At 70.3% G+C, this 55,846-nt stretch carries 58 protein-coding genes, 1 pseudogene and 1 riboswitch (2 of these 60 running past the window's edge); of the genes and pseudogenes, 26 read left to right on the plus strand and 33 right to left on the minus strand.

What is annotated here, in order from left to right; all coding sequences use genetic code 11:
* From ACIBBB_RS20390 to ACIBBB_RS20410, 5 genes and pseudogenes are all read left to right on the plus strand, one after another.
* A protein-coding gene (locus ACIBBB_RS20390) for a hypothetical protein (protein WP_398983820.1) crosses the window boundary here: on the plus strand, positions 1–479 show its 3' portion. 325 nt of this gene lie to the left of the window's left edge; only the last 479 of its 804 coding nucleotides appear in the window; its start codon lies off the left edge, out of view; its stop codon occupies positions 477–479.
* Between the two features lie 12 nt (positions 480–491).
* A complete protein-coding gene (locus ACIBBB_RS20395; RefSeq protein WP_398983822.1) occupies positions 492–1,748 on the plus strand; it encodes a B12-binding domain-containing radical SAM protein in 1,257 nt (418 codons plus the stop codon).
* Positions 1,745–2,323 carry a dTMP kinase gene (locus tag ACIBBB_RS20400; RefSeq protein WP_398983969.1) on the plus strand — a complete coding sequence of 193 codons (579 nt, stop codon included), beginning with the start codon at positions 1,745–1,747 and terminating at the stop codon, positions 2,321–2,323. Before ACIBBB_RS20395 ends, ACIBBB_RS20400 begins: the two co-directional genes overlap by 4 nt.
* Positions 2,320–2,460 (plus strand): annotated as a pseudogene (locus ACIBBB_RS20405) (DNA mismatch repair protein MutT); the annotation flags it as partial. The gene ACIBBB_RS20400 and the pseudogene ACIBBB_RS20405, both read left to right, overlap by 4 nt.
* A gap of 76 nt (positions 2,461–2,536) precedes the next feature.
* Positions 2,537–2,761, plus strand: coding sequence for a hypothetical protein (locus ACIBBB_RS20410; protein WP_398983972.1), 225 nt, complete (start codon positions 2,537–2,539; stop codon positions 2,759–2,761).
* A 25-nt stretch (positions 2,762–2,786) separates the two neighbouring features.
* Here the strand turns inward: ACIBBB_RS20410 and ACIBBB_RS20415 are convergent, their stop codons facing one another.
* The 3 genes from ACIBBB_RS20415 to ACIBBB_RS20425 are packed head-to-tail and all read right to left on the minus strand — an operon-like array spanning position 2,787 to position 6,642.
* A complete protein-coding gene (locus ACIBBB_RS20415; protein ID WP_398983824.1) occupies positions 2,787–3,626 on the minus strand; it encodes a helix-turn-helix domain-containing protein in 840 nt (279 codons plus the stop codon).
* Positions 3,627–3,639: 13 nt separating this feature from the next.
* Entirely contained in the window at positions 3,640–3,912 is a 273-nt protein-coding gene (locus ACIBBB_RS20420) for a hypothetical protein (protein ID WP_398983826.1), read from the minus strand.
* A 54-nt stretch (positions 3,913–3,966) separates the two neighbouring features.
* Positions 3,967–6,642 (minus strand): DUF6185 family protein, encoded by a 2,676-nt coding sequence (locus ACIBBB_RS20425; protein ID WP_398983829.1) that lies wholly within the window; start codon positions 6,640–6,642, stop codon positions 3,967–3,969.
* 188 nt (positions 6,643–6,830) lie between these two features.
* Between ACIBBB_RS20425 and ACIBBB_RS20430 the strand changes: the two genes are divergently transcribed.
* A complete protein-coding gene (locus tag ACIBBB_RS20430; RefSeq protein ID WP_398983831.1) occupies positions 6,831–7,073 on the plus strand; it encodes a DUF6411 family protein in 243 nt (80 codons plus the stop codon).
* 81 nt (positions 7,074–7,154) lie between these two features.
* Here the strand turns inward: ACIBBB_RS20430 and ACIBBB_RS20435 are convergent, their stop codons facing one another.
* From ACIBBB_RS20435 to ACIBBB_RS20460, 6 genes are all read right to left on the minus strand, one after another.
* Positions 7,155–7,820 carry a potassium-transporting ATPase subunit C gene (locus ACIBBB_RS20435; protein WP_398983833.1) on the minus strand — a complete coding sequence of 222 codons (666 nt, stop codon included), beginning with the start codon at positions 7,818–7,820 and terminating at the stop codon, positions 7,155–7,157.
* Positions 7,821–7,825: 5 nt separating this feature from the next.
* Positions 7,826–9,985 (minus strand): potassium-transporting ATPase subunit KdpB, encoded by a 2,160-nt coding sequence (gene kdpB, locus ACIBBB_RS20440; RefSeq protein ID WP_398983835.1) that lies wholly within the window; start codon positions 9,983–9,985, stop codon positions 7,826–7,828.
* Positions 9,982–11,646 carry a potassium-transporting ATPase subunit KdpA gene (kdpA, locus tag ACIBBB_RS20445; protein ID WP_398983837.1) on the minus strand — a complete coding sequence of 555 codons (1,665 nt, stop codon included), beginning with the start codon at positions 11,644–11,646 and terminating at the stop codon, positions 9,982–9,984. Before kdpA ends, kdpB begins: the two co-directional genes overlap by 4 nt.
* Before the next feature lie 6 nt (positions 11,647–11,652).
* Positions 11,653–11,742 (minus strand): K(+)-transporting ATPase subunit F, encoded by a 90-nt coding sequence (gene kdpF, locus ACIBBB_RS20450; protein WP_384196612.1) that lies wholly within the window; start codon positions 11,740–11,742, stop codon positions 11,653–11,655.
* A 307-nt stretch (positions 11,743–12,049) separates the two neighbouring features.
* Positions 12,050–12,910 (minus strand): CbtA family protein, encoded by an 861-nt coding sequence (locus ACIBBB_RS20455; RefSeq protein ID WP_398983839.1) that lies wholly within the window; start codon positions 12,908–12,910, stop codon positions 12,050–12,052.
* A 36-nt stretch (positions 12,911–12,946) separates the two neighbouring features.
* A complete protein-coding gene (locus ACIBBB_RS20460; RefSeq protein ID WP_398983841.1) occupies positions 12,947–13,183 on the minus strand; it encodes a CbtB-domain containing protein in 237 nt (78 codons plus the stop codon).
* A 36-nt stretch (positions 13,184–13,219) separates the two neighbouring features.
* Positions 13,220–13,376, minus strand: a riboswitch (cobalamin riboswitch).
* 101 nt (positions 13,377–13,477) lie between these two features.
* On the opposite strand from ACIBBB_RS20460, the gene ACIBBB_RS20465 reads away from it, so the two are divergent.
* Complete coding sequence (locus tag ACIBBB_RS20465) at positions 13,478–14,077, plus strand: histidine phosphatase family protein (protein WP_398983844.1); 600 nt, start codon at positions 13,478–13,480, stop codon at positions 14,075–14,077.
* 60 nt (positions 14,078–14,137) lie between these two features.
* Here ACIBBB_RS20465 and ACIBBB_RS20470 read toward each other — a convergent pair whose 3' ends face one another.
* From ACIBBB_RS20470 to ACIBBB_RS20480, 3 genes are all read right to left on the minus strand, one after another.
* Complete coding sequence (locus tag ACIBBB_RS20470) at positions 14,138–15,157, minus strand: hemolysin family protein (protein WP_398983846.1); 1,020 nt, start codon at positions 15,155–15,157, stop codon at positions 14,138–14,140.
* Positions 15,154–16,587, minus strand: a complete 1,434-nt coding sequence (locus ACIBBB_RS20475) for a hemolysin family protein (RefSeq protein WP_398983848.1) — start codon at positions 16,585–16,587, stop codon at positions 15,154–15,156. Before ACIBBB_RS20475 ends, ACIBBB_RS20470 begins: the two co-directional genes overlap by 4 nt.
* Before the next feature lie 294 nt (positions 16,588–16,881).
* Positions 16,882–17,973 carry a PucR family transcriptional regulator gene (locus ACIBBB_RS20480; protein WP_398983850.1) on the minus strand — a complete coding sequence of 364 codons (1,092 nt, stop codon included), beginning with the start codon at positions 17,971–17,973 and terminating at the stop codon, positions 16,882–16,884.
* Between the two features lie 322 nt (positions 17,974–18,295).
* On the opposite strand from ACIBBB_RS20480, the gene ACIBBB_RS20485 reads away from it, so the two are divergent.
* Positions 18,296–18,826, plus strand: a complete 531-nt coding sequence (locus ACIBBB_RS20485; protein WP_398983852.1) for a helix-turn-helix domain-containing protein — start codon at positions 18,296–18,298, stop codon at positions 18,824–18,826.
* Here ACIBBB_RS20485 and ACIBBB_RS20490 read toward each other — a convergent pair.
* Positions 18,820–19,461, minus strand: coding sequence for a hypothetical protein (locus ACIBBB_RS20490; RefSeq protein WP_398983854.1), 642 nt, complete (start codon positions 19,459–19,461; stop codon positions 18,820–18,822). The genes ACIBBB_RS20485 and ACIBBB_RS20490 overlap by 7 nt on opposite strands.
* A 51-nt stretch (positions 19,462–19,512) precedes the next feature.
* On the opposite strand from ACIBBB_RS20490, the gene ACIBBB_RS20495 reads away from it, so the two are divergent.
* Together ACIBBB_RS20495 and ACIBBB_RS20500 are read left to right on the plus strand one after the other, a co-directional pair.
* Positions 19,513–20,037 (plus strand): GNAT family N-acetyltransferase, encoded by a 525-nt coding sequence (locus ACIBBB_RS20495; RefSeq protein WP_398983857.1) that lies wholly within the window; start codon positions 19,513–19,515, stop codon positions 20,035–20,037.
* A 69-nt stretch (positions 20,038–20,106) separates the two neighbouring features.
* Positions 20,107–20,841: a Mut7-C RNAse domain-containing protein gene (locus tag ACIBBB_RS20500; RefSeq protein ID WP_398983860.1), complete on the plus strand. Its 735-nt coding sequence runs from the start codon at positions 20,107–20,109 to the stop codon at positions 20,839–20,841.
* Positions 20,842–20,870: 29 nt separating this feature from the next.
* Here the strand turns inward: ACIBBB_RS20500 and ACIBBB_RS20505 are convergent, their stop codons facing one another.
* A complete protein-coding gene (locus ACIBBB_RS20505; RefSeq protein ID WP_398983862.1) occupies positions 20,871–21,416 on the minus strand; it encodes a hypothetical protein in 546 nt (181 codons plus the stop codon).
* Positions 21,417–21,503: 87 nt separating this feature from the next.
* Here ACIBBB_RS20505 and ACIBBB_RS20510 point away from each other — a divergent pair, with 87 nt between their 5' ends.
* From ACIBBB_RS20510 to ACIBBB_RS20520, 3 genes are all read left to right on the plus strand, one after another.
* Positions 21,504–21,839 carry a YnfA family protein gene (locus tag ACIBBB_RS20510; RefSeq protein ID WP_398983864.1) on the plus strand — a complete coding sequence of 112 codons (336 nt, stop codon included), beginning with the start codon at positions 21,504–21,506 and terminating at the stop codon, positions 21,837–21,839.
* 66 nt (positions 21,840–21,905) lie between these two features.
* Entirely contained in the window at positions 21,906–22,682 is a 777-nt protein-coding gene (locus tag ACIBBB_RS20515) for an SDR family NAD(P)-dependent oxidoreductase (RefSeq protein ID WP_398983866.1), read from the plus strand.
* Positions 22,679–22,948: a hypothetical protein gene (locus tag ACIBBB_RS20520; RefSeq protein WP_398983868.1), complete on the plus strand. Its 270-nt coding sequence runs from the start codon at positions 22,679–22,681 to the stop codon at positions 22,946–22,948. Before ACIBBB_RS20515 ends, ACIBBB_RS20520 begins: the two co-directional genes overlap by 4 nt.
* A 103-nt stretch (positions 22,949–23,051) precedes the next feature.
* On the opposite strand, the gene ACIBBB_RS20525 is transcribed toward ACIBBB_RS20520, so the two are convergent.
* Positions 23,052–23,873, minus strand: a complete 822-nt coding sequence (locus tag ACIBBB_RS20525) for a pentapeptide repeat-containing protein (protein WP_398983870.1) — start codon at positions 23,871–23,873, stop codon at positions 23,052–23,054.
* Positions 23,874–24,018: 145 nt separating this feature from the next.
* On the opposite strand from ACIBBB_RS20525, the gene ACIBBB_RS20530 reads away from it, so the two are divergent.
* Positions 24,019–24,567, plus strand: coding sequence for a DinB family protein (locus ACIBBB_RS20530; RefSeq protein WP_398983872.1), 549 nt, complete (start codon positions 24,019–24,021; stop codon positions 24,565–24,567).
* A gap of 53 nt (positions 24,568–24,620) precedes the next feature.
* Here the strand turns inward: ACIBBB_RS20530 and ACIBBB_RS20535 are convergent, their stop codons facing one another.
* The gene (locus ACIBBB_RS20535; RefSeq protein ID WP_398983875.1) at positions 24,621–25,802 is read right to left on the minus strand and encodes an RtcB family protein; all 1,182 of its coding nucleotides are present in this window, start codon (positions 25,800–25,802) and stop codon (positions 24,621–24,623) included.
* 255 nt (positions 25,803–26,057) lie between these two features.
* Between ACIBBB_RS20535 and ACIBBB_RS20540 the strand changes: the two genes are divergently transcribed.
* The 3 genes from ACIBBB_RS20540 (at position 26,058) to ACIBBB_RS20550 (ending at position 29,368) form a co-directional block, all read left to right on the plus strand.
* Entirely contained in the window at positions 26,058–26,888 is an 831-nt protein-coding gene (locus tag ACIBBB_RS20540; RefSeq protein WP_398983877.1) for a DUF3558 domain-containing protein, read from the plus strand.
* Between the two features lie 145 nt (positions 26,889–27,033).
* Complete coding sequence (locus ACIBBB_RS20545) at positions 27,034–27,765, plus strand: DUF3558 family protein (protein ID WP_398983879.1); 732 nt, start codon at positions 27,034–27,036, stop codon at positions 27,763–27,765.
* Between the two features lie 178 nt (positions 27,766–27,943).
* Positions 27,944–29,368 (plus strand): DUF2637 domain-containing protein, encoded by a 1,425-nt coding sequence (locus ACIBBB_RS20550; RefSeq protein ID WP_398983881.1) that lies wholly within the window; start codon positions 27,944–27,946, stop codon positions 29,366–29,368.
* A 71-nt stretch (positions 29,369–29,439) separates the two neighbouring features.
* Here the strand turns inward: ACIBBB_RS20550 and lysS are convergent, their stop codons facing one another.
* Entirely contained in the window at positions 29,440–31,194 is a 1,755-nt protein-coding gene (lysS, locus tag ACIBBB_RS20555; RefSeq protein ID WP_398983883.1) for a lysine--tRNA ligase, read from the minus strand.
* Between the two features lie 167 nt (positions 31,195–31,361).
* On the opposite strand from lysS, the gene argS reads away from it, so the two are divergent.
* Entirely contained in the window at positions 31,362–33,131 is a 1,770-nt protein-coding gene (argS, locus tag ACIBBB_RS20560; RefSeq protein ID WP_398983885.1) for an arginine--tRNA ligase, read from the plus strand.
* Between the two features lie 62 nt (positions 33,132–33,193).
* Here argS and ACIBBB_RS20565 read toward each other — a convergent pair whose 3' ends face one another.
* Together ACIBBB_RS20565 and ACIBBB_RS20570 are read right to left on the minus strand one after the other, a co-directional pair.
* On the minus strand, positions 33,194–34,396 hold the full coding sequence (locus tag ACIBBB_RS20565; protein WP_398983887.1) for a hypothetical protein: 1,203 nt from the start codon (positions 34,394–34,396) through the stop codon (positions 33,194–33,196).
* A gap of 37 nt (positions 34,397–34,433) precedes the next feature.
* Positions 34,434–35,372, minus strand: coding sequence for an STM4015 family protein (locus ACIBBB_RS20570; RefSeq protein ID WP_398983970.1), 939 nt, complete (start codon positions 35,370–35,372; stop codon positions 34,434–34,436).
* 207 nt (positions 35,373–35,579) lie between these two features.
* Between ACIBBB_RS20570 and ACIBBB_RS20575 the strand changes: the two genes are divergently transcribed.
* The 3 genes from ACIBBB_RS20575 (at position 35,580) to ACIBBB_RS20585 (ending at position 37,673) form a co-directional block, all read left to right on the plus strand.
* Positions 35,580–36,515: an NAD(P)-dependent oxidoreductase gene (locus ACIBBB_RS20575; protein WP_398983889.1), complete on the plus strand. Its 936-nt coding sequence runs from the start codon at positions 35,580–35,582 to the stop codon at positions 36,513–36,515.
* A gap of 36 nt (positions 36,516–36,551) precedes the next feature.
* Positions 36,552–37,337 carry a DUF4253 domain-containing protein gene (locus tag ACIBBB_RS20580; RefSeq protein WP_398983891.1) on the plus strand — a complete coding sequence of 262 codons (786 nt, stop codon included), beginning with the start codon at positions 36,552–36,554 and terminating at the stop codon, positions 37,335–37,337.
* 99 nt (positions 37,338–37,436) lie between these two features.
* Positions 37,437–37,673: a hypothetical protein gene (locus ACIBBB_RS20585; protein WP_398983893.1), complete on the plus strand. Its 237-nt coding sequence runs from the start codon at positions 37,437–37,439 to the stop codon at positions 37,671–37,673.
* A 21-nt stretch (positions 37,674–37,694) separates the two neighbouring features.
* On the opposite strand, the gene ACIBBB_RS20590 is transcribed toward ACIBBB_RS20585, so the two are convergent.
* Positions 37,695–38,999 (minus strand): helix-turn-helix domain-containing protein, encoded by a 1,305-nt coding sequence (locus ACIBBB_RS20590; protein WP_398983895.1) that lies wholly within the window; start codon positions 38,997–38,999, stop codon positions 37,695–37,697.
* 159 nt (positions 39,000–39,158) lie between these two features.
* Here ACIBBB_RS20590 and ACIBBB_RS20595 point away from each other — a divergent pair, with 159 nt between their 5' ends.
* Together ACIBBB_RS20595 and ACIBBB_RS20600 are read left to right on the plus strand one after the other, a co-directional pair.
* On the plus strand, positions 39,159–39,287 hold the full coding sequence (locus ACIBBB_RS20595; RefSeq protein WP_398983897.1) for a hypothetical protein: 129 nt from the start codon (positions 39,159–39,161) through the stop codon (positions 39,285–39,287).
* A gap of 30 nt (positions 39,288–39,317) precedes the next feature.
* A complete protein-coding gene (locus tag ACIBBB_RS20600) occupies positions 39,318–40,034 on the plus strand; it encodes a DUF4232 domain-containing protein (RefSeq protein WP_398983899.1) in 717 nt (238 codons plus the stop codon).
* A gap of 19 nt (positions 40,035–40,053) precedes the next feature.
* Here ACIBBB_RS20600 and hemB read toward each other — a convergent pair whose 3' ends face one another.
* The 6 genes from hemB to ACIBBB_RS20630 all read right to left on the minus strand — a co-directional run bounded on the left by hemB (position 40,054) and on the right by ACIBBB_RS20630 (position 46,498).
* Positions 40,054–41,043, minus strand: a complete 990-nt coding sequence (gene hemB / locus ACIBBB_RS20605; RefSeq protein ID WP_398983901.1) for a porphobilinogen synthase — start codon at positions 41,041–41,043, stop codon at positions 40,054–40,056.
* Between the two features lie 108 nt (positions 41,044–41,151).
* A complete protein-coding gene (locus tag ACIBBB_RS20610) occupies positions 41,152–42,807 on the minus strand; it encodes a uroporphyrinogen-III synthase (protein WP_398983903.1) in 1,656 nt (551 codons plus the stop codon).
* Positions 42,804–43,772 carry a hydroxymethylbilane synthase gene (hemC, locus tag ACIBBB_RS20615; RefSeq protein WP_398983905.1) on the minus strand — a complete coding sequence of 323 codons (969 nt, stop codon included), beginning with the start codon at positions 43,770–43,772 and terminating at the stop codon, positions 42,804–42,806. The genes ACIBBB_RS20610 and hemC overlap by 4 nt, the downstream gene beginning before the upstream one ends.
* Positions 43,769–45,139, minus strand: coding sequence for a glutamyl-tRNA reductase (locus ACIBBB_RS20620; RefSeq protein ID WP_398983907.1), 1,371 nt, complete (start codon positions 45,137–45,139; stop codon positions 43,769–43,771). The genes hemC and ACIBBB_RS20620 overlap by 4 nt, the downstream gene beginning before the upstream one ends.
* Positions 45,136–45,900 carry a redox-sensing transcriptional repressor Rex gene (locus tag ACIBBB_RS20625; RefSeq protein ID WP_069629975.1) on the minus strand — a complete coding sequence of 255 codons (765 nt, stop codon included), beginning with the start codon at positions 45,898–45,900 and terminating at the stop codon, positions 45,136–45,138. Before ACIBBB_RS20625 ends, ACIBBB_RS20620 begins: the two co-directional genes overlap by 4 nt.
* A 322-nt stretch (positions 45,901–46,222) precedes the next feature.
* On the minus strand, positions 46,223–46,498 hold the full coding sequence (locus tag ACIBBB_RS20630) for a glutaredoxin family protein (protein WP_398983910.1): 276 nt from the start codon (positions 46,496–46,498) through the stop codon (positions 46,223–46,225).
* Between the two features lie 162 nt (positions 46,499–46,660).
* On the opposite strand from ACIBBB_RS20630, the gene ACIBBB_RS20635 reads away from it, so the two are divergent.
* From ACIBBB_RS20635 to ACIBBB_RS20645, 3 genes are all read left to right on the plus strand, one after another.
* Positions 46,661–47,605 carry an HAD family hydrolase gene (locus ACIBBB_RS20635; RefSeq protein ID WP_398983913.1) on the plus strand — a complete coding sequence of 315 codons (945 nt, stop codon included), beginning with the start codon at positions 46,661–46,663 and terminating at the stop codon, positions 47,603–47,605.
* 264 nt (positions 47,606–47,869) lie between these two features.
* The gene (locus tag ACIBBB_RS20640) at positions 47,870–48,670 is read left to right on the plus strand and encodes an ECF subfamily RNA polymerase sigma factor, BldN family (RefSeq protein ID WP_398983915.1); all 801 of its coding nucleotides are present in this window, start codon (positions 47,870–47,872) and stop codon (positions 48,668–48,670) included.
* Positions 48,671–48,903: 233 nt separating this feature from the next.
* Positions 48,904–50,121 carry a DUF5667 domain-containing protein gene (locus ACIBBB_RS20645; protein WP_398983917.1) on the plus strand — a complete coding sequence of 406 codons (1,218 nt, stop codon included), beginning with the start codon at positions 48,904–48,906 and terminating at the stop codon, positions 50,119–50,121.
* Between the two features lie 74 nt (positions 50,122–50,195).
* Here the strand turns inward: ACIBBB_RS20645 and ACIBBB_RS20650 are convergent, their stop codons facing one another.
* The 7 genes from ACIBBB_RS20650 to ACIBBB_RS20680 all read right to left on the minus strand — a co-directional run.
* Entirely contained in the window at positions 50,196–51,398 is a 1,203-nt protein-coding gene (locus tag ACIBBB_RS20650; RefSeq protein WP_398983919.1) for a lysophospholipid acyltransferase family protein, read from the minus strand.
* A 1-nt stretch (position 51,399) separates the two neighbouring features.
* Positions 51,400–52,437, minus strand: a complete 1,038-nt coding sequence (locus tag ACIBBB_RS20655; protein ID WP_398983921.1) for an NAD-dependent epimerase/dehydratase family protein — start codon at positions 52,435–52,437, stop codon at positions 51,400–51,402.
* A gap of 267 nt (positions 52,438–52,704) precedes the next feature.
* Positions 52,705–52,803 (minus strand): 30S ribosomal protein bS22, encoded by a 99-nt coding sequence (locus ACIBBB_RS20660; protein ID WP_003948845.1) that lies wholly within the window; start codon positions 52,801–52,803, stop codon positions 52,705–52,707.
* A gap of 110 nt (positions 52,804–52,913) precedes the next feature.
* Complete coding sequence (locus ACIBBB_RS20665) at positions 52,914–53,126, minus strand: helix-turn-helix domain-containing protein (protein ID WP_014046653.1); 213 nt, start codon at positions 53,124–53,126, stop codon at positions 52,914–52,916.
* Between the two features lie 128 nt (positions 53,127–53,254).
* Positions 53,255–54,070: a phosphatase gene (locus ACIBBB_RS20670; protein WP_398983923.1), complete on the minus strand. Its 816-nt coding sequence runs from the start codon at positions 54,068–54,070 to the stop codon at positions 53,255–53,257.
* A gap of 134 nt (positions 54,071–54,204) precedes the next feature.
* The gene (locus tag ACIBBB_RS20675) at positions 54,205–55,377 is read right to left on the minus strand and encodes an acetoin utilization protein AcuC (RefSeq protein ID WP_398983925.1); all 1,173 of its coding nucleotides are present in this window, start codon (positions 55,375–55,377) and stop codon (positions 54,205–54,207) included.
* A protein-coding gene (locus ACIBBB_RS20680) for an MFS transporter (protein ID WP_398983927.1) crosses the window boundary here: on the minus strand, positions 55,346–55,846 show its final stretch. 723 nt of this gene lie beyond the right edge of the window; only the last 501 of its 1,224 coding nucleotides appear in the window; the start codon falls outside the window, past its right edge; the stop codon is at positions 55,346–55,348. Before ACIBBB_RS20680 ends, ACIBBB_RS20675 begins: the two co-directional genes overlap by 32 nt.

The raw sequence follows: 55,846 nt of genomic DNA on the forward strand, positions 1-55,846 counted from the left end.
AGCTGTACCGGGCGTGGTGCGGCACGTTCGGCACCACCGTTGAAAGCACCACGGGTGAGCTGCCCGTCGCCCCCACCGCCGCGCGGGTTCTGGAACTGGATGACGAACAGTTCACGGAGGTCGGGGCCATGTTCCACCGCGGCGTCCTGCGGGCCGCCGCCACCCACTACGAGCGGCATCACGCCCACTGGGGGCGTATGGACTCCCGTGACCTGGTCGCGGCGCTCACGAGTGTCCCGCGCATCGGACCCTGGACCGCGGCCGCCGCCGCGGCCGACTACACCGGCGACTACAGCATCTACCCGCACGACGATCTCGCCGTGCGCACATGGGCCGCGCAGATCGCGCCCGGCCACGCCTGGCCCGGCAAGAAGGACAAGGCGTTCGGCCCGATGTGGGCGGCCATGGCCGGCCCTGACCGCACCGCCCTGCACACCCTGACGCTCTCCACACTCACCTGGGGCTCCCATGCCCGCTGACCTGGAGGACCCATGCCGCGGTTACCGCTGATCAACGGTGCCGATCCGACCCGCACGCTCGACGCGCTGTTCGTGAACGCGCCGCTGCGCGACTACGAGAAACGGCCCCGGACCAACGACTACACGCTGCCCGTACTGGGCATGGCGTACATCGCCACGTACGCGAAAGAGGTCGGCGGTTTCAACGTAGGCGTCCTCGATGCCGAAGCCCACGGTCTCGGCATCGCGGAGACAGCGAAACTCGTCAACACCGCGCAGCCCCGGTGGGCGGCGATGAACCTGCTCGCCCCGACCTACGAGATGTCCGCCCGTATCGCGGGCGGCCTCGCCCCGGACATCGCGCTCATGGCCGGCGGCCACCACGCCAAGGCCATGCCGGACCGTGTTCTGGCCGACCCGCGCATGGCCAACCTGCGAGCGCTCGTGCTCGGCGAGGGTGAACTGCGCGTTGCCGCACTCCTGGAGGACGAAGAACGCCGGCGTGACTTGCCCGGTGTCCTGTGGCGTGACCGCCTTCTCGGGACGCGTGCGGCAGGGATCCCGGTCGGTAGAACAAGTGCGCACCTGCTTGGCCCCGACATCAACGCCCTGCCGTACGTCAATCGCGCATTCCTGCCTCAGGATCCCTACCGGGCCGCGCCCACCGAGGCCGACCGCCGACTCGCGAGGAGTCGCGGTGCCGACTTCCTGACACGGGCCGCCCGCACCGGGCACCTGGAAGCCAACATCGTCGGTTCCAGGGGCTGCCCCTACAACTGCACCTTCTGCGGGGCCGCCGTCAGCGCCAACCCCGACGTCACGATCCGAGTTCGCGAGCCCGACGACATCATCGGCGAACTCGACCTGCTGCACGACGAGTACGGCGTCACGGCCTTCCGGTTCGTCGACGACCTCTTCCTCGGCGTTTCCCGCGTCATCACCACCCAGATGGCGGCCTTCACCCGGCATCGCATCGGCGAACGGTACGTATGGGACGCCACCGGACGCATCAACGTCCTGGACCGGCTCGACAACACCGGACTCGAACTGCTCGTCAACAACGGGCTCCGGGAAGTGGCCCTCGGAATCGAATCGGGAAGCGACCGCATCCTGAGCGCGATGGACAAGCGGATCGACGCCGAGATGACCGAACGCGTGACCCGCCGCCTTGTCGAACACGGCATCGGAGTGAGGGGTACTTCATCCTCGGCTTCCCCGGCGAGACCCACGAGGACATCCCCCTCGACGGCCCCAGCGGCGTCGGGAAGACCACCACCGTCCGCGCGCTGACCGGGGAACTGGCCGGACGGGGCCAGGCCGTCCACCGGACCGTGGAACCCACCACCAGTGCCCTCGGCGCCTGCATCCGCGAGCACTTCAGCCACATTGGCGGACACGCCCTTGCCTGCCTGGTCGCCGCCGATCGGTACGAACACATCGAGCACGAGATCGAGCCCCGGCTCCGCATGGGCGACACCGTCATCTGCGACCGGTACCTCGCCTCGACTCTCGTCATGCAGCAACTCGACGGCGTGCCAGTGAAGTTCCTGCTCGACCTGAACGCGCACGTCCTGATTCCGGACCTCGCCGTCATCCTGACCGCGCCCCCCGGCCTCATCGCCCAACGGATAGCCGCACGTGGCCCCCGTAACCGCTTCCATTTCGACCCGACCGCACCCAGCCGCGAAGTCGACCTGTACGACGAGACCGCTCAGACCCTCATGACGGCAAGAGTGAAGGTGCTGATCGTGAACACCGACGACGCCACTCCAACGGAGGTCGCGGCCTCAATCGCCGACGCGATCCCCCATCCATCGGTAACGTCAGTCGCCCCACCACCACCAATCACCCCCCAGGAACCATGAATCCGCACCCCGCACAACCCGTCATCGACACGCACGTCCTCCTCCGCGACGGAGACAAGCTCCTCTTCTCGCAGCGCGGAGGCCCGTACGGCTACGGCCGCTGGCACATGCCGTCCGGCAAACTCGATCAGGGCGAGCCCATGAGTGCCGGCGCCGCTCGGGAGTTGCTGGAGGAGACCGGCGTCGAGGTCGGACCCCGCCCATCTGCGGCTGGTGCATGTCGTCCACCACCGGCAGAGCGAGACCGTGGAGCGGGTCGGATTCTTCTTCGAGGCCACCGAGTGGGCCGGGGAACCCGTCAACAGAGAGCCGGCGAAATGCCTGGGGCTTCAGTGGTTCAGCGTTCATGAACTGCCTGAGGACATCATCGAGTACCCCAAGGAGGGGCTGCTCGGATACCTGGCGGGGGTCGGCGCGCTGGCGGAGCACGGCTGGTAGCCCCTGGCGGTCAAGGCCGGCGGACTCACCCCGCGTTCCGCGCGCCCGGCAACGAGGGCGCGGGCTGGCCGAGCCGGGGTCCGTTGCGGGTGCGGGGTGGGGCGAAGCGGACCTCCACCGCTTCGTCCCAGGCCGCCGCCCGTACGCCGTAGAGGCTGTTCTGGCGGACGCGTCGTGGCAGGCCGACCGGGGTGACCGCGTCGCTCAGGGTGAGCGGGACGAGGTTCGTGAGGTAACCGTCGGATGCGCGTGGATTGTCGTGAACGGTGTAGAGACTGTCGGTGGTCTCCCCCTGCTTGTGGTGGCGCCAGGCGCGGCTCCACGCGTCCTCCCACGCGCGGCGGTCCGCGTCCGGGACCTCGCACGCCCGCAGGAACGCCTGGAACTGGGCCGGGTTGTGCGGCATCGCCTGGCGGTTGACGATCCGGTGGGCCGTGCTGCGGGGCAGCGCGCCGTACTCGCCGCCCCGTTCCTCCATCGTCCGCAGCGAGGGTGAGCCGGCCTTCTCGTACAGCTCCCGCAGCCCGGCGCTCAGGTCGGCGAAGTCACGTACCAGGCCCGGGGACGGGGCGGGCGACGCGCGCCCGCCCCGGGCCGAGCGGGTCGCCTCGTATCTGGCCCGCTTCCAGAGGAGCTTGGCGTCCTCGGGGGACGCGTCGCAGGCGCGGGCGTAGGCGCGTACGGCGGAGAGCGTCGGGACGCTCGAAGCCGACGCCGTGCGCTGGAGCGTGGTGGCGTGCACCCCCGCCCGGAATGCGAGGTCGCGATAGCTCAGTCCCGCGCGTCTTCGCTGATCGCGCAGCCACTGCGCCAGACCGCGCAAGGCCCTGTTGTCGGTGACGATGGGCTTCTGAGGGCGCCCCACGGCCGCGCCGCCCTCAGACGGTCGGGCCGGGAGTCAGCAGGGCCCGTACGGCGATACGGAGCCCTTTCGCGGGAGCCGCCCTGCCGAGGGCGACGACGATGACGGCCACCAGGCCCGCCCCGGCGAGCAGTTGCAGTACGTCCATGATGGGCAGGCCCGCGAACGCGACCAGGACCGCGGCCATGACGACGATCACGATGATGACGACGGCCTCGGGGCTGTAGAGCCGACGCGGGGCCGGCGCACCGCTCTCCACGCAGGACGCGGCAGGGGGTTTCTTGTTCACGCGGTATCTCCTGATCGTCGATGCCCGGCGGCCGAAGGGCCGCCGGACGACTCCTCATGGCGAGTCCTCCGTCGACGGCCCGCCCTGCGTGCCCGTGGGGGTCTGCGGTTCGATCAGGACCATCGGGTCGTTGCCCTTCAGCTGTTGCCAGACGCCCACCAGGGCCACCACCTGGGCCACGAAGAAGGCCAGTTGGACCGAGGCCGTGCGGAGTTGGTAGATCGAGAGCAGCAGCGCCGCCTTCGTGGGCCAGTAGTGGCCCTCCTTGCGGAACGTGTCGATGTCCATCGCCACGCCCGTCGTCGTGAGGACCAGCAGGGTCAGCGCCACATCAAGTGCCCAGGTGCCGGAGGGCTGTTCGACCGCCCGGCTGATGATCCAGTACAGGCCGACCGGGGTCGCGTACACGAGGGAGAGGCCCAGGGCCTTCGCCGGGCCCCGGCGGCCGGGCAGGACGCGCCACAGCGCGCCGAGGACGAAACCCGCCGCCGCCCAGATCACCTCCGTGCCGATCACGGACTGGACGAGGGTGAGCACCCCGAACTGGTCCCTGGGTACGTTGCCCCACAGCGGCCCGCGTACATGGTTCGCCCAGAAGGAGATCGCGGTGGCCGGCAGCGCGATGACCGCGGCGAAGAACGCGGCCCGGCAGGCGTTGCTGAACCAGGTGTCGCGCGGGCCCCACGCCAGGATGAGTTCGATCGCGTCCACCGAGTCGGGCAGGGCCTTGCCGACGTGCGGGGAGGTGGTGTCTGCGGGGTTCCAGCGGTGCAAGTCGTCGAGCCTGGCCTCCAGTTCGGTCCGTTCTCCTTCCTGGTCGCCCTGCTCCCAGCGGCGCAGTTGCAGGTGGAGGTCGCGGTACTTGCGCGCGGAGTCGATCAGCCACGGACGGTCGGGCTCCCGTATCACCTCGCGCAGCGGCGTCCCCGCCCGCAGTTCCTGGGACAGCACCGAGCGGCGGCGCCCCAGGTCGAGGAGGAGGAACCCGGCGAGCACGATCAGCGGCAGGTCCAGCAAGGACGCGGGCACACCCACGTACCAGCCCGGAATCGGCACCACCGAGGTCAGGAACAGCACGGTCAGGATCAGCTTCTCCGGCAGGGGCGGCGAGACCGGAGAGGCGCCGGGAGCTTTGGACCGGGCGGCGAGTACGGCGATGAGTATCCCGTTACGGATGAGCCAGACCGCCCAGACGGAGAACGTGTCCGGCCAGTCGGAGGGGAACCAGGCCGTCGAGTTGTAGAGGTGCGCGAGATGCCAGCGGTCGTAGAACTCGTCGCCCGGACCGATGCTGAGCCAGGCCTCCTGCTCCCACGAGTTCTGCTTGGCCCATACGGCCAGAGCCACGATCGCGACAGCCGTGACCGCGGAGAGAACGAGCAACCACCAGAGCGAGCGGGCCTGTCGGGGCCTCCCCGGCAGATCACCAGGACCGGTTCGTAGCCGCCGTACCGCCGACGCCGTGCCCACCAGCCAGACGAAGGCGACACAGCAGCACGCGAGCGCGAGCCAGAGGAACCCGCCCGTGTACCGGAGGCGTTCGATGTCGGCGATGTCGTTCTCGTCGAGCCAGAAACCGGCGGGCAGCCCGAACCAGTGCGGCGCGCCCGCCATGACCACCGGGTACGCCGTGGCGACCAGGACGGCCGACAGCGCGGCGATCCGGAGCCGGCCGAAGAAGCCGTACAGGCCGAACAGACAGAAGACCGCGCCACCGCACGCGGCGAGCCCAAAATGGATGGCGGTCCGGTGCTCCGGCCACCAGTCGAGCACCCCGTAGTCGCCGGCGAGGCTGGGGGCCACGTCGTCGACTTCGTAGACCAGCGCCACGGCGAACGCGACGAACGCCCAGAGCAGGAGATCGCGCCGGGCGCTCCTCTCGTCGGCCGTCTCCCGGGACGACGCCGGGGCGGCCTCCTCGGCGGGCGTCCGCGGAGGAGACGCCGGTGTACGGCGGAGTCTGCGCACCAGGAGCAACACGACGGGGAAGACGGCGAGTTCCCAGGCCAGCCAGGTCACGGACGGCACCAGGTACCAGGGCTTCTCGCCCCACCCCGTTATCAGGGCCTTCATCGCCGGTGGCTGGACGGCGATCCGTACCTCGGGCGGCTCGCCGCCGGCCTTGGCCCGGACCCAGGTCAGACGGGTGGTGGTTCCCTTGGTCGGGGTCGGGGACATGGTGCGCGCCGCGCGCCCGCCGAGGTCGACCGTGATCTCCCGCCACCACGCCTTGCCGAGGGCTGGCGGATGCACCAGGGCCAGCGTCCAGAATCGCTTCCCCACGGTGATGCGCCAGGGGCCGAAGTCCCGGTCGCGCCGGTCGTACACGTACGTGACGGCCCGCTGCCGTACCGTGATCCACTTCGCCTCGACCGTCACCTTGGGCGGCCAGGGGCGCGCCTCCGTGTCGCGGTACGGATAGGGGTCGTCCGGGTAGCGCAGCACACACCGCATGGCGGACCGGTAGCGCTCGGTGTCCCCGTTCAGCAGCAGATTCCGCGCGAGCCTCCAGGTCTTCGGCACCTGGACCACGAGATCGGTCTCCGCCTTGGTGTAGTCCTCGCCGTCGTGCTTGAGGCGCACCGAGGTGGTGACCCGCGCGGTCTTCAACTGCCCCGACAGGCAACTGTCCTCGGCCTCCGGCGCGGCGGCCGAAGCCTTGTCGGCGGCGCCGAACGACGACAGCACCAGCAGTCCCGTGAAGACGAACAGCAGCAGCGCTCGCCGCATCCCCTGCCCCCCGCGGCAGTCAACCGGTTCAACGAATCTTCGGATCAACGGAGATGCAGAGTAACCGGCAACAGCGGCCAGGGCCATCGCACCGCGTATGCGGACAACCCGGGGGTACCCGAACCACAACGGCGCTCCCGGCGCCTGTGGGCCATGAAGGCCATGAACCCTACGCAAGGAGTCCGCACATGATGATCGTCGGCATCGTTGCCGTCTGCGCAGTACTCCTGGTGCTCGCCTTCCTGCTCCCCCGTCTGTCGCGCCACCCACAACGTGGCGCTCAGCGCACCCTGGGAGCCGGCGGACAGGCCACGGGCAAGGCTCCTGGCGCGCTCGGCAGGCTCCTGCGCAAGCCCTTCAGCAGCAGTTCCCGCGCGGTCGGCCGCAGCGGGTCCGCCGGACGGCGCACCCGCGGGCGGCTGCCCTTCTGACCCGGCCGAGCCCCGGACATGTGTGATGCCCGCCGGATTCCGGCGGGCATCACACATGTCGGGCCGTGCCCCCGTCGCCCGCTACTTCGCCTCAAGTGCCTTCAGTGCGATGTTGAGTTCGAGGACGTTGACTCGTGGTTCGCCGATGAAGCCGAGGATGCGGCCGTCCGTATGGTCGTTGACGAGTTTCTGTACCTGCGCGACGTCGAGGTTGTTGAGTTTCGCGACGCGGTTGACCTGGATGTCGGCGTACTCGGGGGAGATCGCCGGGTCCAGGCCGGAGCCGGAGGAGGTGACCGCGTCCGGGGGGACGTCGGACGGCTTGATCGTGTGGCCGTCGACGGAGTTGTCCTTGACGACGGCGGCTTTGGCGTCCTTGATCCACTGGATGAGTTCTTCGTTGTCGCCGGCGCGGTTGGTGGCGCCGGAGAGGATGAGTTGGTACTGGGTGTTGACGCTGTTGGTGCCGAGCCCGTTCGACGGGCGCGGCTGGAACCACTTCAGGTCGGGCTCGGGGGTCTCCTGGCCGTCTTTGAGGGGCAGGTCGTAGCGCTGGCCGATGAGGGAGGACCCGACGGTCTTGCCGTCCGCTTTGATTTCGGAGCCGTTGGCCTGGTGGTGGAAGAGGCCCTGGCCGATGCCCATGACGGCGAGGGGGTAGATCACGCCGCAGATGATGCTCAGGACGAGCAGGGCGCGCAGGCCGGCGCCGAGGAGGCGGGCGGTGCTTCTGGCGGTGGTGTTCATGGGCGTCAGCCGATTCCGGGGATGAGGGAGATGAGGAGGTCGATGAGTTTGATGCCGGCGAAGGGGGCGATGAGGCCGCCGACGCCGTAGAGGCCGAGGTTGCGGCGCAGCATCCGGTCGGCGCTCATGGGGCGGTAGCGCACACCGCGCAGGGCCAGGGGCACGAGGGCGATGATGATGAGGGCGTTGAAGATGACGGCGGAGAGGATCGCGGACTCGGGGGAGGACAGGTTCATGATGTTGAGCTTGTCCAGGCCCGGATAGACGACGGCGAACATGGCGGGGATGATCGCGAAGTATTTCGCGACGTCGTTGGCGATGGAGAACGTCGTCAGCGCACCGCGGGTGATGAGGAGCTGTTTGCCGATCTCGACGATCTCGATGAGTTTGGTGGGGTTGGAGTCGAGGTCGACCATGTTCCCGGCCTCTTTCGCGGCCGAGGTACCGGTGTTCATCGCGACACCCACGTCGGCCTGGGCCAGTGCGGGGGCGTCGTTGGTGCCGTCGCCGGTCATCGCGACGAGTTTCCCGCCGGCCTGCTCACGGCGGATGAGGGCCATCTTGTCCTCGGGGGTGGCCTCGGCGAGGAAGTCGTCGACACCGGCCTCCTCCGCGATCGCACGCGCGGTCAGCGGGTTGTCACCGGTGATCATCACGGTCTTGATGCCCATCCGGCGCAGCTCCTCGAACCGCTCCCGCATCCCCTCCTTCACCACATCCTTCAGATGGATCACACCCAGAACCCGCGCCCCCTGCCCGTCCTGAACAGCGACGAGCAGCGGCGTACCACCGTCCTGCGAGATGCGGTCGGTCAGGATGTGCGCGTCCGGCGCTACCCGGCCGCCGTGCTCCTCGACCCACGCGACGACCGAACCGGCCGCGCCCTTACGGACCTTGCGCGCGGCTCCGTCCTCCACGATGTCGACACCCGACATACGGGTCTGCGCCGTGAACGGCACCCATTCCGCGCCGGTGAGTTCGCCCTGCGCGCGCTCCCTCAGGTCGTAGGTCTGCTTGGCGAGTACGACGACGGAGCGGCCTTCGGGTGTCTCGTCGGCCAGCGAGGAAAGCTGCGCGGCATCCGCCAGCTCGACGGCGGTGACGCCTTCGACGGGGAGGAAGGCCGCCGCTTGGCGGTTGCCGAGGGTGATGGTGCCGGTCTTGTCGAGGAGCAGTGTCGAGACGTCGCCCGCCGCTTCGACGGCGCGTCCGGACATGGCCAGGACGTTGCGCTGGACGAGGCGGTCCATGCCCGCGATACCGATCGCGGAGAGGAGTGCGCCGATCGTGGTGGGGATGAGACAGACGAGGAGTGCGGTGAGCACGATCATCGACTGCTCGGCGCCGGCGTAGATCGCGAACGGCTGGAGGGTCACCACGGCGAGGAGGAAGACGATGGTGAGGGACGCGAGGAGGATGTTCAGCGCGATCTCGTTGGGGGTCTTCTGCCGGGCCGCGCCTTCGACCAGGGCGATCATGCGGTCGATGAACGTCTCGCCGGGCTTCGTCGTGATCTTGACGACGATCCGGTCGGAGAGGACCTTCGTGCCGCCGGTGACCGCGCTGCGGTCACCGCCCGACTCCCGGATGACGGGAGCCGATTCGCCGGTGATGGCGGATTCGTCGACGGAGGCGACGCCTTCGACGACGTCGCCGTCTCCGGGGATGATGTCGCCGGCCTCGCACACGACGAGGTCGCCGATGCGCAGGTCGGTGCCCGGGACGTGTTCCTCGCCGGGACCGGTGAGGCGGCGGGCGACGGAGTCGGTCTTGGCCTTGCGCAGGGTGTCGGCCTGGGCCTTGCCGCGGCCTTCGGCGACGGCTTCGGCGAGGTTGGCGAAGATCGTGGTCAGCCACAGCCAGGCGGTGATGGCCCAGCCGAACCAGTCGCCGGGGTCGGAGATCGCCAGCGCGGTGGTGAGGACCGAGCCGACCTCGACCACGAACATCACCGGTGATTTGACCATCACCCGCGGGTCGAGCTTCCGCAGCGCGTCGGGGAACGACTTCAGCAGCTGCTTGGGGTCGAACAGACCCCCGCCGACACGGCCGTCCTGCGGACGGTGCGAGGTCGGCACGTCCGAGTGCGGGGCCCGCGAGGGACCGAGCCCCGAGCCGGAGCCGGGGCCCGGGTCGGGCGCGGAGGTGGAAGTGGAGGTGCTCATGACGCGAGTCCTTCGGCGAGCGGTCCCAGCGCGAGGGCGGGGAAGTAGGTCAGACCGGCGACGATCATGATCGTGCCGACGAGGAGCCCGCTGAAGAGCGGTTTGTCGGTACGCAGGGTGCCCGCGGTCATCGGTACCGGTTTCTGTTCGGCCAGCGAACCGGCCAGGGCCAGGACGAACACCATCGGCAGGAAACGCCCCAGGAGCATCGCGATACCGATCGAGGTGTTGAACCACTGCGTGTCCGCGTTCAGCCCGGCGAAAGCCGAACCGTTGTTGTTCGCACCCGACGTATACGCGTACAGAATCTCCGAGAACCCGTGCGCACCGCTGTTCGTCATCGAATTCGCGGGGGTGTCCATCGCCATCGCGACAGCGGTGAAACACAGCACCAGTGCCGGGGTGATGAGGATGTAGCACGCGGCGAATTTGATTTCCCTCGTGCCGATCTTCTTGCCCAGGTACTCCGGTGTCCGCCCGACCATCAGCCCGGCGAGGAACACCGCGATGACCGCCATGATCAGAATCCCGTACAGCCCCGACCCCACACCACCCGGCGCGATCTCACCCAGTTGCATACCGAGCATGGCGATACCGCCGCCGAAGCCGGTGTACGAGGAGAGGAACGAATTCACCGCACCCGTGGAGGTGAGGGTCGTCGCTACGGAGAAGATTGACGACGCGCCGATTCCGAAGCGGGTCTCCTTGCCCTCCGTCGCACCCCCGGCCAGATCGAACGCCGGCCCGCCGTGATGGAACTCCGTCCACATCATCAGCGCGGTGAACACGATCCAGATCGTCACCATCGCCGCGAGGATCGCGTACCCCTGCTTCACACTCCCCGCCATCCGCCCGAACGTCCGCGTCAGCGACAGCGGAATCAGCAGGATCAGGAAGATCTCCAGCAGGTTCGACAGCCCGTTGGGATTCTCGAACGGATGGGCGGAGTTGGCGTTGAAGTACCCGCCGCCGTTGGTGCCCAGCTCCTTGATCGCCTCCTGCGAGGCGACCGCGCCGCCGTTCCACTGCTGGGCGCCGCCCGTGAACTGGCCGACCTCATGGATCCCCGCGAAGTTCTGGATCGCCCCGCAGGCGACCAGGAGTACGGCTCCGACCACCGCGATCGGCAGCAGGATACGGACGGTGCCCCGCACCAGATCCGCCCAGAAGTTCCCCAGCTCACCCGTGCGGTGCCGGGCGAAGCCCCGCACCAGCGCGACCGCCACGGCCATACCCACGGCGGCGGACAGGAAGTTCTGCACCGCCAGCCCGCCGGTCTGCACCACATGGCCCATGGCCTGCTCGCCGTAGTACGACTGCCAGTTGGTGTTGGACACGAACGAGACCGCGGTGTTGAACGCCTGGTCCGGGTCGATCGAGGAGAAACCCAGCGACCCGGGCAGACTGCCCTGGACCCGCTGCATCGCGTACAGGAACAGCACACTCACCAGCGAGAAACCGAGGACACCGCGCAGATAGGCGGGCCAGCGCATCTCGGTGGCGGGATTGGCGCCCACAGCCCGGTAGATCCATTTCTCGACCCGCAGATGCTTCGGGGAGGAATAGACACCGGCCATGTAGTCGCCGAGCGGTCGGTATGCCAGGGCCAGCGCCACCATCAGCGCGAGCAGCTGAAGCACACCGGCAAGGACGGGGCTCATCAGGGCTCAGAACCTCTCCGGGAACAGAAGGGCGAGGACGAGATAGCCCAGCAGAACAACAGCGATGACGAGACCGACAACGTTCTCCGCGGTCACAGCTTCGTCACCCCCTTGGCAACGAAAGCCACCAGCGCGAACAACACGATCGTGGTGACGACGAAGGCCAGATCGGCCATCGCGAGCTCCTGAAAAGGTCGGGAAATCATGGACCTCTAGAGGAAAGCCTCTTTTCTCCGGAACACGAGTGACGTTGACGGGTCCCATACGGCTGGATCGGTGCGGTTAACGGATCTCATACACGGATGGCCCATACATGACTTGCGCCCGGCAGGAATCCTGCCGGGCGCGAGTCGTGAGAGCGACCTGTCGTCTTCCTCGGGTCTCCCCCGGGCTCCTCCGCGCGTCAGCCGGCGCGTGCGGCCGGCGCACCCGTTACGGCCTCCGGCCCCCGCCCGTCCGCCTGAGCGTCCACGGGACGCAGTACGCGCTCCGCCAGCGCGCCGAAGATCAGCCCGAAGGCTGTCCACAGCAGCGCCTGCACGCCCAGGGAGGCCAGCCTGAACTCCCAGAGCAGCGCGGCCGGGAAGGTCTCCTTGACCGCGTCGGTGTTGGCGGGCAGCAGCAGACAGGCCAGGGCCATGACCACCACATAGCCGCCGCCCGCGGCGACGGTCGCGTTCCAGTTGCCGAGCGCCGGCGCGAGCCGCCGTCCGGCGATGACGGCGATGACGGCGACCAGCACGCTGAGCGCGATCATCAGGAAGAAGAGCGTCGTGCGCTTGCCGATGGTGTCGGGATTGCCCACGGCGGGTGGCGTCGCGGGGTATTTGAGGAACGGCACCAGATAGACGGTGGTGAAGGCGGCGCCCGCGACCAGTGCGGCCGTCGCCCGGGGGCGGAGCCGGCCGACCCGGCCCAGACAGATGGCGAAGGCCAGGGAGGCGATGCCGCCCAGGGCCACGCCGTAGACGAGGACGCCGGTCGCGAGACCGAAGGTCGACTGGACCGGCCGCGTGACCAGTTCCTCCTCTTCCTCGGCGGGCGCGGCAGGCGCACCCGCCGCGTCGGACGCGTCGGACGCGTCGGACGCGCCGGACGCGCCGTCGTGCTCATGCGCCGGCGCGGACTGCGACTCCTCCAGGGCGATGGAGGAGTCGATGGACGGCTCCCCCACCACGTAGGCGAGCGCGAAGGCGAGCAGTCCGGCGACGACGCCCGCGATCATGCCGCGGACCAGAAGGGTTCTGACGGTGGACGTTTGCATGGCGATGTTCTCCGAGGGTGGCCTCCGTCCGTGAGATCAGTGGCAGGGGAAGCCGAGCAGATGACGGCCGTCGTGCACCCACTCGTGCACCCCCGCCCCGGAGAACACCGACGTCGCGCCCTGTTCGGCACCGACGAAGTACAGCAGCACCAGCATCAGCGTGCCCACGAAGACAGCCCAGGGCAGAACCGCCCGCAGGGGCAAGGGAGTCAGGGGCGATATCGCTGATCCGGCGGGTGAAGAAACGGCCGGGGGCGCAATGGACTCAGCCACGGCACAACCTCCTTGGGAACTCGCGTCCCGTTCAGTGGAGCTCGCACGACGACCATCGGGTCTGACTCACCGGGCCTCCTCGCCGCGCGTACGCGGTGGCTGCTCGGCATACAGTGGCGCGACCGTGCCGGAATCTCACCGGACTTCCGTCTTGCCGTCGTGATATCGACGTGAACGTACCGCGATCGGGCAGGTGGGCCAAGAGGGCACTCGTCCCTCGCCCCGGCCCCGGGCCGGCGCGGGAGTTGAGCGGCGCGGGCGGCGTCCCGTGAACGTACGACCCTGGAGAGCCCGATGACCACACGCGTGACGTTGATCTCACCGGCGCTCAGCACCGCCTTGCGCGAGGCGCGTTTCGCCGACGGTCCGCTGGACGCGACCGGGCTGCGCCAGGCCGAGGCCGTACGGGGCGCGCACGCCGTCGCCGAACAGCGGGCCACCGCGGACCGGGTGTTCGCGTCCCCCTCGGTGCGCTGCCGTCAGACGGCCGAGGCGCTCGGCCTGGTCGCGGAGCCCCTGCCCGAACTGCGCACCTGCGCGATGGGCCGCTGGCGCGGGAAGCGGCTGGACGAGGTCAGCGCCACCGAGCCGCAGGCGGTCGCCGCCTGGCTGGCCGACCCGACGGCGTCGCCGCACGGCGGGGAGTCGCTGAAGGCGCTGCACAGCCGGCTCGGCCACTGGCTCGACGCGCTGGGCGTCGACGCGCGCCGCGAATCGGCGCGCGTCCTCGCCGTGGCCGAGCCCGATGTCGTACGCGCGCTGATTGTGCACGCGATCGGCGCGCCGATGCAGGTGTTCTGGCGTATCGACGTACAGCCGCTGACGGTCACGGAGTTGAGCGGGCGGAACGGCCGCTGGAATCTGCGCAGCGGCCGTCCCCTGCAAAGTGGTTGACCCTGAGGGCCCCTGAGGGCCCGTGAGCACCCCGAGCACCCGCCGGCGAAGGGCGCGGGGTCACGCCGCCGCGGCCGGTCCCACCAGTTCACCGAGCACGTCCTCCATGGTCACGAAGCCCAGCACCGTGCCCGCCTCGCCCGTCACGGCCGCGAGATGGCTGTCGGCCGCCCGCAGCGCGGTGAGCGTGTCGTCCAGCGGGGTGTCGATCCGGACCCGCGTCACCGCGTGCAGGGTCGCGCGCGGAAACGGCTTGGTCCGGTCGGCGACACCGAGGGTGTCCTTGATGTGCAGATAGCCCAGGACGGCACCGGCGGGCCCGGTGACCGGTATCCGCGAGAAGCCGGCCGACGAGGCGATCCGCTCCAGCTGTTCGGGCGTCACCCGGTGGTCGACGGTGACCATCCGGCGCAGCGGTACGAGGAGTTCGCCGACCGGGCGGGTACCCAGCTCAAGCGCGTCCCGCAGCCGCTCGCCGTCGGCCGGTGAGAGCAGCCCCGCCTCGCTGGAGACGGCGACCATACGGGCGAGTTCGTCGTCGTTGAAGACGGCGGCGACCTCGTTCTTGGGCTCCACCTTGATCAGCCGGAGCAGGACGTTGGCGAACGCGTTGATGCCGAAGATCAGCGGACGCAGCGCGCGCGTCAGCGCGACCAGCGGCGGACCGAGCAGGAGCGCCGTCCTGCTGGGCGCGGCGAGCGCGATGTTCTTCGGGACCATCTCGCCGAACAGCATGTGCAGATACGTGGCAACGGTCAGCGCGATCACGAACGCGATCGGGTGCACCAGGGCCTCGGGCACCCGCGCCGCCTCGAAGCCGGGCTCCAGCAGGTGCGCGATGGCCGGTTCGGCCACGGCGCCGAGGACCAGCGAGGAGACGGTGATGCCGAGCTGGGCCGTGGCCATCATGGCCGACAGGTGCTCCAGCCCGTACAGCACCGTGTGCGCCCGCTTGTCGCCCTTGCGGGCGTGCGGCTCGATCTGGCTACGGCGGACGGCGATGAGGGCGAACTCGGCGCCGACGAAAAAGGCGTTGGTCAGCAGCGTCAGTGCGCCGATGACGAGTTGCAGGGTGGTCATCGGGCGTCTCCGGCGTACTGGCGCGAGGGGTTGTCGGTGTCGTGTGCGGGAAGCCCGCGGGCCGTTCCGGGCCTGGGCAGCCGCCCGGAGACCGGGTCCGGCTCCGCGTCCGTCCCGGCCGCGAGGGCGCGCGCCGGCTCGGTGACGCGCACGCGGTCCGCGCGGTGGTGCTCGATGTCCAGGACATCCAGCCGCCACCCGTCCAGCTCGACGGTGTCACCCTCGACGGGGATGCGCGCCAGGCGGGCCGCGACGAGTCCGGCGACGGTCTCGTACGGTCCCTCCGGGGCGACCAGCCCGATCCGCGCCAGCTCGTCGATCCGTACGCTGCCGTCCGCCTCCCAGGTCGCGAGCCCGGCCGCGTTCGGCGGCGCGGGCAGCAGGTCGGGGGTCTCGACGGGGTCGTGCTCGTCGCGTACCTCGCCGACGACCTCCTCGACGATGTCCTCCATGGTGGCCACACCGGCCGTGCCGCCGTACTCGTCGATGACGACGGCCATCGTGCGCGAGGCGCGCAGCCGGTCCAGCAGCCGGTCGGCGGTCAGGGTGTCGGGCACCAGCAGCGGCTCGCTGGCCAGCTCGGTGACGGACACCCGGGCGCGCCGCTCCGGATCCAGGGCGAGGACGTCACGGATATGGACCGTGCCGATCACCTCGTCCAGGGTGTCGCGGTAGACGGGGAAGCGGGAGAGGCCGGTGGCGTACGTGAGGTTGGCCGCGTCGGCCGCTGTCGCGCCGGCCTCCAGCGCCTGGACGTCGATACGGGGCGTCATCACGTTCTCGGCGGTCAGCTCGCCGAGGCGCAGTGTCCGTACGAACAGCTCGGCCGAGTCCTGCTCCAGCGCACCCTCGGCGGCGGAGTGCCTGGCCAGCGAGATCAGCTCGTCCGGGGTACGGGCGGAGGCCAGCTCGTCGGTGGGCTCCAGGCCCATCCGCCGGACAAAACGATTCGCCGTGCTGTTCAGATGCCGGATGAGCGGGCCGAAGGCGGCGGTGAAGCCGCGCTGCGGGCCCGCGACGACCTTGGCGACGGCCAGCGGCCGCGAGATCGCCCAGTTCTTGGGGACCAGCTCGCCGATGACCATCAGCACGACCGTGGAGATCACGACGCCCAGAATCGTGGCCACGACCGAGGCGGCCGAGCCGAGGCCGACGGCCACCAGCGGCCCGCGCAGCAGCACGGCCATGGACGGCTCGGCGAGCATGCCGATGACCAGGGAGGTGACGGTGATGCCCAGCTGCGCGCCGGACAACTGGAACGTGAGGCGTCGGACGGCCTTCAGGGCGCCTTCGGCGCCGCGCTCACCGGCGGCGGCGGCGCGCTCCAGGCTGTCGCGCTCGACGGTGGTCAGGGAGAACTCGGCGGCCACGAAGACGGCACAGGCGAGGGTCAGCCCGAGGGCGATCAGGAGAAGCAAGATCTCGGTCACCGTGCCACCCCCGCTCCGCCGGTCTGCTGTCGTGGAGAGGAACTGGCACGGCTGGTACTAGGAGGCTCCATCGTGGAACTGCTGCTTCCTTCTTGGTCGGTCGGGTGTCCCCGCCGTGATCGGCCAGGAGGGACGGAATCATGGTAAAGGAATGGCAAATGGAATGGGAGTGCCCAGAACGGTCACCAAGAGTGACTGACGTCACTCCTTCCCTTGATCCAGCGGAGTTCGCCGTACGAGGCCCTGGACCGTGGGCCCCTCCATAGTGCCTGGGGCACGCGCGGGCCGGAATGCTCAGAAGTCCTTCGCCGGCCAGTCCAGCAGCCGCGCGCCGATCACGGCCGTCTGGAGCGTGTAACGGTGCAACGGCTCCGCCGGGTCCGACCCGGTGAGTTTGTGTATGCGCTCCAGCCGGTACGTCAGCGCGCGCACGCTCAGATTGAGCCGCCGCGCCGCCTGCGCGGCCACACACCCCGCGTCGAAGTACGCCGTCAACGTGTCCAGCAGCGGTCGAGCTCCGCCGCGCGCCTCCTCAAGAGGGCCGAGCGCGCTGCGTACGAGATCGGTCAGCGCCTCCCGGTCCCGGCTCAGCACCGGGTAGACCAGCAGATCGTCCGCGCGGAGCACCGGCTCCTCCAGCCCCATCCGGTCGGCGAGGTCGTGCGCGTTGAGGGCTTCCTCGTACGACTGCACCACCCCGCCCGCCCCCGGGTGCGCGCGCCCGATGGCGACCCGCCCGCCGTCCGTCGCCGCGTGGGCCTGCTTCGCGAAGTAGGTGAGGACGTCCCCCTGGTCGGCCGGCGCGACGCAGATGAGCCGCCCGTCCTTGGTGGTCAGCAGGATGCGGCGGTCGCCGAAGCGGGAGACGAGGGCGAGTTCGACGTTCCGGGCGGCGGGGTCCGTCTCCGCGTACGCGGCCTCCCCGACGGCCACGGCCACCGCGTGCGCGTGGGAGAGCTGGAGCCCGAACCGTCCGGCCCTCTCGGCGAGCCTGCCCAGGTCGCTGCGTCCGTGCAGCAGGTCGTCGATGAACTCGCGCCGGGACGCCTCCTCGCGGCGTACGGCGATCCGCTGGGCCCGCTCGTACCCCTCGGCGAACGCGTCGACGGCCTGCTCGACGGCGGCGAGGACACTGTCGGCGGACGCCGCGCTCGCCGACGAGACGGGCCAGGCGGCGCGGGTGGCGGTCAGATGCCGGCTGACGAGGGCCCGCAGGCCGTGCCCGGCCTCGGCGGCCTGCTCGCCCAGTGCGCGGCGCGAGTCGAGTTCGTCGCGGGTGAGGCGGCGACCGGTCACCGAGACGTCGGAGAGAATCCGGTCGTAGCCGGTCAGGTACTCCTGGAAGGGTCCCTGGTCCGTGGTCCGGCCTGTCGTCTGATCCGCCATCCGGGCACCCGGCTTCCTGATCTGTCCTGACGCGTTCTTAACGCGGGTGCCATCCAGCTTGTCAGAGCCCGATTCGGCGACGGCACCCGGCATTAAGGACGCGTAAAGATTGCCGGGATCCGGCAGTGCGCGCGCGGCCCGGCGGGTGACAGGATCGGACCACGGAAAACGGGGGACGGATTCCGGTGCCGGAGTGCGCGCACTCGCACTCCGGCATCCGGAGCCGGTCCGACGGCGGCTCGTACGGATCGCACGACTCGTACGACACGTACGGCCGCCGCACACTTCCCCCCCTCCGGACCGAACGCGCCACGCGCGGCCCGTGTCCGAGTGGTCGGGGCGGCGGGTGCCGATCGCCGAGGTGCTGCCCGCGACGGACGCGGACGTCGTCGCCGCGATCCTGGATCCTCCTGAGGAGGACGCGCGGGTCGCCGCGCTCGACACGTATCTGCTGGGTCTGGGCGCGCGGCCGGACCCGCGGGCGGACGAGGCGATGAGGGTGGTCGGCCTGGTCGGTGAGGATTTTACGATCCGGCGGGCGGCGGAACTGGCGTCGGCGGCAGGCATCTCGGCGCGCTCGTCGCAGCGGCTGCTCGCCACGTACGTGGGGGTCGGACCGAAGTGGGTCATCCTCCGGCACCGTATCCACGAGGCGCTGGAGCGCGCCGAGGCGGACGAGGAGCTCGACTGGGCCGGGCTGGCCGCCGAGTTGGGCTACAGCGACCAGGCGCATCTGGTGCGGGACTTCACGGCGACGGTGGGCGTGCCGCCGACGGCGTACGCCCGCGGTCCAGTAGGCCGGCGGAGCCCGGGGGTCCCTCCGGACCTCCCTGCCGTCCGCCCGGATCAGTAGGTCTCGGTCGCGGCGACCACGCCCAGGCCGTGCGCGGCGGCGTACCGGAGCACCCGCAGCGGTCCGGCCAGTAGTCCGGCCGTGTCGAACTCCCCCTCCGGCGCGTCCGTCATGGCGTACACCCACGCGTCGACGCGCGCCAGCACCTCCGTACGACGTCCTCCCGTCACGGCCAGCACGGACTCGGCACCCGGGAGCACGGCCCGCACCTCGTCGGCGGTGAGGAGGAAGTCCCCGAACCAGCCCGGGAGCCGGGCCGACGCCTCGGCTCCGAGGCCGTGGTGGAGCGCGGTCGCGGGCTCCCCCTTCCGGACGGCCTCGACGAACAGCCCGTCCGGATCGCTCCCCCGGGCAGCCGCGTGACGCAGCAGATCCGTCGCCGCGTCCTTCATGGCGGCCACGGCGGGCGCGGTGGGACCGCCGCCACGCGCGAACGCGGCGAAGCGGTGGGCGGCAGGGGTCGGTTCCGGTGTGAAGTACGGCTCGCGGTCACCGCCGCCCAGCCACCAGCGCAGATCGTCGGCGCAGCCGTCCGGGACGGTCCAGGTCTCGTCGAGATGGGCGAACCTGCGCGGCAGGGCGACGACCTCGGCGTCGGGTACGGCGCCGACCGACCAGACACCGGTGTAGCTCACGCGACCGCACCTCCAGCTCCGTTGTCAGTACCTCGATCTACAGTCGGTTCCATGGAAATGAAATCACCCCAGGTGCGGCTGGAGCCATGGTCGGAGGGGGATCTCGGGCTCCTGCACGCCGCGAACGCGCCTGAGCTGATGGAGCATCTCGGCGGCCCCGAGACCGGGGAACAGCTGCTGGCCAGGCATCTGAGGTACGTCACGCTGAGCGCCGACCGGACGGGCAAGGGGCGGATGTTCCGGATCGTCCTGCTGCCGGGCGGTGAGGCGGTGGGGAACACCGGTTTCTGGGAGAGCACCTGGCGGGGGCAGGACGTGTACGAGACGGGCTGGGGCGTGCTCGGCGAGTTCCAGGGGCGCGGGCTGGCCGCCGCCGCGACGAGGGTGGTGGTGGAGCGGGCGCGGGCGGAGCGCAAGCACCGCTTTCTGATGGCGTTCCCGTCGGTCGGCAACGGAGCGTCGAACGCGGTGTGCCGCAAGGTGGGCTTCGAACTGCTCGGGGAGAGCGACTTCGAATATCCGGTCGGCCACACGATGCGGTGCAACGAGTGGCGGCTCGACCTCGAAGCGGAGTGAAGCGGATCCCGTGCCCGGCCCGCGCGGAAAGCTCTGGCCCGCCTCCCGGCCCGGTGTCATGCTGACGAGGTGAACGGACCGGAGATCCACCTCACCTTCGCCCCTGAGCTGCACGTCTTCGTCCCGGCCGGGCGGCGCGGCGGGCGTACGACCGTGGCCACGGACGGCTCGTCCACGCTCGGCCATGTCGTCGAATCCCTCGGCGTCCCGCTCACCGAGGCCGGTCAACTCCTGGTGGACGGACGCCCGGTGGCCACGTCGCACATCCCGGCGGCGGGCGAGTCGGTGGAGGTACGGGCGGTGGTCCGGCCCCAGCGCGTACCGGGGGCGCCGCTGCGTTTCCTCCTCGACGTCCACCTCGGCACCCTCGCGCGCCGGATGCGGCTGCTGGGCGTCGACGCGGCGTACGAGAGCGAGGACATCGGCGATCCGGCGCTGGCCACGCTCTCGGCGAAGGAGCGGCGCGTCATGCTCTCGCGCGACCGGGGGCTGCTGCGGCGCCGGGAGATCTGGGCGGGGGCGTACATCTACAGCGACCGCACGGAGGACCAGCTCCGGGACGTACTGGAACGGTTCGCGCCCGTGCTCGCCCCGTGGACGCGCTGCACCGCCTGCAACGGCCGGCTCGGCCCCGCCGACAAGGACGCGGTCGAGGGGCGGCTGGAGGAGGGCACGCAGCGTACGTACGACGTGTTCGCGCAGTGCACGGACTGCGGCAAGGTCTACTGGCGCGGTGCGCACCACACGCGCCTGGCGGCGATCGTCAACGAGGCCGTACGTGAATTCGGCGGCGCGGCGGCGTAGTTGACGGGCTTCGGCCCCGGTCTCGGGCTTCAGTAGACGTACAGGTCGCCGGTGGCGGGGACGAGTACGTGGTGCTTGTCGTTGTCCGGGTTGCCGTCGTCGGCGCCGCCGTTCCACACGGTGGCGATGTCCACGGACACCTCGGCGGGGTCACCGACGGTCCGCAGGTCGAGCAGGACTTCACTGTCCCGCCCGTCCGCCCGCAACGCGCCCGCCCGGCAGTACACGACCTGGTTCCCGCCCCACAGGCAGGCGTCCGGCAGCTTCTGCCCGAAGGCCAGCGGTACGGAGAAGCCCAGCCGGGCGGTCGCGCCGGCCAGGTCCGAGGGGCCGTGGTTGCCGGTCGACAGCCGCACGGCGAGGCGGCCGCCCCACAGGGAGATGTGCCCGTGGTGCGCGGCGTCGGCCTCGACCGGCGCCCGGCCAGCAAGCACACCCGCGCCCGGCCCCGCGCCCGAGCCCGTACGCGTGCCGGAATCCGCGGCCGACACCACGCCCGAGCCCGGCATCGCGCCCAACGACACGGCCACGGCCGCGGCCGACACCACCAACATCACCTTACGCATTGCTCCCATAATCTGACGATATCGACGGATCGCCCCCTTTCTGGCCAACCGTCACTGTGTCGATACGTCTTCCACCCGCATGGCAGCCTGGTCCCCATGCTCGTGGCCCGCTCCGTCGCCCTCTTCGCCGTCGCCGCCCTCTTCGAGATCGGCGGTGCCTGGCTCGTCTGGCAGGGCGTACGCGAACACAAGGGCTGGATCTGGATCGGCGCCGGGGTGATCGCGCTCGGTCTGTACGGCTTCGTCGCCACCCTCCAGCCGGACGGCGAGTTCGGCCGGATCCTCGCGGCGTACGGCGGCGTCTTCGTCGCCGGTTCGATCGCCTGGGGCGTGGTCGCCGACGGCTACCGCCCCGACCGCTACGACATCATCGGCGCGCTGATCTGCCTCGTCGGCATGGCGGTCCTGATCTATGCCCCGCGCAATCACTGATCCGCTCCGCGTGCCTATCCTGGCGAGACAAGTCGATCAGTCGCCCACACGCGCGAGGAGCACGCCATGACCGTCGCCGGTACCCCCACCGCCGTCGTCACCGGAGCGAGCAGCGGCATCGGAGCCGCCACCGCCCGCCAACTCGCGGCCGCGGGCCATCACGTCGTTCTGACCGCCCGCCGCAGGGACCGCATCGAGGCGGTGGCCGCCGAGATCAACGCGGCCGGGCACTCCGCCACCGCCCATGTCCTCGACGTCACCGACCGCGCGGCCGTCGACGCCTTCGCCGCCGAACTCGGCCGTCTGCCGTCCGTCGACGTGCTGGTCGCCAACGCGGGCGGCGCGCTCGGCGCCGACCCGGTCGCCAGCGGCGACCCGGACGACTGGCGGCAGATGTTCGAGACGAACGTCATCGGCACCCTCCACACCACCCAGGCCCTGCTCCCCGCCCTCACCGCGAGCGGCAACGGCACGGTGGTGATCCTCTCCTCGACGGCCGGCTTCGCCACGTACGAGGGCGGCGGCGGCTACGTCGCGGCCAAGCACGCCGAGCACGTCCTGGCCGAGACCCTGCGCCTGGAGATCGTCGGCACGCCGGTCCGCGTCATCGAGGTGGCGCCCGGCATGGTCAAGACGGAGGGGTTCGCCACCACGCGCTTCCGCGGGGACACCGCGCGGGCGGCGAAGGTGTACGAGGGAGTCGCCGAGCCGCTCAGCGCGGACGACGTGGCCGACACCATCACGTGGGCGGTCACGCGTCCCCACCACGTGAACATCGACCTGCTGGTGGTCCGTCCCCGGGCGCAGGCCTCCAACACCAAGGTGCACAGGGAGCTTTCATGACCGACGGCCCCGAGCACGAGCCCGACCCGGGTCCCGGGGTTCCCCACGACGCGCGCCTCGACGCGGCCGTCCGCCGCGCGAGCGCGGCGCTGGAGACGTACACCCTCTCCGGCGACGGCTGGCGCCGGGGCCCCGGCGAAACGCTCACGCGCGTCCTGGCCGACCTGCTGCACTGGTCCGACGACACCCAGCGCGACTTCGCCGCCGCGATGTCCCGGGCACGCGCCCTGCACACGGCGGAACGGCGCGGCCAGGGCGTGCGGTGAAAGTAGCGTCGTCCGCCCGCGGGGCGTACTCGGGCGACTTGAAGACAACGCCGCGAGCGCGCGTGCCAGGCGCCGTGAGCCGGACGGGACTTTCACACACGCCCTAACCGCCGGGGGCCGCCGACCAGTGCGAGGGGCGCGCCAGTGTGGCCGGCAGGACGGTCGCGGCGTCGCCCCTCGCCGCGTTGAGCTGGGGCTGGGTGAGGAACAGGGCGCCGGTGAGATCGGCGCCCCGCAGGTCCGCGTCCCGGAAGTCCGCGCCGATCAGATCGGCCGTCCGCAGATCGGCTCCGCGCAGGTCGGCGGCGATCAGACAGGCGCCCCTCAGATTCGCCCCCCGCAGGTCGGCGGCCTTGAGCTTGGCGCCCATCAGATCGGCGCCCCGGCGCTCCTTCCGTTTGCCGCGGACACCGGCGCGTACGAGTTCGCTGGTGCGCAGCAGCAGTTCGTTCACCCCGGCCCGGTGGGCGGCCACGTCCAGCTCCACCAGTGTCTCGGCGTCGCTCTCCGTCAGCCGCACGGTCGCGTCGAGCGCGGCCCGCAGATCGCCGTGCAGGCTCCGCGCGGGCTCCATCGTCAGGGCGTCGGTGAGGTACCGGAGCAGTTCGTGCAGCTGGCGCATCACGGGGAACGCGGCGTACATCGACCGCGCGCTGCCCGGGTCCTCCCGCCAGCTCTTCCCGCCGAAGGTGACCTGCGAGACCTGCTGGCCGGCGCCGAAGCAGTCGTACACCGTGCAGCCCCGGAAGCCCTTGTCGCGCAAGCGGGTGTGGATGCCGCAGCGGAAGTCCGTGCGCAGATTCGGGCAGGGCTCCCCGGCCCGCTTGTCGGCGGCGAAGTCCGCCGACACGGCGAAGGGCAGGGCGACGCAGCACAGCCCGAAGCAGTTCTCGCAGTCGGCGAGCAGATTGGGTCGGTCGGACACGGAGTGGGGTCTCCCGGCTCGAATGGCAGAACTCCGTCAGTGAACACCACACCACGCACCGGCCGCGTACGGAGCCTCGGAGCGCGCGCCGCCCGCGCCGGTAAATGGTTTGCCGCCCGACGGCCCCGGTGGAACGCTCGCCGTCATGACGACGCCAGTCCCCCGCGTTGACCTGCTGGTCCGCCAACTCGACATGGCCTGGGCTCTGTTCGAGTACTACCTGAAGGACCTGGACGACCGGGCATGCCTCTGGGAACCGTCCCCCGACTGCTGGACGGTCCGCCCGGACGCCGTGGGCGGCTGGGTCGCCGACTGGCAGGTCCCGGAGCCCGACCCGGTGCCCAGCACCTCGATCGGCTGGCTCACGTGGCACATCGGCTTCTGGTGGACCACCACCCTCACCCACTGCTTCGGCGGGGGAGCGCCACCGCGCGAGTCCATCCACTGGCCGGGCACGGCGGAGGCCACGACCGCCTGGCTGAACTCCCTGAAGGACTCCTGGCGCACGGAACTGCTCCAACTCACCGACGCCGACCTGGACTCGAAGGACCGGACGGCGGGTCTGCCGTGGGGCGAGAACACCGAACTGGTCCACGTGGCGAGCTGGCTCAACTTCGAACTGACGAAGAACGTCGCGGAAATCGGCCTGACCCAACGCGCCTACGAGGCGTCGACCCGGTCCGCCGGCCCCTAGCACGGCAGTGGCGGTGCCGCCGAGCACGGCACCGCCCCCCCGTACCGCCCCCGTCAGCCCTTGACGCACACCACCTGCTTGAGCTTCGCCACCACCTCGACGAGGTCCCTCTGCTGCTCGATGACCTTCTCGATCGGCTTGTACGCGCCCGGGATCTCATCCACGACACCGGAGTCCTTACGGCACTCCACGCCCCGCGTCTGGTCCTGAAGGTCCCGCACCGAGAACTTCCGCCGGGCGGCGTTCCGGCTCATCTTGCGGCCGGCTCCGTGGGAGGCGGAGTTGAAGGACGCCTCGTTGCCGAGACCCTTCACGATGTACGACCCCGTGCCCATGGAGCCGGGGATGATCCCGTAGTCACCGCTGCCGGCACGGATCGCGCCCTTCCGGGTGACCAGCAGGTCCATGCCGTCGTACCGCTCCTCGGAGACGTAGTTGTGGTGGCAGGAGATGACCGGCTCGAAGGTGACCTTCGCCTTCTTGAATTCCTTGCGGACGACGTTCTTGAAGAGGTCCATCATCACGGCGCGGTTGTAACTCGCGTACTCCTGCGCCCAGAACAGGTCGTTGCGGTAGGCCCCCATCTCCGGGGTGTCGGAGACGAAGACGGCGAGATCGCGGTCGATCAGGTCCTGGTTGTGCGGCAGGGCCCGCGCGACACCGATGTGGAAGTCCGCCAGTTCGTTGCCGATGTTCCGGGAGCCGGAGTGCAGCATCAGCCAGACAGAACCGGTCGAATCCAGGCAGAATTCGACAAAATGGTTTCCCCCGCCGAGCGTTCCCATCTGCCTGACCGCACGCTGCTGACGGAATTTGACCGATTCCGCGATCCCGTCGAACCGCTCCCAGAAGTTGTCCCAGCGCGCGCCGACCCCGTCGGGCTCGATCAGTTCGTCATGCATCCCCCGCCCCACCGGAATGGCCTGCTCGATCCGGGAGCGGAGGCGGGACAGATCGCCCGGGAGATCGTTCGACGTCAGGGACGTCTTGACCGCCGACATGCCGCAGCCGATGTCCACCCCCACCGCGGCCGGGCAGACCGCGCCCTGCATCGCGATGACCGAGCCGACCGTCGCGCCCTTGCCGAAGTGGACGTCGGGCATGACCGCGAGGCCCTTGATCCAGGGCAGCGTCGCGACGTTCCGCAACTGCTGCATCGCGACGTCCTCGACCGAGGCGGGGTCGGTCCACATACGGATGGGGACCTTCTCGCCCGGCACTTCCACGTACGACATAGTTCCTCGATTCCCCCGAAAGTCTGAAAGAGCAAAAACCGGATCCAGGACCACCAAAACAGACAGCGGACCGGCATCCACGGCAATGCGTGAGGTAGACATTGTGTCCACCGCACGCCATGCGGCGGCAAACCCTTTTCGCGTGAACTCGCCATGTGTGCGGAACCAGGAACCAAGCACGGCACCTGCGTAGTTCTCACCAGTGCGACCACTAGAACTCATGTCCACATCGCGTAGATAAGGAGCCCAGGGACCGTGCAGCGAAAGGCGTACGTACCCGGCCTGGCAGCGCTGCTCGTGACGCTCGTCGCGGGATGCACCTCCGGTACCGGCGGCGACGGCTCCGACATCGACGCCAAGGCCGGTGTCCCCACCACCTCCACAGCGCCTCCGGGCAAGTACCGCACCCTGCGTGAGCCGTGCGGGTCGGTGGACCGCGCCACGCTGCGGGATCTGCTGCCGGGTGCCGGCCGGCTCCCCGAGGACCAGCAGGAGAAGGTGTTCAAGGGAACGGCGGCCGTGACGTACGACACCGACCGCCGCGTCGGGTGCTCCTGGTCGGCCGACTCCCCGGACGCCTCGCACCACCTGGTGATCGACGTCGAGCGCGTCGTGTCCTACGACCCGGCGGTGAGCGACGCCGACAAGGCGCAGGAGGTCTACGCGAAGAAGGAGGACGGCGCGGCCCTGCCGCCTCCCGTCGACGAGGAGCCGGAGGGCGAACCGAGCCCGTCCGGATCACCGTCGGAGAAGCCCTCCGGGCCCCCGTCCGGCTCCCCGTCCGCCGGCAAGACCCCCAACAGCGGCACGACCACCACCCCCGCCAAGACCACTCCGCCCCCCGGGCTCCAGCCTCGTCTGCTGGACGACCTCGGCGACGCGGCCTTCGTGGACGACGTCTTCGCCCCGTCCGGTTCGGCCGCCAAGCGCCGTACGGTCAGCGTGGTGTTCCGCACATCGAATGTGGTCGTGACGGTGCGGTACGCGGAGCAGCCGGCCCATCCGACGACGGTCCCCGACAGCAAGGAACTGCAGGAAAAGGCCCGGGGACTGGCCCGGAAGCTGGCCGATCAGCTCAACGAGTAGGGGCGGGCCGAGGGGCCGGGGCCACGTTCCCGCCGGGCCCCCGCCCGGCGCCGAGTCCGCCGCCGGGGCCCTGCGTCGTGCCCCGGGCGGCTACCGTGGCCGATCGGACCGTACGACTATCGACTGAAGGAACACTGAAGGAACCATGCAGCGATCAGCCCCGCGACCCAGCCGCTCCCGCACCCGCACCCGCGTACGCATGCTCGCCTGCGCAGCCGTCCCGGTGATGATCGTCGCCGCGGGCTGCTCGTCCGGCTCCGACGGCGGCGGTGACGCGGACAAGCCCGCGGCCACCACCTCGAAGGCCGCGCCGAAGGTCGCCCCCGCGAAGTTCACGACGCTGCCGGCCGACCCGTGCAAGTCGATCGCCGCGAAGACGGTCACGGACCTGGTGCCCAAGGCGAAGGACAAGTCGGGCTCGGCGGGCAAGTCCTCGGACATCACGACGCGCGGCAGCTGCTCGTGGAACGGGCTGGACGACAACGGCGTCAAGGGCTCGCAGTACCGCTGGCTGGACATCTCCCTGATGCGGTACGACTCCGAGGAGGGTCTCGGCTCGGGCCAGGACCGCGCCGCGGACTACTACAAGAAGGAGGTCGCCAACGCGCGCGCCACCCAGGGCGCGAAGGACATGAAGGCGGCCCCGGCCCCCGGCGTCGGCACCGAGGCGACGGCGGTCACCTACAGCGTGACGAAGACGGGCGAGTCCTTCGGCTACGCGACGGTCGTCGCACGCTCCGAGAACGTGGTGATCACGCTCACGTACAACGGCGCGGGTTACGCGGGCGCGAGGTCCCCCGCGGCCTCGGACCTGGTGAAGGGCGCGACGAAGGCGACGAAGGAAGCGGTGGCGGCCGTTCCCGCGGCGACGGAGTAGGCCGTTCCGGACGGGCGCCCCGGCACCGCCGGGCGCGTACGGCGATTGAGGACAAACAGCCCACCACGTGGCCGTTCGTGCCTCAACTCCCGGCCGCGCAAGGCTCCCTGCGCCACAGCACCCGTACACATGTGCCAGGCTGTGCCCCGCCAGACATCCAGGACGGGAGGGGCAACGGGTGGCCGCGATGCAGCTCACTCGCACGCACCGAATACTCATCGGCATCGTCGTCGCCGGCGCGGTTCTCATCGCCGCGATCGGTTTCGCGGGGTCGTACGCGGCCGTGCGCGAACTCGCCGAGCAGAAGGGCTTCGGCAACTTCTCCATCGTCTTTCCGATCGGCATCGACGCGGGTATCTGCGTCCTGCTGGCGCTCGACCTCCTGCTGACCTGGCTGCGGATCCCGTTCCCGCTGCTGCGCCAGACCGCGTGGCTGCTCACCGCCGCCACCATCGCCTTCAACGGCGCCGCGGCCTGGCCCGACCCGCTCGGCGTCGGCATGCACGCGGTGATCCCGATCCTCTTCGTCGTCTCCGTCGAGGCGGCCCGCCACGCGGTCGGCCGGATCGCGGACATCACCGCCGACAAGCACATGGAGGGCGTCCGCCTCACCCGCTGGCTGCTCTCCCCCGTACCGACGTTCAAGCTGTGGCGGCGGATGAAGCTGTGGGAGATCCGCAGTTACGCGGACATCATCCAGCTCGAACAGGACCGGCTCATCTACCAGGCCCGTCTCCAGGCGCGCTACGGCCGCAACTGGCGCCGCAAGGCGCCCATCGAGGCGATGATGCCGCTGCGCCTCGCGAAGTACGGCGTCCCCCTCGCGGACACCGCCCCGGCCGGCCTCGCCGCGGCGGGCATCGAACCCGCCCTGCTGCCGCCGGCGCCGGTCCCCGCGGCGGCGGCCGTACCGGAACTCCCCCAGGCGCAGCAGCAGCCTCAGAACCAGCAGGAGCAGCAGCCCGAGCTCACCGAAGAGGAGTGGATCCAGCTCCAGAAGGAGGAGCAGTGGGCGCGGGAGCACGGAACCCGGCCCCAGGACACCGGTGGCGCCCCGGTCCACCAGAGCCCTTGGTTCGACGCCCAACGGGCGCCTGAGGGCCCGTACCAGGGCTCGTACGACCCCATGTACGAGCCCCAGCAGTACGACCAGCAGCACTATGACCAACAGCAGTACGAGCAGCAGCAGTACGAGCAGTACGAGGACGAGCAGCCGCAAGCCGAACAGCCGGATCAGCATCAGCAGCAGGCGGCCCAGCAGACACAGCAGTTCCCGCCCCGCCGCCCCCTCGGCCCCCAGCCCCAGGTCGAGTTCGAGCCCGACTTCGAGCCCGAGCCCGAGGCGGAAGAACTCCCCGTCCCCAGTCTCCCCGAGGGCATGTCCCGTGACGAGGCGTACTTCAACGCCTTCCGGAGATACGTCAGCGAGCGCCAGGACATGCCCAACGCCCGCCAGTTCGCGATCTACTTGCAGGACCTGTACGGCGTGGTGGGCCGTACCGGCGGCCCGTTGAGCGAAAGTTCCCTGCGTGGCTACCTGAAGGACTTCAGGCGCCGCTACCAGGAACAACTGGACGCGCAGGACGCCGAACACATCGCCTGAACCGCGGCACGCCTCAGCACGCCCTCAGCACGAACGGCCACCGGGCAGCAGACCCGGTGGCCGGTCCCGCCTCAGCCCCCCAGCAGGGTCCGCACCCGGTCCGCCCCCACCGCCAGCAGCAGCGTCGGCAGCCGCGGCCCGGTGTCCCTGCTCACCAGCAGCCGGTAGAGCACCGCGAAGAACGACCGCTGCGCGGCCTTCAGCTCCGGCGTCGGCTTCGCGTCGGGCGCCAGCCCGGCCAGCACCTTCGGCACGCCGTAGACGAGCGTCGTGAGCCCGTCGAGCGACCAGTGCGCGTCCAGATCCGCCAGCAGCAGCCGCAGCCCCTCGCGCGTCTGCTCGTCCAGCGACTCCAGCAGCTCCCGGTCGGGCTCGTCCCGCACGACCGTCCGGGCCTCGGCAGGCACCTGGGTGGTGATCCAGTTCTCCGCCTTGTCCAGCCGGGGCCGGGCCTCGTCCAGCGAGGTCAGCGGGTCGGCCGGGTCCAGCTCGCTGAGGATGCGCAGCGTCTGCTCCTCGGCGCCCGCCGTGATGTCCACGACGGACGCGAGCGTGCGGTAAGGCAGCGGGTGCGGCGTACGCGGCAGCGCACCGGTCGCCGTACGCGTGGCCCGCGAGTAGGCGGCGGCGTCGGCCGCCTGCACCGAACCGTCCGCGATCTTGCGCTCCAGGGCGTCCCACTCGTCGTACAGCCGCTGGATCTCCTGGTCGAAGGCGATCTTGAAGGACTGGTTGGGCCTGCGCCGCGCGTACAGCCAGCGCAGCAGCGGCGCCTCCATGATCCGCAGCGCGTCGGCCGGGGTCGGCACGCCTCCCTTGGAGGACGACATCTTCGCCATCCCGGAGATCCCCACGAACGCGTACATCGGCCCGATCGGCTGTTCGCCGCCGAAGATCTCGCGCACGATCTGCCCGCCGACGACGAACGACGACCCGGGCGACTGGTGGTCGACACCGGACGGCTCGAAGATCACGCCCTCGTACGCCCAGCGCATCGGCCAGTCGATCTTCCAGACCAGCTTGCCTCGGTTGAACTCGCTGAGCAGTACGGTCTCGCCGAAGCCACAGTCCTGGCAGACGTAGGTCAGCTCGGTCGTCTCGTCGTCGTACGCCGTGACGGTGGTCAGGTCCTTGCCGCATCCCTCGTTGCCGCAGTACGGCTTGTAGGGGAAGTACCCGGCCGACCCGGCGCCGTCGTCCTCGTCGGCAGCGCCCGATCCCTCGGCGGCCTCCAGCTCGGCCTCGTCGACCTTCTTCTGCTGCGGCTTCTTTCCCGCGCCGGGGCCGCCCGCCGCCTTGTCCTTCGTCCGGTAGCGGCCGAGGATCGCGTCGATCTCGCCCCGGTGCCTCATCGCGTGCAGGATCTGCTCGCGGTAGGTCCCCGCCAGATACTTCTCGGTCTGGCTGATCCCGTCGTACTCGACGCCCAGCTCCGCCAGCGACCCGATCAGCTGCGCCTTGAAGTGCTCGGCCCAGTTCGGGTACGCGGACCCGGCCGGGGCGGGCACGGACGTCAGGGGCTTGCCGATGTGCTCGGCCCAGGTGCTGTCCACGCCGGGGATCCCGGCCGGCACCTTGCGGTACCGGTCGTAGTCGTCCCACGAGATGAGGTGCCTGACCTCGTACCCGCGCCTGCGGATCTCGTCGGCGACGAGGTGCGGTGTCATGACCTCGCGGAGATTGCCCAGGTGGATGGGGCCGGAGGGGGAGATGCCGGAGGCGACGACGACCGGTTTGCCAGGCGCACGTCGCTCCGACTCGGCGATGACATCGTCCGCGAAACGGGAGACCCAGTCGGTCTCTGTGCTCTGAGCCACGGTCGGCACGTCCTTCTTTCTGCTGCGCGCTGCGGGATACGCCTGCGATACCGGCGACGACGGCCATTGTCCCAGGTCGCCCGACGATGCGAAAACGCCTTGTGACCGCGTGGGAGAATGGCCCCATCACGTGAACCACGTGTCAACCCGACGCCTACAGGAACGGCTCCCAGCCCATGGCCCCGGTCACTTCCCTCGCCTCGACCGTCGATCAGCGCATCGCGGACGCCCTCTCGGCAGCCCTGCCGGAGGCCGGCGCCGCGGACCCCCTGCTGCGACGTAGCGACCGGGCGGACTTCCAGGCCAACGGGATGCTGGCGCTCGCCAAGAAGCTGAAGGGCAACCCGCGCGAGCTGGCCGCCAAGGTCGTGGACGCGCTGGCCACCGGCGATGTCGTCAAGGAGGTCGAGGTCTCGGGCCCCGGCTTCCTCAACATCACCGTCACGGACCGGGCGATCATCGAGACGCTGGCCGCGCGGGTCGCGGACGACCGCCTCGGCGTCCCGTTCGCCACCGATCCCGGCACGACGGTCATCGACTACGCGCAGCCCAACGTCGCCAAGGAGATGCACGTCGGCCATCTGCGCTCGGCCGTGATCGGCGCCGCGATGGTCGAGATCCTGGAGTTCACCGGCGAGAACGTGATCAGGCGCCACCACATCGGCGACTGGGGCACGCAGTTCGGCATGCTCATCCAGTATCTGATCGAGCACCCGCACGAGTTGGACCACAGCGGTGGGCAGGAGATCTCCGGCGAGGAGGCGATGTCGAACCTCGGCCGTCTCTACAAGGCCGCCCGCACGCTCTTCGACGCCGACGAGGCGTTCAAGGAGCGCGCCCGCGACCGGGTCGTCGCGCTCCAGGCCGGTGACGCCGAGACCCTCGCCCGGTGGCAGCGGTTCGTCGACGAGTCGAAGATCTACTTCCACTCGGTCTTCGACAAGCTCGACATGGAGATCCGGGACGAGGACGTCGTCGGCGAGTCCGGCTACAACGACATGCTCGAAGAGACCTGCCGCATCCTTGAGGAGACGGGCGTCGCCGTCCGCTCCGACGGGGCGCTCTGTGTCTTCTTCGACGACGTGAAGGGCCCCGACGGCAATCCGACGCCGCTGATCGTCAAGAAGAGCAACGGCGGTTACGGGTACGCGGCGACCGACCTCTCCGCGATCCGCGACCGGGTGGGGAACCTGAAGGCGAACACCCTGCTGTACGTGGTGGACGCCCGCCAGTCGCTGCACTTCAGGATGGTCTTCGAGACCGCCCGCCGGGCCGGCTGGCTGAACGACCAGGTGCACGCCGTCCAGCTCGCCTTCGGCACCGTCCTCGGTAAGGACGGCAAGCCGTTCAAGACCCGTGAGGGCGAGACGGTGCGGCTGGTGGACCTGCTGGACGAGGCCGTGGAGCGCGCGTCGGCGGTCGTCCGGGAGAAGGGTGAGGGTCTCGGTCTCACGGAGGACGAGATCGTCGAGCGCGCCACCGAGGTGGGCATCGGCGCGGTGAAGTACGCCGACCTGTCGACCTCCGCGTCGCGGGACTACAAGTTCGACCTGGACCAGATGGTGTCGCTGCACGGCGACACGAGCGTGTACATCCAGTACGCGTACGCCCGGACCCGGTCGATCTTCGGCAAGGCCGGTGACCGTACGCCGGTGGCCCGTCCCGAGCTCGAACTGGCCCCGGCCGAGCGGGCGCTGGGGCTCCACCTGGACCAGTTCGGCGAGGTCGTGGCGGAGGCCGCTTCGGCGTACGAGCCGCACAAGCTGACGGCGTATCTGTACCAACTGGCGTCGCTGTTCACGACGTTCTACACGGAGTGCCCGGTCGTGAAGCCGGCGCCGCCGCAGGAGGTCGCGGAGAACCGCCTGTTCCTGTGCGACCTCACGGCCCGCACGCTGCACCAGGGCATGGCGCTGCTCGGCATCCGTACTCCCGAGCGGCTCTAGCCCCGCCCCCGGTCGCCGGACGGCCTCATGGGCCCGTCCGGCGACCGGGGGCGGAACGCGCACTACGCGTCGCGCACGCCCGGCAGTACGTCCGGGTACGTCACCTCGTCCGGCAGCCGGTACCCGAGTTCGGTCAGCCGTGCCGCGACGTCCGCCGGGCTGCGGCCCGTCAGGCTCGCGCTGCGCAGCACGTCCTGCAGATGGACGTTGTCCAGGTACGAGCGGGTCACCGTCTCCAGCAGCCGGATGTCCGCCTCGTCGGCGGTCTCGGGCAGGTTCGCGTTCTCGTGCAGCCAGTGGCCCAGCGTGGCCAGCCTCTCGGCGACCTGTGCGGGGGTCCGCCCCGTGACGAGGGCCGCGCGCAGGATGTGCCGCACCTGGAGGCCGACGACATCGTTCTTCATCAGCCAGGGCAGCCGGCCGTCGAGGTTCTCGCTGAGGAGGACCAGGTCGTCCGGCTCCGGGGTGTCAGTCGCGTTCCCGCCCGGCCGCTGGCAGCCCAGTTCGCTCAGCCGGGCGATGATGTCCGCCGGGGAGCGGCCCGTGTCGCGGGCGACGGCGAGGATGTGCGCGACGGGCGCGGCCCCCCAGCGGCCGATCCAGCCGCCGCCGGGGACGTCGGCGTACTTGAGGAGCCGCTCGTCCCCGGGCTCGGGTGTGTACGGCAGCCGCAGGCCGAGCTCGACCAACCGCTTGGCGGCGAAGTGAGGGCTGCATGACAAGTCCTGTGCCACGCCGAGCGCATGGTGCCCGGACACCTCGTCGCCCCAGCCGAGCCATTCGCCCCGGCGGCTGGTGCTGATCAGCGCGACATCACGGGGGTTGGCGGTCTCGGGCAGCGGCCGGGCGCCGGTCCCGACCTGGTAGCCGTAGGCGGTCATGCGCCGTGCGACATCGGCCGGGGAACGCTCCGCGCGGGCCGCCGATTCGATGATCTGCCGCAGGGACACGGTCTTGTCGATATCGACCGGGGTGACGCCGAATCTCGTGTCCACGCTCGTGATCAGCAGGGCGTCGTCGGGCTCGACGGCGTCGGGCAGCGGGCCTTCGGAGCGCTGGATGTCGGCGTATCCCAGTGCGCCCAGCCGTACCACGACGGCGGCGGGGCTCCACTTCAGCTTGGCCGCGATGAGCAGCACGCGCCCGTACGGCACCTGCTCGGCGGGATCCCGCCAGGGGTACCTGCCGTTCAGATAGTTACTGGCGATCAGGTGGTCGTCCGGGTCCTGGGACTCGGGGGCATGGGGTTTGGGTTCGCGGGGCATGGTGTGGCCTTTCGACGGGGGTGGGTGGGGCGGGTGCTCATTCGGACGCCGCGATGTAGCGGCCGTCCTCGTCCCAGTCGTCCGGCTCACGCTGGTGCTTCATGGTCAGATCCACCCGGACCCCCTCCGGCTCCAGGGCCGTCCAGATCCGCAGCATCATCTCGTGGCTGATGAAGTGGAAGGAGAGATCGAGTTCCCGCAAATGGGTCAGGGGCTGCCCCTGGAGCAGTGCCTCCACGCCCTCGTCGGAGAGCGTGCCCATCGACAGGCTCAGCGAGGTGAGTTGGGGAACCACCGGCGCGGAGGCGAACGCCGCGGCCAACTCGTCCTGGATGAAACTGTTCTGGAGGCCGAGGTGGCGCAGCGCGGGCTTGCCCTCCCCGGCGAACAGCGGGGCGAGCTGCTCGACCGTGACGCCGCCGCCGTAGTTCTCGTCACCGAGCCACAGTTCCAGACGTTCCAGCGACGGCAGTCGGGCGGCGGCTATCTGCTCCGCGGCGTGCGGGGGCAGCCCGCCCGACTCGACGCGCAGGACGCGCAGTTCCTCGTGACCGGAGACGGGGAAGTCCAGGCCGTCCCCACCGCGTAGGTCCAGCTCCCTCAGCCGGGGGAAGGCCGCCAGGACCGGCGCGACATCACCGAGGTAGATCGTGGAGATCATCGCCTGCTCGTCCTCCAGATCGCCGAGGAAAAGCGCTTCGAGCCCGGTCAGCCGGGGGGCAAGACTGATCAGGTCGTCGGTCCCCCGCCCCCCGTCGCCGTCGTACCAGGGCTGCCCGAAGATGATCGCCCGCACCTTCGCCAGATCCACCGACTCGGTGAACCGCTTCCAGCAGTCCTCCGCGCTCTCTTCGTTGTCGTACGGCTCCCGGTCCAGACGCCAGGCGACCGCGTCCGCGGGTGGCAGGTCCGCCGGGTCGGCGTACCGCGGAAAGTTGAAGGCGGGCAGTCCGTAGAACCGCTCGACATGGTGCACGTAAGACAAGGTCGGGCTCCTGAGGCTTCTGGTACGCCAGTTGGAAGTTGCCATCCTTCCGTCTCCGGCCCGCCTCTCGCACACACTTCCGTATCTCTTGCTTACCTCCCGGTGCGTATCGCACCAATTAGTCGGTACTTGTGGGCAGAAGTCCTCCGGCCGAAGATCGGAAGTGATCCCGTTCGCACCGCCCGGAGGAGCACCCGTATGTCCCCCAGCCCCAAGCCCGCCGTCTCCGTCATCGGCCTCGGAATGATGGGCACCGCCCTGGCCGCCGCGTTCCTCAAGGCCGGGCACCCGGTCACCGTCTGGAACAGATCGGCGGCCAAGACCGGGCCGCTGGCCGCCCAGGGCGCCATTCCCGTGGACACGGCCGCCGAGGCGGTCGCCGCGAGTCCACTCGTGGTCGTCTGCCTCAGTACGAACGACACGGTCCGCACCGTTCTCCGGCCGCTCGCCGGGCAGCTCACCGGCCGAACCCTCGCCAACCTCACCAACGGCACCCCCGAGCAGGCGCGCGACCTCGCCGTCTGGGCGGCCAAGGAGGGCGCCGACTACCTGGACGGCGGGATCATGGCCGTCCCGCAGATGATCGCCGGACCGCACGCGTACGTCTTCTACAGCGGCGCGCGGGAGGTCTTCGACGCGCACCGGGAGACGTTCGCGGCCCTCGGCGGCACGAGGTACGTCGGCGAGGACCCCGGCCTCGCCGCGCTGTACGACCTGGCGCTGCTCACCGGCATGTACGGGATGGTCATGGGCGTGATGCAGGCGTACGCCCTCGTCCGTACGGAGGCCATCGCGGCCACCGAGTTCTCGGAGCTGCTGGTGCCGTGGGTGGGCGCGATGCTCGGCTCGGCGCCCGCGTGGGCGGCGGCGATCGACTCGGGGCGGCATCTGACGGACGTGTCGAGCCTGGCCGTCAACCAGGCGGCGTTCCCCAACCTGCTGGAGACATTCGCCGCGCAGGGTGTCAGCACGGAGCTGTTCGCCCCGGTGCGGCCACTGCTCGACCGCGCGGTGGCCGAAGGCCACGCGGCGGACGGCCTCTCCCGCCTCGTCGACCTGCTGAGTACGGGGGCGGGTACCGGACCGGGCTCGGGGCCCGGCACCGGACCGGGCCAGGGAAGTTCCACAACCTGAACTCCGTTGTCAGTGGCGGCCTTTAGGGTCTCCTCCATGGCGACGCTCCCCAACCCCCTGCCCGCCCTGGCCACCGACCCCTCGGGGCGGTCGGCCGGGCTCCACCTGCCGCCCGGCAAGCTGGTCGACGCGACCATCGACGGGACCTGGCACGAACCGCTCCTCTGGTACGCGGACGAGCCGGCGGCCCCGACGGCATGGGCCGGCCTGCTGCCCGCCCGCAGGACGGCCGGGCTGCATCCGCTGCTCGTTCACGGCGGTCACCGCAAGGAGTGGCCCGAGCAGTGGGAGCTGAGCCCGGAGTCGGTGTCGTATCCGGGTGACCACGACCCGGAGGACGTCCTCGCCGAGTCCTGGGAGCGTCTGACGGAGGACGAGGAGTGGCCGGGCCTGGCTCCCGCGCGGGAGTCGTCCACCGATCCCGACGTGGAGGCGGCGGAGGTCGCCTCCATCCTCACCGACGAGGGCAGTTGGATGCACGGCGCGCGGGTCGCCCTGGTGCCCGCCCGCCGCAGCGCGGACATACCTGCGGCGATCGGCTGGACGGGCCCGGTCAACCACGAGGACGACGTGGCGCGGCTGTGCGCGGTGCTGCGCTCGTGGGAGGACCGGTTCGGGATACGGGTGGTGGCGCTCACCTTCGACCAGTTGGTGGTCTCGGTGGCCGCCCCGCCGACGACGCAGGCCGAGGCGGAGGCGGTCGCGGCGGAGCACTTCGCGTTCTGCCCGGACAACCTCCAGCAGGGCCGCCACACGACCCTGCCCGCATACGCGACACATCAGGTGCTGGGCCAGCCGGCCTGGACGTTCTGGTGGGACTGAGCCAAACACGTGAATACCCGGTGTCCGCCGTGGCCTTTGAGCGGCAGGACAGATACATCGATCGAGGGGTTACACCACGAACAGAGGAACGAAATAGACATGATGGACAAAAGAGCTCTTACTGTGCTGAGTGCGGCGGTGCTGGCCGCGGTGCTCCCCGCCGCCGACGCGGCCGCGGACGAGACCCACACGAATTCGCACAACGGCGGCTTCACGCTGGTCTCGGTCGGCCAGATCGACGACCCGGCCGAGGACGTCCTGGAACACGCCACGATCTTCGGCGAGACGCACATGATCGAGGGAGCGGGTGCGCCCGAGGCGGCGGACACCGCTTAGGGCCGATCCGCCGGACAGGCCCTAAGGGACCTGGCCCTGGTCCTGCACGGGTGCCGTCTCCCACTTCGAGGCGCCGCCGAGCGGATAGTGGAACGCCGGCCGCCCCTCCGCGCCACTCGTACGGAACGGCTTCCCCTGGTCGTCAATGCGGAGCGTGCCCTCCCGCTCGCCGCTGGACCACTCCAGTTCCAGGTACCAACTGACGTAGCGGGCCGAGGCGTTCGCACTGATGTGGAACACCTCCGGGTCGGACTCGCTCACCTTGTAGGGGAAGTCCCGCTGCCCGCCCTTCGGTACGACGCCGGGGCGGCCCGCGTCCAGGTCGACGCCGAACGCCCTGGTCGTGACGCCGCCGCCGCAGCCGACACCCGTGGCGAAGTCGTTCCACGCGAGCGGCGCCTCGCTCGACACCACGCGGACGTTCAGGTCCTGGAGCACGACGGTCTCACTCCCGGTGCCCTGAATGGCCAGTTCGATGAACTGGCTGTCGCTGGAGACCGCACCGAGCGCGGCCACCCAACCGGGCGCGTCCGGCTCGTTGGGAGGCGGGGGGACCTCCGTCTCGGGGCGGTCCACGAGATAGTGCTGTGTGCACGGGTCCTCGAAGGCGTACGGCTTGGTGCTCACCGTCACCGGCACCCCGCCGACCGCCCCTTCCTTTTCCCCGTTCCCGGCGTCGCCGCCGCCCTCCTTGTCCTTCGGGGTCTCCCGGGCCGAGGGACGGACCTCGGGCGCGGACGACTTGTCGGCGGAGGGTGATCCGGAGGGCGACGCCGAGGGCGGGGCCGACTTCGGCGCACCGTCGTCCGAGACCTGGGACGCGACGGATGAACGGTCGGTCGACGGATCGTTCAGGGGACCGAAGACAAGAGCGGGTACGGCGACGGCCACGACGACCGCCGCGGCGGCGAGAGTGATGTACCGGCGCTTCCCGCGTCGCGACGGAGTCATGTCGCCTTCGGGCGGGCCCTGTTCGGGCGCCGGGGCCTCAGCAGGCGCGGCCAACTCGGCGTCCAGGGCTTCGGGGACAGCCACCGGGGCCTCGGCGGGGGCGGACGGCGCCGCCGCCCGCGACCGCCGCCGCGCCTCGTCGGCGAGGATCCACCGCCGGTGCAGTTCCACGAACTCCTCACCCGTCGCCCCGCACAGCCGCCCGAACCGCTCGGCCGCCGAGAAGTCGGCGGGCACGGCGTCCCCGTTGCAGTAGCGGTGGAGCGTGGACGTACTGACGTGGAGCTTCGCGGCGAGCACGCCGTAGCTGCGTCCCGAACGGTCCTTCAGCTCCCTGAGCAGTTCGGCGAATGCCCTGGCCTCGGTCGTCGCCACTCGTAGTTCCCCTCTACGTACGTGTGCCACAGTGCGCGGCCGTTCCAGGAACGCGTCCCAGGGAAACATCGTTCCCGCAGGTCACAGCCGTCTTAGCGTTCCAGCTTCCCCCATTGTCCCCTGTCGATTGCGGCCGGTTCCAGCCGCCCCGCAAGGTGAGTGCAGCACCCGCCGAACGAGGGGGAAGCGATCCGAACCCGAACCCGCGACAGCCTCGTCGATGCCGTCGCCGTCTGCGTACTCATCACCTGCACGGCCGTGCTGCTCGTGCTCATCAACCGCTACTGACCGCACCACGACAACGGGAGACACACACTCATGCGCAACCTTCGTTTCCGCTCCGCCGCCACCGCCGCCACCACCGCTCTCGTGGCCGCACTCGCTCTCACCGCCTGCCAGCCCTCGGACGCGGTCGGCTCCGCCCCGAAGCCCGACTCCACCGTCGCGGCCACGGACGAGCCCGACTCCAAGACGAGTGACAAGCCGCAGCCGCCCGCCGACCAGAGCGCGGACAACGGCAACGGCGGCAGCGCCGACAACAAGAGCGGCGGCGGCGACAAGAGCGCGGGCAACGACAGCGCCAACAACGGCGCCGGCAAGGGCAGCACCACGGCCAAGACCACCACCTGCACCGGGGACAACACCAAGGTCACCGTCACCGAGGTCGCCCGGCCCATCAACCACCTGCTGGTGACCGCCACCAACACCGGCAGCGGCAACTGCTACGCCTACTCCGCGCCCCTCCTCGGCTTCGACGAGGCCCAGGCCGTCACCCAGATCAACGAGGACAGCAGGCCGCAGGCAGTGGTCACCCTGACGCCCGGCCAGTCGGCCTACGCCTCGATCGCGCTGGGCGGCGGCGACGGGGCCCCGACCACCGCGGCGTACAAGCTCAGCGTCCACTTCGCGGGGCGCGGCAACCAGGGCTCGGTGGGCTCGTCCGCGAACCTCACCCTCCCGAAGGGGACGATGATCGCGGACAGCGCGTCGGTCTCCTACTGGCAGACGGAGATGGCCGACGCCCTGGTCTGGTAGCAGGTGACGCGCGGGCGCCTCAGAGCGCCCGCGCGACCTCCGTCGCCCAGTAGGTGAGGATCATCCCGGCTCCGGCCCGCTTGATCCCGGTCAGGCTCTCCAGGATCGCCTTGTCCCGGTCGATCCAGCCCTTCTCCGCGGCCGCCTCGATCATCGCGTACTCACCGCTGATCTGGTACGCGGCGACGGGCACGTCCGCCTCGGCGGCGACCTTCGTCAGCACGTCCAGATACGGCCCGGCCGGCTTCACCATCACCATGTCCGCGCCCTCTTCGAGGTCGAGCGCCAACTCCCTGAGGGACTCACGGGAGTTGGCCGGGTCCTGCTGGTAGGTCTTGCGGTCGCCCGTCAGCGAGGAGCCGACCGCCTCCCGGAACGGGCCGTAGAACGCGGACGAGTACTTCACCGCGTACGCCAGGACGGCCACGTCCTCCTTGCCGATGGTGTCCAGCGCGTCCCGGACGACGCCGACCTGGCCGTCCATCATCCCGCTGGTGCCCACCACGTGCACGCCGGCGTCGGCCTGTACCTGGGCCATCTCCCGGTACCGCTCCAGCGTCGCGTCGTTGTCCACGCGCCCACCGGCGTCGAGCACCCCGCAGTGGCCGTGGTCGGTGTACTCGTCCAGACAGAGGTCCGACATGATCACCAGGTCGTCGCCGACCTCCTCGCGCACCGCACGGATCGCCACCTGGAGGATTCCCTCCGGGTCGGTCCCGGCCGTGCCGAGCGCGTCCTTCTTCGCGTCCTCCGGCACCCCGAACAGCATGATCCCCGAGACACCCGCCGACACGGCGTCGACGGCCGCCTTCCGCAGCGTGTCCAGGCTGTGCTGGACGACCCCGGGCATGGCCGAGATGGCCACGGGCTCGCCGACACCCTCCCGCACGAAGGCGGGCAGGATCAGATCGGCCGGGTGCAGCCGCGTCTCGGCGACCATGCGCCGCATCGCGGGGCTCGTCCGCAGCCGACGGGGCCGGGTACCGGGGAAGGAACCGTACACAGTCATGGTGAATCGCCTCATGAGTCCGGAAAGGGCGGTTGTTCGGTGCCCTTCCACGCTACGCCGCGCGGCCGACTCCCCGGGACGGGTGCCCCCGCCCCGGGGGGCCACCGCTCATGTCGTACGCCGACGCCTCGAACCCGGTCGCCGTTCGCTCGGCCGGGTGACCGTTTCTCCGGCGTCCCGCGCCGCTTCCCGGCGCGCCGCGCCGAACGCCGCCAGCGCCTCCGCCAGCTTGTGCACCGAAGGCTCCGGCGCCAGCACGTCCACTCGCAGCCCGTGCTCCTCCGCCGTCTTGGCGGTCGCGGGGCCGATGCACGCGATGACGGTCACGTTGTGCGGCTTGCCCGCGATGCCGACCAGATTCCGCACGGTGGACGACGAGGTGAACATCACCGCGTCGAAGCCCCCGCCCTTGATGGCCTCCCGCGTCTCGGCCGGCGGCGGCGACGCGCGCACGGTCCGGTAGGCCGTGACGTCGTCGACCTCCCAGCCCAGCTCGATCAGCCCGGCGACCAGCGTCTCCGTGGCGATGTCGGCACGCGGCAGGAACACCCGGTCGATCGGGTCGAAGACCGGGTCGTACGGCGGCCAGTCCTCCAGCAGCCCGGCGGCGGACTGCTCACCGCTGGGCACCAGGTCCGGCTTGACACCGAAGTCGACCAGCGCGGCGGCGGTCTGCTCGCCGACAGCGGCGACCTTGATCCCCGCGAAGGCACGGGCGTCGAGCCCGTACTCCTCGAACTTCTCCCTGACCGCCTTCACCGCGTTGACGGACGTGAAGGCGATCCACTCGTAGCGCCCGGTGACGAGCCCCTTGACCGCGCGCTCCATCTGCTGGGGCGTACGCGGCGGTTCGACCGCGATGGTCGGGACCTCGTGCGGTACGGCGCCGTACGACCGCAGCTGGTCGGAGAGCGAGGCGGCCTGCTCTTTCGTGCGCGGGACGAGCACCTTCCAGCCGAACAGCTGCTTCGACTCGAACCACGCGAGCTGGTCGCGCTGCGCGGGCGCGCTGCGCTCCCCGACCACGGCTATGACCGGCTGATGCCCGGACGCCGACGGCAGGACCTTCGCCTGCTTCAGCGTGAGCGCGATCGTGCCGAGCGTCGCGGACCAGGTGCGCTGCCGCGTCGTCGTACCGGCGACGGTGACCGTCATCGGCGTGTCCGGCTTGCGGCCCGCGGCGACGAACTCGCCCGCGGTCGCGGCGACCGTGTCGAGCGTCGCCGAGACGACCACCGTGCCGTCGCTCGCGCCGAGTTCGGTCCAGCAGCGCTCACCGGCCGTACGGCTGTCGACGAACCGGACGTCGGTGCCCTGGGCGTCCCGCAGCGGGACGCCCGCGTAGGCGGGCACCCCCACGGCGGCGGCGATACCGGGCACGACCTCGAAGGGAATGCCCGCGGCGGCGCACGCCAGCATCTCGGCGCCGGTGTCGCCGTCGAGACCGGGATCCCCGGTCACCGCACGGACGACCCGCTTGCCGCCCCGCGCGGCCTCCATGACAAGATTGACGGCATCCCTGATCGCGGGGATACCGGCGGCTGTTGACGCATCGTCAACAATCGTCAGCTCAGGCGTGCTCACACCCGCACGCGCATGGCCGCGTACGATTTCGAGCACATCAGGCTCGGCGATCAGTACCTCCGCCCCCGCGAGCGCCTCGACGGCGCGGAGTGTCAGCAGACCCGGATCCCCGGGTCCGGCACCGAGGAAGGTGACGTGCCCTGATGCGGAGACGGCCGGATGGTCGGCGATGGGGCTCAAAGTGCTCGCTCCCCCATAAGACCGGCCGCACCCTTGGCGAGCATCTCGGACGCGAGTTCGCGACCGAGCGCGACGGCGTCGCCGTGCGACGTGGGTACGGGACCGGTGATGGACAACTGCACGAGCGTCGAGCCGTCGGTCGTGCCGACGACGCCCCGCAGGCGCAGTTCGTTGACAAATCGCGCGTCCTGTCCGTCGCCCAGCAGGTCGGCCAGGGCACCCACAGGTGCGCTGCAACCGGCCTCCAGGGCGGCGAGCAGGGAACGTTCCGCGGTGACGGCGATCCGCGTGTGCGGGTCGTCGAGGCCGGCGAGTGCGGCGGTGAGTTCCAGGTCGGAAGCCACGCATTCGACGGCGAGTGCCCCCTGGCCGGGGGCCGGCAGGACGGAGTCGACCGACAGGAAGTCGGTCACCTCAGCTGTCCTGCCGAGGCGGCCCAGACCGGCCGCGGCCAGTACGACCGCGTCGAGCTCACCGCCGTGGACGTAGCCGATACGGGTGTCGATGTTCCCGCGTATCGGCACGGTCTCTATGAGCAGGCCGTGGTCACGGGCGTGCGCGTTGAGCTGCGCGGTGCGCCGCGGGGAGCCCGTACCGATCCTGGCGCCGTGCGGCAGCCGGTCGAGGGTCAGCCCGTCGCGGGCGACGAGCACGTCCCTGGGGTCCGCACGGCGCGGTACGGCGGCCAGCGCCAGGCCCTCGGGCTGCGCGGTGGGCAGGTCCTTGAGCGAGTGAACGGCGAAGTCGACCTCGCCGCGCAGCAGCGCCTCGCGCAGCGCCGTGACGAAGACACCGGTGCCGCCGATCTGGGACAGCTGCTCAGGGGAGGTGTCGCCGTACGTGGTGATCTCGACGAGCTCGACGGCCCGCCCGGTCAACTCCCTCACGGCGTCGGCCACTTGCCCCGACTGGGCCATGGCCAGCCTGCTGCGCCTGGTCCCGAGTCTCAGTGTCTTCCCGGTCATACCCGCCCTCGGTTCTTGACGTCGACCGCGTTCCGGTCGCCGACCTCGTCGCGGTCCGCCCGGCTGACGGCGGCGACCGTCTGCGGGTCGAGGTCGAAAAGTTCGCGCAGCGCGTCGGCGTAACCGGCGCCGCCCGGCTCACCGGCGAGTTGCTTCACCCGCACGGTCGGGGCGTGCAGCAGCTTGTCCACGACGCGGCGTACGGTCTGGGTGATCTCGGCGCGCTGGCGCTCGTCGAGGCCGGGGAGCCGGCCTTCGAGACGAGTGATCTCGCTGGTGACCACGGAGGCGGCCATGGCGCGCAGGGCGACCACGGTCGGGGTGATGTGGGCGGCGCGCTGGGCGGCGCCGAAGGCGGCGACCTCTTCGTTGACGATCCGCCTGACCTGGTCGACGTCGGCGGCCATCGGGGCGTCGGCGGACGCCTCGGCGAGGGACTCGATGTCGACCAGCCGGGCGCCGCGCAGACGGTGGACGGCCGCGTCGATGTCGCGGGGCATGGCGAGGTCGAGGAGCGCGAGCTCCCGGACAGGGCCCAGGGCCGCCTCGACGGAGTCGGCGCTCAGCACGAGCCCGGTGGCGCCGGTACAGGAGACGACGATGTCGGCACGTGTCAACTCGGCGTCGACGGAGCCCATGTCGACGGCGCGGGCCCCGACCCCCGTACCGCCGGGCTCGCCCAGGATCGTCACCAGCCGGTCCGCGCGGGCCGCGGTGCGGTTGGCGACGACGATCTCGGCGACTCCGGCGCGGGCGAGTGTCGCGGCGGCGAGCGAGGACATCGACCCGGCGCCGATCACCAGCGCCCGCCGGCCCCCGGCCCAGGCCCGGACGTCCGCGCCGGCGGCGAGCTGTTCGAGACCGAAGGTGACGAGCGACTGCCCGGCCCGGTCGATCCCGGTCTCGCTGTGGGCGCGCTTGCCGACGCGCAGCGCCTGCTGGAAGAGGTCGTTGAGGAGACGTCCCGCGGTGTGCGACTCCTGGCCGCTCGCGAGCGCGTCCTTGATCTGGCCGAGGATCTGCCCCTCGCCGACGACCATCGAGTCCAGTCCGCAGGCCACCGTGAAGAGATGGTGGACGGCGCGGTCCTCGTAGTGCACATAGAGATACGGGGTCAGCTCGTCCAGGCCGACGCCGCTGTGCCGCGCCAGGAGCGTGGACAGCTCGGCGACGCCCGCGTGGAACTTGTCCACGTCCGCGTAGAGCTCGACCCGGTTGCACGTCGCGAGGACGGCCGCCTCGGTCGCGGGCTCGGCGGCGAGCACGTCCTGAAGGAGCTTGATCCTGCTGTCCGGTGACAGCGACGCCCGGTCCAGCACGCTCACGGGCGCGCTGCGGTGGCTCAGACCGATGACCAGAAGACTCATGCCGGCATCACGGCGGGGACTTCCCCGTCGGGTCCCTTCCGGCTCGCGGCGGTGGAGCGGATCGGCGGCGGGGTGCCGGCCTCGGCCGCGGCGGCTTCCTCACCGGCCTTGCGCTGCTCGTGGAAGGCGAGGATCTGGAGCTCGATCGAGAGGTCTACCTTCCGTACGTCCACGCCGTCCGGCACGGTCAGCACGGTCGGCGCGAAGTTGAGGATCGAGGTGACGCCGGCGGCGACGAGGCGCTCGCAGACTTGCTGGGCACCGCCCGCCGGGGTCGCGATGACCCCGATGGAGACGCCGTTGTCGCTGATGATCCGCTCCAGCTCGTCCGTGTGCTGGACCGGCATCCCGGCGACCGGCTTGCCGGCCATCTCGGGATCGGCGTCGATCAGCGCGGCGACCCGGAAGCCGCGGGAGGCGAATCCGCCGTAATTGGCGAGCGCGGCGCCGAGATTGCCGATGCCGACGATGACGACCGGCCAGTCCTGAGTGAGGCCGAGTTCACGGGAGATCTGGTAGACGAGGTACTCCACGTCGTACCCGACACCGCGCGTGCCGTACGAGCCGAGATACGAGAAGTCCTTGCGCAGCTTCGCGGAGTTGACCCCGGCGGCCACGGCGAGTTCCTCGGACGACACGGTGGGCACGGAACGCTCGGAGAGTGCGGTGAGCGCCCGCAGATACAGCGGAAGCCGGGCGACCGTGGCCTCGGGGATTCCTCGGCTACGGGTCGCCGGTCGGTGAGTTCGGCCAGTTGCCACGGTGCTCCTGCGGGATGAGCGGGGCTGCAGGCGGCCGTATGTCCCAGGACCGCCCCGTCCTGTGCAGGTTATGCCTTTGTGAACGCGTGCACAAAGATTGTGTCCGCTTTGTCCGAGCAAAGTGACCGGCGTCACGCGACCCGTACGAGGGATCTTGGAACCCTCGACCGCACCGACCCGTTCAACCCATGATGGGGGCAAAGCAGCACAACTCCTCATGACCACGCCCCCGAGACCGCTTTCTCCGCGCCCGCCGGAGCCGGTCGTCCCGGCTCTTCGGAAAAGGCTCGGCAAAGCGCCCACGATCGTAACCGTCTTTCTGTCAGGTCCCCAGTTCCTTGCGGAGACGATCGGCGTCCACGCGCCAGAAAGTGTGCTGCTCGCCGTCCACGAGCACGACCGGGATTTGCTCCCAGTAAGCGCGGCGCAGCTCTTCGTCGACCGTGATGTCCTTCTCCTCCCAGGACGTCCCGGTCTCGGCGCACACCTCGGCCACGACGGCGCGCGCGTCGTCACAGAGATGACAGCCGGGTTTGGAGACGAGCGTCACCACACGCTCGGCCGGATTCTTCTTCTTGCGACGACGGAGAGGGCTCATGACGTCCATTCTCCGCGTCCCGCGACAGCCCCGGTCCCCCCGCCCTGCCGGGCGGCCCCTCCCCGACCCGCTCACGCCTCCCCCTCCGCCTTCCCGGAGAGTTCACACCGACGGCACCCCCGCGCGTCCGGAAGTACCGAACAGACTGGCTATGCTCACGCTATGGCCGCACTGGGATGGCTCACCCCCCGTAAGCGCTCCGCGACAGCACGGAGCGTGCTCGCGGGTGAGGCCGCAGCAGAGGCAGGACTCAAGTCGTCGCAGGAGATCGACGGCGTCGGCGCGACACCGACAGGTATCGCCGACCCGGCCGTGCCGGACTTCCCCGTCTTCGGTGACGCACGCGCCGCCGCCTTCTTCGACCTCGACAACACCGTCATGCAGGGCGCCGCGATCTTCCACTTCGGACGCGGGCTCTACAAGCGGAAGTTCTTCCAACGCCGCGAACTGGCCAGATTCGCCTGGCAGCAGACCTGGTTCCGGCTGGCCGGCGTCGAGGACCCGCAGCACATGCAGGACGCCCGCGACAGCGCGCTGTCCATCGTCAAGGGCCACCGGGTCTCCGAGCTGATGTCCATCGGCGAGGAGATCTACGACGAGTACATGGCCGACCGCATCTGGCCCGGCACCCGCACCCTCGCCCAGGCACACCTCGACGCCGGGCAGCAGGTCTGGCTGGTGACCGCCGCGCCCGTCGAGACGGCCACGATCATCGCCCGGCGCCTCGGCCTGACCGGCGCGCTCGGCACCGTCGCCGAGTCGATCGACGGCGTCTACACCGGCAAGCTCGTCGGCGAGCCGCTGCACGGCCCGGCGAAGGCCGAGGCGGTACGGGCGCTGGCCACGGCCGAGGACTTCGACCTGGACCGCTGCGCGGCGTACAGCGACTCGCACAACGACATCCCGATGCTCTCGCTCGTCGGACATCCGTACGCGATCAACCCGGACAGCAAGCTCCGCAAGCACGCCAAGGACCGCGAATGGCGGCTGCGTGACTACCGGACGGGCCGCAAGGCGGCCAAGGTCGGCATCCCGGCCGCGGCCGGTGTCGGCGCGCTGGCGGGCGGCACGGCCGCCGCGGTGGCGCTCCACCGCCGCCGCCGCTGACTCACCGCTGACTCACTCAGCCACAACAGATCACGTCAGCTGACAGATCGTGACGTCAAACGATCAATATCTGCTCACGATGTGCTACTTGATTCGCCGTATAGGCGTAACAGAAGCGACGTAATCGATGATTTGAGCAACTGGGTGTAGTGCTGCCTGTACGAAGCGTTATTCTCCTCAGACGCATACCGGACCCCACACGTCGCCACGACGAGTGAACGGTCCCGCACTGAACGTGATGGAAGCTCTGCCTCTGGGAGTCCCGTGTACCCACACGTCGGGGTTGACGCCTCGGGCCTGGCTACGCTGCGCGCATCGGTCCTCGACCGCTTGCGCGGCTTCGTCCCCACCGCGTACGCCGTCCCCGCCTACGCCGCCGCGGCCCCTGCCGTGAGCGGCCCGATTGGTCCTTGCTATGCCCTGGCGAACGGTGGTGCGGCGGTCGGCAGACGGGGAAGCCGAAACAGCGCCACCACCGCCGCCTCCACCCCTGTCCGCCGCCCCACGGCGGACAGCGACAGCGCCCGCATGATGGAACTCGTCGAGCGCGCCCAGGCCGGCGAGGCCGAAGCGTTCGGCCGGCTGTACGACCAGTACAGCGACACCGTCTACCGCTACATCTATTACCGCGTGGGCGGCAAGGCAACCGCGGAGGACCTCACCAGTGAGACCTTCCTGCGCGCCCTGCGCCGTATCTCCACGTTCACCTGGCAGGGCCGCGACTTCGGCGCCTGGCTGGTCACGATCGCGCGGAACCTGGTCGCCGACCACTTCAAATCGAGCCGTTTCCGACTGGAAGTGACCACCGGCGAAATGCTCGACGCCAACGAGGTCGAGCGCAGCCCAGAGGACTCCGTCCTTGAGTCCCTCTCCAACGCCGCGCTGCTCGAAGCCGTACGGAAACTCAACCCCCAGCAGCAGGAGTGCGTGACCCTGCGCTTCCTGCAAGGGCTCTCCGTCGCCGAGACCGCCCGGGTCATGGGGAAGAACGAAGGAGCGATCAAAACCTTGCAGTACCGGGCCGTGCGCACGCTGGCGCGGCTGCTCCCGGAGGACGCCCGCTGACACTTGACGACACTTGACGACTCTCGCCGACACGTGGCGACCGGTCCGGCGCACCGTTCAACTCACCGTCGGTGACGCCTCGATGACGCGCTGGTCCGATCATCTTTCGCGCGTAACCCAAGTGCCGCGACGCTCGTTGTGCGGGATGCAGGCTCCCTGTGGATGCGCTCAAGGCGTGCAACCTTCCGAACCCCCAGGGGAGTCGATCGTCATGACGAGAGGAGGTGCCGCCAGTGATCGCGAATGTCTCGGCACACCGGCGGGCGAACGCCTTCGCCCAGGCCCTGGAAGACCGGACGCCCCAGGGCGAGGCGGCGGAGCAGCCCGCCGCGTCGGCCGAACCGACTGAGCAGGGGCGGCTGTTGGCCCTGGCGACCGGTCTCGAAGAGCTACCGAGACCCACGCTGGACCCCGAGGTCAAAGTGGTGCAACGAGCACAGCTCGTGGCAGCCATGGAGGCCATGCTGCTGGAAGGCACGGCGGGCGGACCCGCGTCCGCCGGCCCCGCGGTGCCCGAGCAGCGGCGGACATCCGGGAGGGGAGCCCACCGGGCGTCCCCGCTCCGCAAGCTCCGCCCCCGATCCCGCTGGTCGAAAGGGCTCGCGGCCGGGGGTCTCACCGTCGGTGTGGCCGCCGGCGCCTTCGGCGGAGTGGCCGCCGCCAGTTCCGACGCCCTGCCCGGTGATTCGCTGTACGGGCTGAAGCGCGGCATGGAGGACTTCAAGCTGGGCCTGGCCGACGAGGACGCCGACCGCGGCGGTCTCTACCTCGACCACGCCTCGACCCGGCTGAACGAAGCCCGCCGACTGCTGGAGCGTGGCCGTTCCGGAGCGCTCGACCACGAATCGCTCGGCGAGATCCGCCGGGCGCTCAACGGCATGAAGCACGACGCCAGCGAGGGCCACCGGCTGCTGAACCAGGCGTACGAGAAGGACGGCAAGATCAAGTCGATCGCGACGCTCTCCTCGTTCTCCGCGTCGCACCGCGCCATCTGGGACAGCGTGCGCCACCAGTTGCCACCGCAGCTGAGCGACGTGGGCAGCCAGGTCAACTCGGTGTTCGACGCCATAGACGAAGACGTCGCTCCGCTTCAGTCGCTACTGCCACGCACGCCCGACAAGGACCGGCGCAAGCAGGATCCGGGCGGCGCCGCCAATGAGTCCCACGGCTCGGGCGGCGGTGCGGACACCGGCCCGGCGCCGTCGAAGTCGGCCCCCGACACGGGCCGTACGGACGACGGCGGGAAGCCGAGCCCGTCCGGTCCCGGAACCACGGAGGACAACGGGCTGCTGCCCACCGCCCCCGGCGATCTGCTCAACCCGCCGTCGGGCAACGGCCTTCCGTCGGCGCCCGGCCAGGGCGGCATCCCGCCGGCCCCGGACGTCACGATCCCGCCGCTGCTGCCCGACCTGCTGCCGGGTCTGGGCATCGACACGGAGGACGTGGACTGACGCAAGCGGGTATCCGAGTGGAGGCGAGGGCCGACGGCCCTCGCCTCTTCTCATGCGTGCTGTCGGAACGTGCGTCAGAAGAAGACCGACCGACGCTGTACGAGCAGCTTGTAGAGCGTGTGCTGGATCTGCTCCCGTACCTGATCGGTCAGGTTGAACATCAGCATCGGATCCTCGGCCGCCTCCGGCGGATAGCCGTCCGTCGGGATCGGCTCGCCGAACTGGATCGTCCACTTCGTCGGCAGCGGCACCGCGCCCAGCGGCCCGAGCCACGGGAACGTCGGCGTGATCGGGAAGTACGGGAATCCCAGCAGCCGGGCCAGAGTCCTGGAGTTGCCGAGCATCGGGTAGATCTCCTCCGCCCCGACGATCGAGCACGGCACGATCGGCACACCCTGCCGCAACGCGGTCGAGACGAAACCGCCCCGCCCGAAGCGCTGCAACTTGTAGCGCTCGCCGAAGGGCTTTCCGAGGCCCTTGAAGCCCTCCGGCATCACGCCGACGATCTCGCCGCGCTGGAGCAGCCGTTCCGCGTCCTCCGCGCAGGCCAGGGTGTGACCGGCCTTGCGCGCGAGTTCGTTGACGACCGGCAGCATGAACACCAGGTCGGCGGCGAGCAGCCGCAGATGGCGGCCGGCGGGATGGTTGTCGTGGACGGCGACCTGCATCATCAGGCCGTCCAGCGGGAGGGTGCCGGAGTGGTTGGACACCACCAGGGCGCCGCCGTCCGTGGGGATGTTCTCGATGCCCTTCACCTCCACGCGGAAGTAGTTCGCGTAGAGCGGCCGGATCAGCGACATCAGGACCTGGTCGGTGAGTTCCTTGTCGTACCCGAACTCGTCGACCTCGTAGTCGCCGGTGACCCGGCGCCGCAGGAAGGCGAAGCCCTGGGCGAGCCGCCGGTCCCAGGGGCCGGCGGCGGGCCGGCCCTCGGCAGCGGGCTCGGGCTCGGGCTCGGGCCGGACATCATCCGACCCGGCGGCGCCGGCCCGAGTCGGATCCGACGGTGCCGCGTCCGGCGCGGACGGTTCGGGGTTCCGCGCCTCGCCGGTCCCGGTGTCCTGCGTCCCGTCCGGCTGATCGGGAACGGACGAGAGCGACTGCTGCCCCGAACCCGACTGGGACGAGGCGGATTTGGCTCGCCCCTGCGCGCGCTTCGCGGCGGCGTCCTTCGCCGCCTTCGAAGCCCCGCCGCCGGTACCGGCGGCGCCGCCCAACCGCGCCGCGCGCCGTGACCGGGGCTCTTCGCCGAAGGGGATGACCTTGGCATCGGCCATGTCAGATGCGCTCCTTGCTGACGAGGGTGGCGAACCGGTCGACCGCGTCGGCGACAGCCTCCGGCGGCAACAGCCCGGCACCCCTACTACGTGCGAAGTCCGTGAAGGCCTCCGCCGTGGTGTACGTGGGTACGAACCCCAGTGTCTCGCGCATCTGAGCCGTGCTGACGACCCTGCCGTGGGTCAGCAGCCGGATCTGCTCCGGCGAGAAGTCCGTCACACCGAGCGTGCGCAGCGCGGAGCCGACCCAGGTCACCGCCGGCAGCAGAATGGGCACCGTCGGCCTGCCCAGGCGCCGGGAGCACTGTGAGAGCGACAGCACGCCGTCACCGGCGATGTTGAAGGTCCCGCTGTTGAGCGTGCCGCGCCTCGGCTCGTGCAGCGCGATCCGCAGGACGTCGATGACGTCGTCCTCGTGGACGAACTGGAGCCGAGGGTCGTAGCCGAAGACCGTCGGCAGCACGGGCAGCGCCAGATACTCGGCGAGCGGTGAATCCGCCGCGGGCCCCAGGATGTTCGCGAAGCGCAGCACGCACACGGCGACATCGGGACGGCGGCGCGCGAACCCGCGTACGTACCCCTCGACCTCCACCGCGTCCTTCGCGAAGCCGCCGCTGGGCAGCGACTTGGGCGGGGTGTTCTCGGTGAATACGGCCGGGTCCCGGGGCGCGGAGCCGTACACGCTCGTACTCGACTTGACGACCAGGCGCTCGACGGTGGGCGACTTCTGGCAGGCGCCGAGCAGTTGCATCGTGCCGATGACGTTCGTCTCCTTGACGGCCGTGCGGCCACCGGTGCCGAGCGGTGTGCCCGTGACGTCCATGTGCACGACGGTGTCGACGGAATGCTCGGCCAGGACGCGCGCTATGGCGGGCTGGCGGATGTCCGCCCGTACGAAATCGGCACCGCCGAGACTGTGCTCGGGAGCGACGGCGTCCACACCGATGACCCGGTCCACCTCGGAGTCGCGCAGGATTCTCCGTACGAGGCGGCTGCCGAGCTGGCGGGCCACTCCGGTCACGAGCACGACCTTGCCCAAGATCAGCGCCTTCCCCTGAATTTGATGTCCGACGGGGGCACATTGCTTGTCCCAGCCGTCACCGTAGCGGGTCGCCGCAGCCAGACGACGGGTGCACGAGGCTCTTCTCAGGAGCTTCGCGAATCTTTGACCCGAACCGACCTCGACGCGGATCGCTCAACACGGATCGGCCGGACCGTGAATCGGACCGAAAAAGGGGAGCCGTAACGCACCACGGCCCCCCCACCTGCATGGTGGAAGGGCCGCGATGTCACGTACAGCTGTCGCTCACTTCTTGTTACGACGCTGAACGCGGGTGCGCTTGAGCAGCTTGCGGTGCTTCTTCTTGGCCATCCGCTTACGCCGCTTCTTGATAACAGAGCCCACGACTACCCTCGCTCACTTCTCTTCACTCGGTGCGGGGCGTCTGGGCCCACACGACCTACGTTGGCCCAGCCTACCCGTCACCGAGTGAGGGACGTAATCCGAGGGAAATCTCAGGCGGATTCGACCCCCACGAAAGACTCGCGGAGATACTCGTGAACCGCTTGCTCCGGAACCCGGAAAGACCTGCCCACCCGGATCGCCGGCAGATGACCACTGTGCACCAATCGATACACGGTCATCTTCGACACTCGCATGACCGAGGCGACTTCCGCCACGGTAAGGAACTTGACCTCGTTGAGAGGCCTCTCGCTGCCAGCAGCCATGACCCACCTGTACCTTCCGCACCCGACGCGCACCGGCTTCCCCTCCGGTGACTCTTCGTCGCTGTGCGCTCACACCCCAGACTAGGGGCGGGTGGTACGAGTGGGGAAGAGGAGCAGCACATGGTCGCCTACTGTGACAGACACGCTCGATTGAGTACATAGCGAGTCAGTGGACGGTAGTAATCGGACCGGACACCGTCGTCAACCGGAACCACTACGGACACGCGACCCTCCGCCTCACCGACGAAGAGCGCCGGATCGTCGGTGTCGGCGAGCCCGATGGCTTCAATGCCCAACTGACCTGCCCCGCAGACCCATCCGTGGTCTCCGACGACGAGCTCCGGCAGCGGCCCGCCGACCTCCGCCGCGCCGTCCAGCGCGACCCGAACAGGGAGGGGAGAATGGCTGTGCGCGCCGGTCTCACTCCCCGCGTGCGAAGCTTCGGATTCCCGCACCAACGCGACTCCCCGTACGTAGTCCAGGCTGTACGTGCGTACCCCGAACCGGGTCGTTATGTCGATACATCGCCCCTTCGCCGGGGTGAGGACGACGCATCCCGCCGCCGACAAAGCGTCTGCCAACCCTGCGTAGAAGCCGATCAAACGGTGCGGATGCCCGGTACCGAACAGCACGGGAGCCCGCCGGCCGGCGGCCGCGCCGAGCCGCTCGGCGAAGGCGTCGAGGCTGCTCAAGGTCCGCTCGGGGTCGATGACATCGCCGCCCGAGACATGCGCCGGATCGCCGGAGACGCCGCACCGGTCGGCCATGAGACGCAGCAAGTCGCGCTCGCGCCAGGCCCGTTCGGGGGTGAGGCCCAGCGTCGCACGCGGATCACGTGCGGCGAAGAGCCGGTAACTGCGCAGGCTCTGCTCCCGCGTGGTGGCCACCCGACCGGCCAGTCCGGCGGCCAGCAGGTGGGCCCGTAGAGCGTCGGTACTCAGCACGGTCCCGATGGTCCCGCACCTCGGTGGACGCGGGACCAAAACCGTTGCGGGACCGCACAGTTGGCGTAACCGGGGGCGTGCGGCGGGCCGCGCTGTGCGTCGTGCGGGGGGGCGGCGGCGGGTGGTGCCACGCGTCAGGCCAGCAGTCCTCGCAGCGGGAACGACGCCTTGCGGGTCGCGAGAATCGCCTGGTCCAGCCGGTCCGCCGGATCGTAACCCGCGTCCCACGGCTGCCAGTCCGCCGTACGCCCGTCCGTCATCCGCCGCGGCGCCGACTCACGCGTACGGGCGTAGACCTCGTCCCGCCACTCCTCCGGCACCGCCGTCTTCGGGTCGATGGGCGCGTGCGCCGCGATCGCCACCAGATGGGTCCAGGAGCGCGGCACGACGTCCACGATCGAATATCCGCCACCGCCGAGAGCGATCCAGCGGCCCTCGTCGACGTACTCGTGGGCCAGTTCGTGGCAGGAGGCCTGCACGGCGCGCTGCGCGTCCAGGGACACCGCGAGATGGGCCAGCGGGTCCTCGAAGTGCGTATCGGCGCCGTGCTGCGTCACCAGCGCCTGCGGCCGGAACTCCGCGAGCAGTTCCGGCACGACGGAGTGGAAGGCCCGCAGCCACCCCTCGTCGCCCGTCCCCGCGGGCAGCGGAAGATTGACCGCACTGCCCTCACCCGCGCCCTCGCCCGTCTCCTCCGGCCAGCCGGTCTGCGGGAAGAGCGTGCGGGGATGCTCGTGCAGCGAGATCGTCAGCACCCGCGGGTCGTCCCAGAACGACGCCTGGACGCCGTCCCCGTGGTGCACGTCCACGTCCACGTACGCGACGCGCTCCGCGCCCAGCTCCAAGAGGCGGGCGATGGCGAGCGAGGCGTCGTTGTAGATGCAGAAGCCCGAGGCCGAGCCGGGCATCGCGTGGTGCAGGCCGCCGGCGAAGTTCACGGCGTGGCTCGTCTCCCCGCGCCACACGGCCTCGGCCGCGCCGACCGACTGCCCGGCGATGAGCGCGGACGCCTCGTGCATGCCGGAGAAGGCCGGATCGTCGGGTGTCCCGATGCCGTACGAACCGTCTGCGGACCTCGGATCGGCCGAATACCGCCGTACCGCCTGGACGTAAACCTCGTGGTGAACGAGTCTCAGCGTCGAATCCCCGGCGGAGGGCGCGGAGACCACGTCCACCTTGCTGTCGAGCCCGTACGCGTGTACAAGCTCCCTGGTCAGGGCAAGCCGCACCGGGTCCATCGGGTGACTCGACCCGAAGTTGTAACCCGTTACGGCGTCATCCCACATCAGCTGCGCGCGACCGGTCATGCCTGCCACCGTATCGGGCGGCCCCGTCGGCGAACGACGGGGCGTACACCAGGGTCACAAGGATCATGAGCATCGGTACGAGCATCGCGCCCCGGTAGCTCCACACGTCGCCGAGGGCGCCGACGAGGGGCGAACCGATGAGGAACCCCACGTAGTTGAAGATGTTCAGCCGGGCGACAGCCGCGTCGCTGGCGTCGGGAAACATCCGCCCGGCGGCGGCGAAGCACTGCGGTACGAGAACGCAGAGACCGAACCCGAGCATCGTGAACCCCAGGATCCCCACCCACGCGCCGGGCGCCGGCGCGACCACCGCGAATCCGGCGGCGGCGAAGAGCGCCCCGAACCGCACGACGGCGACCGGCCCGAAGCGGCGTACGCCGAGGTCACCGGCGGCGCGCCCGAGGAGGGTGGTGACCATGTAGGCGTTGTACGGGACGGTGGCGACCTCGTCGGAGCTGCCCAGGACGTC

Source organism: Streptomyces sp. NPDC051217 (assembly GCF_044455465.1).
Classification (GTDB): domain Bacteria; phylum Actinomycetota; class Actinomycetes; order Streptomycetales; family Streptomycetaceae; genus Streptomyces.

Coding starts and splice junctions, on each gene's coding strand:
- ACIBBB_RS20395 (WP_398983822.1), top strand. CDS start 492: ATGCCGCGGTTACCGCTGATCAACGGTGCCGATCCGACCCGCACGCTC.
- hemB (WP_398983901.1), bottom strand. CDS start 41,043: ATGACTGTGTACGGTTCCTTCCCCGGTACCCGGCCCCGTCGGCTGCGG.
- ACIBBB_RS20435 (WP_398983833.1), bottom strand. CDS start 7,820: ATGAACACCACCGCCAGAAGCACCGCCCGCCTCCTCGGCGCCGGCCTG.
- ACIBBB_RS20425 (WP_398983829.1), bottom strand. CDS start 6,642: ATGCGGCGAGCGCTGCTGCTGTTCGTCTTCACGGGACTGCTGGTGCTG.
- ACIBBB_RS20465 (WP_398983844.1), top strand. CDS start 13,478: ATGACCACACGCGTGACGTTGATCTCACCGGCGCTCAGCACCGCCTTG.
- ACIBBB_RS20545 (WP_398983879.1), top strand. CDS start 27,034: ATGCAGCGATCAGCCCCGCGACCCAGCCGCTCCCGCACCCGCACCCGC.
- ACIBBB_RS20470 (WP_398983846.1), bottom strand. CDS start 15,157: ATGACCACCCTGCAACTCGTCATCGGCGCACTGACGCTGCTGACCAAC.
- ACIBBB_RS20630 (WP_398983910.1), bottom strand. CDS start 46,498: ATGAGCCCTCTCCGTCGTCGCAAGAAGAAGAATCCGGCCGAGCGTGTG.
- ACIBBB_RS20620 (WP_398983907.1), bottom strand. CDS start 45,139: ATGAGTCTTCTGGTCATCGGTCTGAGCCACCGCAGCGCGCCCGTGAGC.
- ACIBBB_RS20520 (WP_398983868.1), top strand. CDS start 22,679: ATGACCGACGGCCCCGAGCACGAGCCCGACCCGGGTCCCGGGGTTCCC.
- ACIBBB_RS20505 (WP_398983862.1), bottom strand. CDS start 21,416: ATGGGAGCAATGCGTAAGGTGATGTTGGTGGTGTCGGCCGCGGCCGTG.
- ACIBBB_RS20600 (WP_398983899.1), top strand. CDS start 39,318: ATGCGCAACCTTCGTTTCCGCTCCGCCGCCACCGCCGCCACCACCGCT.
- ACIBBB_RS20455 (WP_398983839.1), bottom strand. CDS start 12,910: ATGCAAACGTCCACCGTCAGAACCCTTCTGGTCCGCGGCATGATCGCG.
- hemC (WP_398983905.1), bottom strand. CDS start 43,772: ATGACCGGGAAGACACTGAGACTCGGGACCAGGCGCAGCAGGCTGGCC.
- ACIBBB_RS20510 (WP_398983864.1), top strand. CDS start 21,504: ATGCTCGTGGCCCGCTCCGTCGCCCTCTTCGCCGTCGCCGCCCTCTTC.
- ACIBBB_RS20530 (WP_398983872.1), top strand. CDS start 24,019: ATGACGACGCCAGTCCCCCGCGTTGACCTGCTGGTCCGCCAACTCGAC.
- argS (WP_398983885.1), top strand. CDS start 31,362: ATGGCCCCGGTCACTTCCCTCGCCTCGACCGTCGATCAGCGCATCGCG.
- ACIBBB_RS20665 (WP_014046653.1), bottom strand. CDS start 53,126: ATGGCTGCTGGCAGCGAGAGGCCTCTCAACGAGGTCAAGTTCCTTACC.
- kdpA (WP_398983837.1), bottom strand. CDS start 11,646: ATGAGCCCCGTCCTTGCCGGTGTGCTTCAGCTGCTCGCGCTGATGGTG.
- ACIBBB_RS20585 (WP_398983893.1), top strand. CDS start 37,437: ATGATGGACAAAAGAGCTCTTACTGTGCTGAGTGCGGCGGTGCTGGCC.
- ACIBBB_RS20535 (WP_398983875.1), bottom strand. CDS start 25,802: ATGTCGTACGTGGAAGTGCCGGGCGAGAAGGTCCCCATCCGTATGTGG.
- ACIBBB_RS20430 (WP_398983831.1), top strand. CDS start 6,831: ATGATGATCGTCGGCATCGTTGCCGTCTGCGCAGTACTCCTGGTGCTC.
- ACIBBB_RS20675 (WP_398983925.1), bottom strand. CDS start 55,377: ATGACCGGTCGCGCGCAGCTGATGTGGGATGACGCCGTAACGGGTTAC.
- ACIBBB_RS20515 (WP_398983866.1), top strand. CDS start 21,906: ATGACCGTCGCCGGTACCCCCACCGCCGTCGTCACCGGAGCGAGCAGC.
- ACIBBB_RS20495 (WP_398983857.1), top strand. CDS start 19,513: ATGGAAATGAAATCACCCCAGGTGCGGCTGGAGCCATGGTCGGAGGGG.
- ACIBBB_RS20565 (WP_398983887.1), bottom strand. CDS start 34,396: ATGCCCCGCGAACCCAAACCCCATGCCCCCGAGTCCCAGGACCCGGAC.
- ACIBBB_RS20575 (WP_398983889.1), top strand. CDS start 35,580: ATGTCCCCCAGCCCCAAGCCCGCCGTCTCCGTCATCGGCCTCGGAATG.
- kdpB (WP_398983835.1), bottom strand. CDS start 9,985: ATGAGCACCTCCACTTCCACCTCCGCGCCCGACCCGGGCCCCGGCTCC.
- ACIBBB_RS20480 (WP_398983850.1), bottom strand. CDS start 17,973: ATGGCGGATCAGACGACAGGCCGGACCACGGACCAGGGACCCTTCCAG.
- ACIBBB_RS20650 (WP_398983919.1), bottom strand. CDS start 51,398: ATGGCCGATGCCAAGGTCATCCCCTTCGGCGAAGAGCCCCGGTCACGG.
- ACIBBB_RS20580 (WP_398983891.1), top strand. CDS start 36,552: ATGGCGACGCTCCCCAACCCCCTGCCCGCCCTGGCCACCGACCCCTCG.
- ACIBBB_RS20635 (WP_398983913.1), top strand. CDS start 46,661: ATGGCCGCACTGGGATGGCTCACCCCCCGTAAGCGCTCCGCGACAGCA.